The sequence below is a fragment of the Pseudomonas sp. HMSC063H08 genome (genome assembly GCF_001813645.1).
GTDB lineage: Bacteria > Pseudomonadota > Gammaproteobacteria > Pseudomonadales > Pseudomonadaceae > Pseudomonas > Pseudomonas aeruginosa.
Genome location: NZ_KV813465.1, coordinates 40,156 through 95,201, shown reverse-complemented (window position 1 = coordinate 95,201; position 55,046 = coordinate 40,156). Strand labels below are relative to the sequence as shown.

Here is a 55,046-nt window from a genome sequence, read left to right as displayed (position 1 = left end):
GCCCCGGCCATCCGCTGCTGGGTCTGGAGCGGCCGAGCGCCGGGCAATTGGCCGATTACCCGCTGGCCGGCCCGCGTCTGCCCGAGGCAGTCCGCGGCGACCTGGCGCGCCTGCTGCAACGCGACGAACCGCTCGGCATACAGTGCGACGATGTGCTGATGCTCAAGGGCCTGGTCGGCTCCAGCGAGCTGATCAGCCTGGCGCCCTGGGACGTGGTTGCCGCCGACGTCGAGGCCGGCCGCCTGGCGCTGCTGCCCTGGCCCGCCGGCGCCGAGCCCGCCCGCGCCAAGGGCTCCGCCTACGGTCTGGTCAGCCGTGCCGGCCGCAGCCTGTCGCCGGCCGCGGCAGTGTTCGTCGAGCGGGTGCTGGAACAGGACCGGCGCTTCGCCGCCACCTGAGGCTCAGCGCCAGCGAGCGTCGTCGCGGCGCTCCTGCCAGGTACGGTTCCAGTCGCGCCCGCGGTTGTCACGGTCACGGTCGTGATAGCGCTCGTAGCGGTAGTCGGGACGATACCGGTGGTCGTCGCGGTCGTAGACCACGCAGGCCGACAACGGCAGGACGAGGATCAGCAAGGAAAGCAAACGACGCATGGCGCCTCCTGTGCGACTCCGGCCTCTCCTGCGGATGCCGGAGGAATGCCTGTTCCGGAGCCTGCACATCGGACTGCGCGGCGCGCGGGCGGTGCCCGCGGCGAGGGTAAAGCCTGGGTAAATCAGCCGAGGCTACGCAGGTGCAGGACGCCGAACAGCAGCACCTGGAGGCGCTCCAGCCAAGGTGCCGGGCGCGCCTTGAGACGCCCGTTGAGCAGCAGGATCTCGGCGGCATGGACCAGCACCAGCACGCCGGACAACAGCAGGATCGGTCGATGCAACTCGCCCAGCGGGTAGGCCAGGTTGACCAGCGCGACGAGCCAGAACATCGCCAGGGCGCCCTTGGCGAACGACAGGAAATGACTCATGGGGGAACCTCCTCGTTTCGATGTCGGCAGAGTGTGCCGAGCAAATGCGCCGAGGGGGTCCGCACTTTCGACTGGAAAGCACGACGGCGCCCGCAGGCGCCGCCTTTCCTTGCGCACCTCAGTTGCGCCAGCGAGGTGTCCCGCCCTGCTGGCCCTGGTGCCGCGGACGATCCTGCCCACCGTGTTGCTGCCAGCGTTGCGGAGAATGCCCGCGCCATTGCGGCTGGCCACCGCGCTGCCAGTTGCCCGGATGCCGCTCGCCGCGATGGGCCGGGCGCGATTCGTGGTGGCGCTGCGGGTAGCGATATTGCTCGCGCCGGTAGTCGCGGTGGCCATCGTAGCGGCGTGGCGCCGGGTAGTAGCGTTGGTCGTAGTAGCGCGTCGAGTAGTAGCGCCGTTCGCTACGCCAGCCATCGTCGTAGACGCGATAGCGTGGCACTTCGTAGGCGTAGGGCTGGCCGCGATAGCGGCGCCAGTCGCCGTCATCGTAGTCGTAGTCATACACCGCGCAGCCACCCAGGCTGGCGAGAAGCAGAAGAAGCGGGACTCTCAGGAATGTGCGCCACATGGCAGCCTCCTGCGGCCCCGCCGCCAGCCGGACAACCGGCGACGCTGCGAGGCGCGCATACGACGTGAAGACTCGGGAAAAGGGAGCGGGCTCAGCACCAGCCTTTCTTGGCCTGGCCTGGAGGACAATGGGGCGGGCCACCGCGATGGTAGCCGTAGTAACCCTGGTCGAAGTCCAGTTCGACGCAGGCGCCCGGCCCCCCGCTGCAACCGCTCCCCAGGAAGGCCGCCGGCAGCAGCCCGATCAATCGCATGACCATCAGCATTCTCCTTCATCGCAGAACGCAGCCGAACCACGCCTGGACAAGATCCCGATGGAGCGGGAAGCCGGTTGCGGCGGTTGCAACCCGGCTGCACTAGAGACCGAAGGGAAAAACGGAAATTCCCTGAATCCGACCAACGACAGGCCCCTCCAGGGCGTGACCGCCGCCGGCGTTTCTCGGTAGAGTGCGCGGATCAAGGACTGTCGGCACCGCCGGCAAGGCTCAAGGAGCATGCATGCAACCCATCGACCGCGCCCAGGCACAGCAGCGCGCCAACGACATCCTGGTGTTCCAGCGCGAGCTGCAACGCCTCGACCAGGAGCAGGCGTTCCGCCTCGAACCGACCCAGGCCCGGCAACTCGCCGACTATCACCTGGCCCTGCTGGACAGCTACCGCGACCGTTTCGACATCGACCACGACCTGCGCAGCCAGCAACTTTCGCTGGGCATGCGGGTAGCCTCGTTCTTCGGCGCCCTGGCCTTCGCCGCCAGCGTGTTCCTGCTGTTCTATCGCTTCTGGGGCCTGTTCCCCACCGTCGCCCAGGTGGCGATCCTGATCGGCAGCGCCTTCGCCGCGTTCTTCGCCACGCTCTGGGTCCAGGCCAAGGACGCCTCTGGCTACTTCAGCAAGCTGGCGGCGATGGTCGCGTTCGCCTGCTTCGTCCTCGACCTGACCATGCTCGGGCAGATATTCAACGTCACCCCCAGCGACCTGGCCCTGGTGCCCTGGGCGCTCTACGCCCTGCTCCTGGCCTACCTGTGCAACGCCCGCCTGCTGCTGGCGGCGGCGATCCTCTGCGTGATGGGTTTCATCGCCGCGCGCGTCGGCACCTGGGGCGGCGGCTACTGGCTGGGCGTAGGCGAGCGACCGGAGAACTTCTTCCCCGCCGCCGCGCTGATCTTCGCCGTGCCGCTGTGCTTCGAGCAGCGCAACTTCAGCGGCTTCGCCGTGATCTACCGGGTGTTCGCCCTGCTCGGCCTGTTCCTGCCGATGCTGGTGCTGGCCAACTGGGGCTCAGGCAGCTACCTGGCGCTGCCGTCGGCGCTCATCGAGGGGCTCTACCAGGTCGCCGGCTTCGTCGCCGCCGCCCTGGTGATCTGGCTCGGCGCGCGACGCAACTGGGCCGACGTGAGCAATACCGGGATCACCTTCTTCGTCATCTTCCTCTACACCAAGTTCTTCGACTGGTGGTGGGAAGCGATGCCGAAGTACCTGTTCTTCCTGGTGCTCGGCCTCAGCGCCTTGCTGATCCTGCTGGTCCTGCGCCGCCTGCGCACGCCCCTGGGCATCGCCGCGAGGACTGACGCATGAATCGCAACCGTCGCAACGCCCTGATCGCCGGCAGCCTCCTGCTGCTGGCGGCGAACCTGGCCGCCCTCGGTGGCGTCGCCTGGAACCGGTCCGGCGAGGCCGAAAGCAAGCTCGTGCTCAGTCAGCGCGAACTCCAGCGCAACTGGTCCTACGGCTTCTGGAGCGAAGAGAACAGTGGCGTCGAACTGCGCCTGGAGCTTCGCTCGCCGAACGGCGAGCCGCCCAATGACCTCGCGCCCCCGCTGCCGCCCGAGCAGATGCGCGCCCTCGGTTTCAGCATCCCGGACGCGCTCGACGAAGAGAGCGTACGGCGCTACCGCCGCCAACAGGAAAAACAGGTGCTACTGGTCCTGGAGCTCGACGGCCCGGCCTATCGCCGCGAAGTACGCCTGGCCGAGGAGCGCCTGGCCGAGGCCAGCGCCCGCAGCAAGGCCCTGCCCAAGGACGAAATGCTGTCCAGCCAGATGGAGGCCGCTCGCCACCAACTGAAGCATGAGCAGGGAGAGGCCAGCCGACTGTTCATCGTCGACACCGGCCTCGACCTGGCCGCCCTGCGCCAGCGCTACCCCGAGCGCCAGCGCTACGCCATCGTCAAGGGCCGGGTGCGTCCCTGGTCCGCGGTCGACGAAGGCAGGACGCTGGTCGGCGGCTACATCAGCCGTACCGACCTCGCCGCGATCAACGTGCCACGACAATGGCACGCGGTATTCGCCAAGGTCGACGGACAAAACTACCGGCTAGCGCCGCTGGAACTGCACCTCAGCTTCGGCCAGCGCCTGGAGCCCTGGATCACCAACGCCGTTCGCCGCTGAAACGCCCCGCCCGGCGCGCGATGCTTGCATCCGCGCGCCGGGCGCTGCACCCTGGGCACCCGCCAGCCATCCACCGCGCCATGAACAGCGAAATCGACCCCGGCCGCTGCCCGCTGTGCCAGCAATCCAACCGCTGCACCCTGGCCGATCCCGCTAGCGCCGCCCAGGCTTGCTGGTGCTTCACCACGGAAATCGATGCGGCCGCGCTGGAGCGGATTCCCGCCGAGCTGCGCCGCCGTGCCTGCCTCTGCCCGCGCTGCGCGCAACTATTGCCGCCCGACGCCGACGACTGATGCGCCTGGACCGCTTCCTCGCCAACCTGCCCGAACTCAGCCGCCGCGACGCGCAGATGCTGATCGCCGGTGGACGCCTGCGCGTGGACGGCCAGGTGGTGCGCGACGGCACCCACGAAGTGCGTGTCTTCAGCCGGGTGGAACTGGACGAGCAGCTGCTCCAGGCTGGCAAGCCGGCGCGCTACTACATGCTGCATAAACCGATGGGCTGCGTCAGCGCCACCCGCGACCCGCAACACCCGACCGTCCTCGATCTGTTCCCGGAAGACCAGCGCGACGACCTGCACATTGGCGGTCGTCTCGACTACAACACCACCGGCCTGATGCTGCTGACCAACGACGGCCAGTGGTCGCGCCGCCTGACCCTGCCGGGCAGCCGGCGCGACAAGGTCTACTACGTGGAAACCGAGGCGCCCATCGACCAACGCTACGTGGATGCCTTCGCCGCCGGCCTCCACTTCCGCTTCGAAGACCTGATCACCCTCCCCGCGCAGCTCGAACCGATCGGCCCACGCTGCGCCCGCCTGACCCTGCACGAAGGCCGCTATCACCAGGTCAAGCGCATGTTCGGCCACTTCGACAACAAGGTGCTGCGCCTGCACCGCGAGCGCATGGGCGATATTTGTCTCGACCCGCAGTTGCCGCCGGGTGCCTGGCGCCCCCTGAATGCTGAAGAAATCTGTTCGGTGTGAAACCCCGCCGCCCGCCGCCTGTCCACCGAAAGAGGCCGGACCGCAGGGGTTTGGCCGGCCGTCGCGAGCGACGCTAAGCTGAATGGCGTCTGTCGGAGCGACAGCCTTTCCCGCATGGAGCAAGAGAAAGCGCCGATGAAAAGATCCCTTGCCGTACTGCTGCTGGCCTTCGCCGTCGGCAGCCTCCACGCGGCGCCCGCCAGCCCAGCGAACGCGCCTTTGCCGCCGGCCGACATCAAGGCGCGGCTGAAGAGCATGAAGCCCGGCGAGTACCTCTGGTACCCGGAGGTTTCCCCGCAGGGACCGGTGACCATCGTGGTCAGCCTTACCGAACAGAAGGCCTACATCTACCGCAACGGTATCGCCATCGGGGTCAGCACCCTCAGCTCCGGCAAGAAGGGCCGGGAGACCCCGACCGGAGTGTTCTCGATCCTGCAAAAGAGCGTCGACCACAAGTCCGACCTCTACAACAGCGCGCCCATGCCCTACATGCAGCGCCTTACCTGGGACGGCATCGCCCTGCACGCCGGCAACCTGCCCGGCTATCCCGCCTCCCACGGCTGCATCCGCCTGCCCATGGCGTTCGCCAAGAAGCTCTACGGCATCACCGGATTCAGCTCCACCACGGTAATCATTTCCAACGCCAGCAGCGCGCCGAAGGAAGTCGACCACCCCGGCCTGCTGGCGCCGACGGTAGCGGACGGGCGACCGGTGACGCTGCCGGTAGAGCCCGGAGAGATCGCCTGGAACGACCCCGGCGCGGAGCGCGGTCCGTTGTCGGTGCTGATCAGCCGCGCCGACCAGCGCGCCTATGTCTACCGCGGCGGCCAGCGCATAGGCACCGCACCGGTGCAGTTGCCGGCACGCCCGCAAACCGGCATGGCAGTGTTCTCGCTGCTGGAAAAGCCGACCCTGGACGAAATCGGCGAGACCTCGCCGAACCTGCGCTGGTCGGTGGTCCAGGTGAGCAACCCGGGACAGGGCCTGACACCCTCCGAGCAACTGGGCAAGATCCGCATGGACCCGACCTTCGTCCGCGAAATGCTGAGCGCCATGGACGTCGGCAGTACCCTGGTGATCACCGACTGGGCCTCGACCCGGGACACCCACAGCGACTCCGATTTCACGGTGATCGCCACGGAAACACCGAACAATCCGACGAAATCGCTTAAAAAGTAGTCGGCAAGTTGTTCAAAAATCGAGCACAATGCCTCTCATCCGGTAAAAACCACACTGAACCGATGGGAATACTGCTCGTATGCCAACCTTCCTCCGTGCCGCCCTGCGCAGGCTGAGCCTGGCGGGCGCCACCCTTTGCGCACTGGCCAGCGGGCCGGTGTTCGCCATGCCACTTCCCTCCGCCAAGGACCTTCAGAAACTCGCTCCCCAGGCCAGCCTGCCGACCCTCGAACTGGCCCTCACCGCCTATGCCTGCGCGAGTGCGAGCCAGGGTGACGACAACGGCCTGCTGACGGTGATCGACTACTCGCGGCCGTCGCGCGACAAGCGCCTCTGGGTATTCGACCTGAAGGCCCGCAAGCTGCTCTTCGAAGAGTGGGTGACCCACGGCAAGAACAGCGGCGATGACCTTGCCACCTCCTTCTCCAACCGGCCGAACAGCTACCAGTCGTCGATCGGGCTGTTCCAGACCGGCCAGCTCTATACCGGCAAGCACGGCCAGTCGCTGCGCCTGGTTGGCCTGGAGCCGGGTTTCAACGACAAGAGCGAAGAACGCGCCATCGTCATGCACTCCGCCGCCTACGCCGATCCCAGGGTGGTTCCCGGGCTCGGCCGCCTGGGCCGCAGCCAGGGCTGCCCTGCGGTACGCCCGGCCGTGGCCGCCCGGCTGATCAACACCCTCAAGCGCGGCAGCTACGTGTTCGCCTACTACCCACAGCCGAAGTGGCTGGAAACCTCGCGCTTCCTCGCTCCGCAGAGCTGCGCCGTGGCACGTGCGGCACGCACGCCGGAAGTCATCGCCAGCCTGCTCAAGTGAACCACCGGGGCGGCGGCCGCGCCGCCCCTCTCCTTCCCGGCCCCCCGAAATCGCGGCATCGGCGCTTGCCCGGCGGCATTTCGTCGGATTCCTTCCCTTCTTCCCCCATCCACAAGCGAAACAGGGCTTGCAGCCCGGCACGCCGGCTGCTTAACTGACGCTCACGTTGTGACCGATCGGTCACAAACGACTTCCAAGAAAGCCCGCGTGACTGCCCGCGCTTCGGCGCCGGCCTTTCCTGCCCGGCCAATAGCCGCATCGCCAAGACCCGAAAGGGTTTCGGACGAACTCTATTTGCCTGTAAGTCGTTGAAAATTAAAAGTTTATTAAATCCATCCGAATGACATTCAACTGTCATTGGGAGGCGCTTTCATCTGCCCATGAGCATTTTGTATTCGCCGCGACAAGCAGGTCGCCGCGTTCCCATCGAACGATTCCAGGAGGAAGCGACATGAGGCCGGAAACAGCCATCATCGAGATCCACGGGCAATACAGGATTCACACCGAGTTCTACGGCAACCCCTCGGCGCAGCAGACCATCATCCTGGTCAACGGCTCGCTGTCGACCACAGCGTCCTTCGCCCAGACCGTGAAGTACCTGCAGCCGCATTACAACGTGGTGCTCTACGACCAGCCGTATGCCGGCCAGTCCAAACCCCATAACGAAAACCGCACGCCGATCAGCAAGGAATGCGAGGCCAGGATCCTGCTGGAACTGATCGAACGCTTCCGCGCCGACGTGGTGATGTCGTTCTCGTGGGGCGGCGTCGCCACCCTGCTGGCCCTGGCGCAGCGTCCCGGACGGATCCGCAGGGCGGTGGTCAACTCATTCTCGCCTCAGCTCAACCCGGCCATGCTCGACTACCTGCATCGCGGCCTCGACTACCTCGCCGCCTGCGATCGCACCCAGGTCGGCAACCTGGTCAACGAAACCATCGGCCGCTACCTGCCGCAGCTGTTCAAGCGCTACAACTTCCGCCACGTCAGCAGCCTGGACGAGCACGAATACCACCAGATGCACTTCCATATCCGCGAAGTGCTGCGCCTGAACGCCGATAGCTATACCGAGAGCTTCGCCGGCATCGAGATCCCGGTGCTGTTCATGAACGGCGAGCTGGACATCTACACCACGCCCCACGAAGCCCGCCAGTTCGGCCAACTGATCCGCGGCGCGGAATTCCACACCATCCGCAATGCCGGCCACTTCATCGACGTCGAGCACAAGGCCGCCTGGCAACAGACCCAGGACGCCCTGCTGGCCTTCCTCCGCCCGCAGCGCACGCAGCCGCTCAACCCGATCTACCGCCCCCAGCCCAACGGCGCCAGCGTCCCCCTCGCCGCCCTCGCCAGCTAACCGCCACCGCCACGGGGAGCCCCGCTCCCCTGGCGGAAAAACCCAGCGAAATCAACAAAACCCCCGCCCCGGGCTTCACCTGCCGCCGCGCATCTGGTAAAAAGGCGCCCTGGCCGCAAAAGCCGTCCGAGCGGGCGTCGTATAATGGCATTACCTGAGCTTCCCAAGCTCATGACGAGGGTTCGATTCCCTTCGCCCGCTCCACTGCATCAATCTGCGGACTTCCGCAGAAGTCCAAGAGAGTCTGCAAGTCCTTGCCACACAAGGACTTTTCCTCTCTTTGATGTTCTGCCGTGGTCCATTGCGATCCGCCTACAGCCGGGACTTTTAAGTCCACAAACAAGTCCATTTTTGCGGGCGCGGCTGATTCCGGATTGTTGATGGAGGGGCGAGGTCGACGTGACCAGCATCTGGTTCCTGACTCATGTTCAGGAGCAAGAGCATGGCACTCTCAGACCTGGCCGTTCGACAGGCCAAGGCAACTGGCAAGGCATACACCCTCCCTGACTTGGATGGCCTCTCCCTGGCCGTCACGGCTGCAGGGGGCAGGACTTGGCACTTCCGCTACTACTGGGCGGGCAAGCAGAAGCGGATGTCGCTCGGCACCTACCCGGAGGTGACGCTTCGCGAGGCCCGCAGCCTGCGCGACGAAGCGCGCGCCCTGCTGGCCAAAGGCACCAATCCTCGCGTTCACCGCAAGCAGAAGCGCACCGCTGTCCGGCTCGCCGACGAAAACACCTTCGAGGCGGTGTATCGCAAGTGGCTCAAGCATCGCGGGCTCAGCCTCAAGGAAGGCCGGCAGACGACCCTCTCGATACTTCCGCGCATCTTCGACAAGGATGTGCTGCCCGCCTTGGGCAAGCGGTCGGTCTATGAGATCAAGCGTCCCGACCTCTTGGAGGTGATCGCCAAGATCGAGAAGCGCAAGGCACTCTCCGTCGCCGAGAAAGTCAGGACGTGGTTCAACCAACTGTTCCGCTACGCGCTGGTGATCGTGCCGGGCCTGGAACAGAACCCCGCCTCCGATCTCGATGTGGTGGCGATGCCACTGCCACCCGTCAATCACAACCCGTTCCTGCGCATGGCCGAGCTGCCGAAGCTGTTGCAGCGGCTACGCAGCTATCGCGGCAGGCGGCAGACCCAGCTCGGGCTGCGGCTATTGCTGTTGACCGGCGTGCGAACCGGAGAGCTGCGACAGGCGACGCCGGATCAATTCGATCTGGACCGTGGGCTGTGGATCATCCCGCCCGACGTCGTGAAGCAACTCCAGTTGGATATGCGCAAGAAGCGGCAGCAGGCGAAGGACATCCCGCCCTACATCGTGCCGCTGTCGATTCAGGCCATGGAGATCGTCCGGCACCTGCTGGATGAGTTCAAGCCGGCCCAGCGCCACCTCTTCCGGCACGACAGCGACTTGAAGAAGCGCATCAGCGAGAACACCCTCAATGGTGCCCTCAAGCGCATGGGCTATCAGGAACGCCTGACTGGGCACGGCATCCGCGGCACGATGTCCACTGCGCTCAACGAGATCGGCTACCCGAAGGTCTGGGTGGATGCACAGCTCTCGCATGTCGATCCCAACAAGGTCAGCGCGACCTACAACCATGCCGAGTACGTGGAGCAGCGTCGCCGCATGATGCAGGACTGGGCCGATCGGCTCGACCTCTTCGAGCAGAACCAGGTCGAGGCGGCCAGCATGCCACTCACCGTGCATCTGGAAGGCGTGCCCGCATTCCAGAGTGAGCAAACCGCAAATGCACCCTCCACGCCGGTTAGCGCTTCGCCAATCCTGCTGGTGACGAAGCCGGGTGACGCCATGCCGTTGGTTTCTGCCGCCGCACATCGGCTGCCGGCGGTTGCGCCCCCTCGATCAGCCGCGCCGCTGGTGCCTTCGGACATTCAGCGCGAGAGGATGGAACTGTTCGATGTCTTCGAAGCGCCGCACAACCTTCCCGTCGCGGCGTTTGCCAAGATGGCGGGCAAGTCCCGCAGGTGGATCAGCTACGAGATCAAGGCGGGCAACTTGCTGGCGTTGAACGTAGGCAACCGCGGCCAGCGCGTGCCGGACTGGCACCTCGACCCACTCAAGCACGAGCTGATCCAGTCCGTCCTGAAGCTGACCAGGGGTGCGGACCCCTGGCAGATCTACCATGCACTGCTGCAACCGCGCTCGATGCTGCGGGGGCGTTCGGCACTGGAGGGCGTGACGGCCGGCAATCTCGACAAGCTCGTCATAGCGGTGAGCACAGCCGTGAAGGAGAGCGAATGGACCCCGCCGCGAGTCGGGGTCGCCTAGCAGCAGGAATGCGGGATCGTGGCGAAACCGCGATCCCCACGCGTCCGTCAGGACACCAAGCGCGCGCGGTGGGCGAATCTTGCCTGGGTGTCCGACAAGGAAGCCTCGCGACGGAGCAGGTAAGCCATCACGATCGTTGGTGCGCCGGCCAGCGGCCGCATGGCGATGCCTCGGCGTAGGTAGCTCGCCAGTCTCGCGGCGGGCGCAATGGTGATCCCGTACCCGGCGGCAACCAGCGTCATCACCACATCGAATGTCTCCACCGTTTGCTCCCGCTCCTGCAGCGCGTTCTCGAACACGCGCTGCACGGTCATGCGCCATGGTTCATGAGCCGTGGACTGCGAGCAGATCAACGGCTGCTTGAGCACTTCCTGACACGGCACTTCACGGTAGGCCAGCAGGTGGGAGCGCTTGGCCACGGCGACCGCCAGCGTGTCATGCCACAGCGGTTCGCATACCCAGCCAGGCCACTGCCGGGCAACCGCAGACAAGGCGAAGTCGAAGCCGTCGTCCGGCAGCTCCGCGCCTCGACCGGGATCTGTCCAGCCGGCCAGGACGGCATGGGTCTCCGGCTCTTCGGCACGCTGCAGGGCGAGCACGTCGGCGAGCTGGGGAGGCACCCATTCGCCGAGGACGGCCATGCGAATTTCGGCGGTGATGTCACTCGATTCCACGTCCAGCTCCCCCAGGCGGTGAACTCGTGGCAACTGATCTCGAAGCCGTTGAATGAGTTAAGTTTAACGTGGTTTAAATCGTGACCGTGTTCGACGCTCTTGGCAATGCCAAAGCGTTCGATCCAAAGGGGCCGCCCCACCGGCACCACTACCTACGAAGCGGAACCAGCCATCGCGTTTGGGGCTGCCGTGCGGGAAGAAAGAACCAACCAGGGCATCGCTCAGGAAACGCTGGCCCACATGGCCGGCATCGAACGGTCGCACATGGGCAAGATCGAGCGCGGCGAGCATGTCCCCACGCTCCCTCTCATCCTCAAGATTGCCCGTGCGCTGAAATGCAGTTCCGCCCACTTGATGACTCTGACCGAAGCCAAGCTGGCAGAGTCGGCCCCATCCGCAGATTGAAGCCGGCCCGCACAGCGGTCGCATGACTACGCCTGATCGTCGTCCTTGCCCCCAAGGGCTGAATCTTCGCGCTTTGCGGCCTCGTTGACGAGCCGCAGGTATGGGTTGTCTGGCGGCGTCTCCTGGAACAGCGCATCCGGGCTGGCGAGCAGGTAGCCGTGCAGCCGGCGCGACTTGCGCGGCCCCGTGACTTCGCAGGTCCAGATGTTCAGCCCGCTCGGCTGCTTGCGGTGCTGTCCCAGCTTCTCGAAGCGCTTCTGTACCCACTGCCACCCCTCCAGCTTCTCTTGCTTGGCCAGCGCGGCGACTTGAAGGTACTCCTGCGCGTAGCGCTGGAACACGCCGGGGCTGACGAGGTAGGTCGTACCGACGACGGTATGCACCAGGGCCTTGGCGTCGTTGATGATGAGCTTGCGCGTCTGGATGCTCTGACGCAGCCAGGCCATGAAGTGCGCCCCGGAGGGCTCCGCGCGATCCTGGGAAGGCGCGAGGCTCATCTGCGGCGGGGGCACGGTCGAAGGGGTCGGCTCGGCCTCGGCGATCTCCGGCGCTGTGGGTAGAGCGGTGTCGCCCAGCAGGTCGAGCAGCGCGGCCACGCCGGTGTCCATGGCTGCGGATGCGATCGGCGCCGTGCTCGCGGATGCAGCTTCGATGCCTTCGGCGCGCGGCCCATCGGCCACCGTTGTCGCCTGCGGCGTCGGCTCCGCCTGTTCCTCTTCGACCTGCACACGGCCTGCGAACGGCGCCGGCCGGTCGGCGGCATCCCAGATCATCGCCGGCGAGAGTTTCAGGAAGGTGAAGGCGTGCGACCAGCCGGCGTCGCTGGTGACAGTAGCCTTCCAGATCGCCTTGCCATCCGGCGTTGGCTGCACGATGCCGTGATCCTGCAGCACGTTGAACACCGCCGTATTGCTCGCCGGAATGCCGTCGATGCCTTGCGATAGCAGATGTGCGCGCAGCTTGTCGGAGACGGTCTTGCTCACCAGCCACAAGGCGTCCTGGGTCAGCCAACCGTCCGCCGGGCCGGCCTGGTTCAGCTTGAACGCTTCCTTGAGCAGGTAGCGCAAGCCGTCGAGCAATTTGCGTTGCAGAGCATGCTTGGGCGCCACCAGCGCCTTGCTGGGATCGCCGCCGAGTTCCTGGGCGACCGATGCCTGGTCGGCCTGCACGACCAGCTCGCCGAGCGTGCCGGCGTGCTCGTACTGGCCGGCCAGCACGTACAGCAGCGCGGCCCAGAGGTCGGGATAGCCGCTGAGCCAGTCGAAGATGTCCCGATCGAGAAGGCGCGCGTAGAGCAGCCCGGTGGCGGCGCTGTGCAGGCGGTACTCGCGCTCCTTTCGGTAACGGAAGCGGTAGGGCTTTCGCAGCGGGCCGTGCCAGGGATGCCAGACGCTGCCGTCGGCATGCTCGACGTGCAGATCGACCGCAATCTTGCCGATGTCGTGCAGCAGGGCCGCGTAGGCCGTGCCTGCAGTCCAGGCTTCGGCCTGGGCCGCCTGTGCCTCCGGCGTGACGCCCGCAGGCAGCAGGTATGACTGCCGCAGTTTCAGCGCATAGGCGACGATCTCCAGGCCGTGGTCCAGCATGCCGCCCGGATAGGCGTGGTGGTGGTTCTCGGAGGCCGGGAACTGCTGGACCAATTCGGCGTAGCGCTCCAGTGGGGCGAGGTAGAGCGTGGCGAACTGCCGGCGCGAGAGCGATGTGCGCTGCCAGATGTGTTCCAGCAGTTTCTGCCGACGCGGCGTGGTCAGCAGCGATGCGGCCGACTCCGGCCGCATCGCCCCTTTCGGAGTTTCGATGGCGGATGTGGGCGGTGTGCCGGCGGCGGGTGGCACCCTTTTGCGCTGGAACAGCGAGAGCATGGCGAACCCCGGATGACGGGCTGCTCGGGGCGCCTTTTGGCCTTTTCAGGATAGGGCCTTTCCCCTTGGCGCCCTTCCTTTGCCCCTTCCCAGCCCTTTGGCCTTTGTCGGAAGCTTTTGGGTATAGGGCCGCTGCTGCGCGGGTGCCACGATGAATGCGGCATGGGGCAATCCCGGCAAGCCGGTAGCTGCGGGATGTTCGTCAGCTCTGGCCCAAGCCGGTGTCGAGGGCGGCGGATTGCGCTGCGAAGTCGTCGGGACGGCGCTTGCGGAAGGTTTCGAGATTGGCGAGCTTCCAGCGCAGTGCCGGCAGTTGCGCGGCGTGCTGGCACTGCACCAGCGACCAGTCCGGTTCTGCGCGCGCCAGCCCGCTCAGAAACTGCTTGTGCGCGGTGCTCAGTCGCTGTGGCAGCTCGCGCCGCATCCTGGCGCGAGCGTCGAGCAGCGTCTCCAGGGAGCAGTCCACTTCGGTCATGCCGACAAAGGCCCGCTCGTACTCGCCGGCGATGTCCTTGTCGTTGCCGAACAGCACTTCGTGGGGCGGCCGGTTGTGGCCCGCCAGATAGATCACGAAGCACTCGACCATGCCGTCGCTGATGTCGCCCGATTCGTAGAGCTGCCACACGTCGAACAGGTCGCGGGGGTGCTGTCGATCCAGCGCGGCCACCAGCTTGCTGGCGTACAGCTCGTCCGGTGCCAGAACCGGCAGCTCGAACTCGACGCCGAACAGATCGCTGGTCTTGGCGCTCAGCGGCCGCCGCTCGACGGGCAGCACACTGCCGCGGAACACGACGTTGACCTCGATCTTCACCTGGCTGGCGTCGTTCTCGACGATCAGCTTGGTGTCTCCCAGGTCCTTGGCGCGAACCAGGCGTGTCTGCACGCCCAGTGGCGCAACGCGCGCGGCGATGGCGGCCAGCTCCTGGTTGATGGCTTGCAGCGCTTCGTCGCGCGGCGTCTGCCACGGGAGGTACACCACGTCGATGTCCACCGACAGGCGCGGCATGTCCCGCACGAAGAGGTTGATGGCCGTGCCGCCCTTCATGGCGAAGATGTCGTTGGCGAACACGTCGGGCGCGACGGCCAGCAGCAGGCGAACGGTGTCCGCGTAGGTCTTATCCATGAGGTCTCAGGCTCAGCAAGGTGCCGTCATCGAGCCGGCTCATCCAGCGCGTGTTGCTGCCGGTGCGAACCGGGTACTGCTCCAGCAGGGCATCGACGTCCACGAGGCTGGTCTCGCGCGCCCAGGTCAGGAACAGGCGCACGGCCTTCACGCTGGCGCAGCAGGACAGCAGTTGCCCGAGCAAGTCCTTGCGGGGGGAACGCAGTCCATCGAAGAGGTTGCGGGCCTCTTCGAGGCTCTGCTTGACGCCGGCTTCGTACAGCAGCTCCAGCACGGCACGCTCGGGGGCTGCCACCCGCAGATCCTCGGGCAGGCCAGGCGGCGTGGTCAGGGTCTTGCCGGCCAGCGCCGTGTCCGGCCAGTCGAACAGGCGGGCGTGGACGTAGCGGGCCGGAAAGCGCGAAGTGAACCAGGCCGGCAACGCGAAGCGACCGTCGCCCCACAGCACCAGCGCCTCCCGGCTGCCCAGGTTGTGCCGCACCCCCTGCAGGGCCAGGGCGCTCTTGCCGCCGACGTGCAGGCCGGGCACGCGCTGTTGCAGGAACTTCAGCGCACCGTAGACCCCGAACTCATCGTTCGGGAAGGCATAGACGCCATGGGCCAGGCGCACGAGCCACCCGCCGTCGGCATAGTGGGCGGCGAGCTGGGGCGACACCCCGAACTGGCTCAGGGTGGCAAGGTCGAACGGCGCCCCACGGGGGAGTCCCGCCTGCAGTCGCTTGATTACCTGGTGCCGAGAATTTCCATTCATGCTATAAAAATAACACAGAATCCAATCGACCCCTAGAGCCATTGCAAGAACGTGCAGGGAAAGTAGCATAAGGTTTGATTTATCGCTCAGAATCTAATCGACCTGCGGCCCGAGCCAACCCGGCTCTGCCGGCCGCAACCCGCCCTCCTGATCGCGGTCTATGCTGGAGGGCAGGCCACGACCGGCCGCTCCGCGAGGTGAGGCACCACTGAAGCCGAGGCATATGAGCATGAGCACCAACACGCACAACGGGCGCTGGAGCCACCGGCTGGGCCGGGGGGCTGGCCGTGCCTGGCGTGGATACCTCCGCCGCGAGCAGCGTGTCGCCGGCTGGCTGGTGACGCGCGGGGTGCCCGCGGGCGCGGCGACGGCGGTGCTCTGGATCGTCAAGCTCGCCGTGCTCGGTGCGCTGCTCTACTCCGCGTTCTGGCTGGCCCTGCTGCTTGCCTTTGCGGTGACTGCTGCATGGCTCGTGCAGCACGACGACTCTGATCAAGAGGAACCGCAACCCGAGTGGAGGGAAGGCCCCAACGGCTTCGGGCTTTATGACAAGAGCGACTGGCGCATCGACCCGCATGTGACCGACGACGACTGAACGGCGGTCACTTCTTCGATACGGCGCTCATTGCCATACCAGCGCCACGCCCCCCAGCGCCCTTGGCGTCCGAGGTGGCGGTGGACAACCCCTGCACGATATTTCCCGTGCGAACGCCTGCCCAAGCCAATGCCATGACCCAAAACGTCGGCAGCACGATGAACATCATCGCCATGACGAAGTTGAGCAGCATGTCGCCAAAGGCGTTGTTCAAGCCGATCAGCGGATCGAAGTTCGTGTGCGGCCTGTCGGCGCCAAACCCCCAGCCGTAGAGCGCGTCCAGGATCGTGCTGTCGATCCAGCGCGCGAGCTGGAACCAGAAGTCCACGAAGAACAGCGCGAACTGGACGCAGCTCACCGTCACCACCGTCTTCAGGTCGTAGGTGCCGATCAGCAGCACCAGCGGGATGCAGATGACGAGCGCCATCTTGAGCATCGTCAGCACCATCGGCAGCGCCTGGCGCACCACGTCCATCGCCGGAAAGAAGCCCAGCGAGCCGACGGTCAGCCCCAGGTCGCTCGCGCCGCGCGTGACGATGTTCGGCAGCGTCTTGTCGATCTGGCCGCCGTAATCGGTGTAGACGGCGCCCTGGTTCATCTTCTGCTGCCGCGGTGAGACGACGGCGCGGATCACCGAGTCATTGACCTCGCTCTGCGACAGGAAGCCCACCCAGCGCCCGATGCGGGTCAGCAGGTCCGGGTCGACCTGTGCCAGCAGCCGGCTGCGCAGTCCCTGGCCGCCATCGGCCCACCACTGCCGGCAGGACGGATAGCCGCCGCCGCTGTCCACCTGTGCCAGCCCCGCATCGCGGGTCGCGTCGTAGGGCCAGGCCGTGCGTGGGGTCTTGGCGCGATAGGTGTCATAGAAGCCGGGCGTGTCGAGGAAGTAACTCGACCCGATCCAGGTGACGTCGTTCATCTGCTCGTCGGAGAGCGTCGGCCGGTTCATGAACAGCTTGGCGCGCGACGGCCCGTAGCAGTCGTGCGTGAAGTCGGCGACCTCCTGTGCCAGCACCGGATCGTCGATGCGCGTGGCATCCACATCCATGCGAATCTGACGCAGGTCCGTGCCGCAGGGAATCGCTGCCACCGCGGAGCCCGTCACGGCTTTCGACAGCGCGTGCATGAAGAACCACCACACCGGCACCAGCGCGCTCTGGTCGTTGAGCGCCGTGTAGACGTTGGACCAGCCCGTGTCGTTGGGCAGCGGGACGTTGACCTGGCATTGCGCGGAGCGCGTGGTGTCGAACCTGATCGTGGCGAGATCCACCGGGATGAACGGGATGCCGGCGAACATGATGACCACGATCGCCACCCATACCCGGTTCTCGATGCGCATCGACGACAGCACGCCCTTGTTGCCTTCGTCCGCACCTTCGCTGCGGGCCTTGAGCCACTCCTGGATCACGATGGCCACGAACGGCAGCGCGAACACGCCGCTGGCCACGAGAATGCTCCAGATGCCGTTGTTGACCACCCAAGCCACCAGGGTCAGGTAATACTCCAGGTAGTCCGTGGTGTAGAGCGTCATGCCTGCCTCCCGGTCTCAGCCGTGCCGCAACAGTTGGCTGACTTCCAGCGCGACCACGGCGATCACGGCCGCGATCGCCGTGCGCAGCAGGCGCTGATGCGTCTCGCGGGACGGCTCCCGCCGCAACAGGCGCCGACGCATCCACCACCAGCCGTAAGCCGTCGCTCCGTAGAGGCACAGCCGCCACACGAAGAAGTGGCCGGCGTGCGCCTGCAGCCAGTGCTGCCAGCCCTCGACGCCGCCGACCACGTGGATGCCGGCGATGTTCACCGCCACCGCGGCGGCGGCCACCAGCAAGGTCCACAGCAGCGCCACGCCGACGCGGCGGTTGAACAGCCATGGCAGCCGCAGCCAGGCCAGCCGGCTCATGGCGTACCGCTCCGCGGCTTCTGGACTTCCCGCAGACGGTCGCGTGTGGTGTCGCCCTCGAAGACGCCGCGCGAGCCGGCCGCGCGGGTGCTGTGGCGCTGGATGATCGCCATCGCCGAGTTGCCGGCCAGCGTGCGGCGCAGCTCCAGTTCGGTCTTGAGGTTGTTGATCTCCTGCTCCAGCGCGCTGTTCTCCTGGTCGACCGCCTGCACGGCCAGCTCGTTGGCAGCGACGTTCGGCTCCTTCTTGCCGGTCAGCAACGTGCGTTGCAGCAGCAGGGCCTTCTCCAGCACGCTGGACAGCGCCGCCTCGGACGCGAGGCGCCGGCCCAGCACGTCCTGGTCGGGTTCGTCACGCAGGGCCTCGATCACGCCGCGGGTGATCGGCAGCGAGCTGCTGCCGGCTGCGTCGAGATTGGCCAGCGTCGTCGGCCGGGCGCCCGTCACCAGTTCCTGCAGCGCCTGCAGCTTGGTCTCGTACTCTTCCTGGATCATTGGCGTCAGCCCGACGCCAGGCGTGGTCTGGGTCTTCGTGCAGTTTTCGCAGGTGCGCTGCTCGCGTTCGCCCAACACGCGGGTCGCCCAGTCCGCGGCCGCCTGGGGCGACGACCAGGTCTGGCAGGTCAGGCGGTTGCCGCAGGCGCTGCGCGCGATCGACGAGGTATCGGTGGCGCTGCGCCCGTTGAGCAGGTTGTAGCCCGCGCGCGTCACATCGCCGACCACCTTGATCGAACTCTGACCGGAGCCGCCCGCGTTGCCGCCGCCGACCCATGGCACGCCGTTGTTCCCTTTGTTGGACTCGGCCCGCTCGATGGCGGAGACGGCGTCGGTGCTGCTGACCGCATCCCGCAGCGCCATCCCCTCGGCGAGCTGGTCCCAGCCGGCCTGGCCGCCGGCCATGTCCGCCATGCGATTGGCGATGGCCCGGCAGGTCATCTTCGAGCGGTCGAAATCCAGGCGCGCCTGCAGGATGCCGTTGGTGAGCAGGTTGTACAGGCCCGGGTCGGCGCGCTGGATGATCAGCGCCGGCAGCGAGGCCACGGCGCTGGTGGCGTTCTGGATCACGTTGCTCATGATCGTCTGGAAGCCGTTGGTGATGCCGTTGAGCTGGTTCTGCAGCGTCGTGGTGATGCTCATGTCGCCGCAGATCAGGTTGCTGTTCCAGCCGACGCCGACGCCGATGCTCTGCATGTTGCCGGCACCCCCCATCGACACGGCCCGGCCGCCGCCGATGCTGTAGAGCACGTCGTCGCCGATCACGCTGCCGCTGACGTTCACGCCATTGGGGTCGATGCGGGTCTGTGCCCAGGCGACGCCGACGACCAGCGTGATGACCGCCACGAGCAGCGTGACCCGCAGGTGCGGCTTCGCGCGGCGCAGGAAGTCAGGGAGGGAGGCGTTCATCGTGGGTTCCTCACATGAAATCGACGCTGCCGAGGAAGACCTGGCCACGGCGCCGGCAGCAGGAGTACGGCCGCCACAATGCCCAGGCGTAGTCGCCCTGCTGGGCCTGCACGCGGGTGCGGCTGTGCGGGAAGACCACGCAACTGTTCGAGAGCGTGGGCGTCAGCTCCTGCCACTTGCCCGTCGAGGCGTCGGTCTCCATCAGCGCGCCGGCCGGCCAGTAGCCGTCGCGGGCGTTGGCCAGCAGAGGCTGGTACACGTGAATCTGGTTGCGGCGCGTCACGATGTCGCCGGCGCGCTGCGCGACCACGGCGCCGCTCTTGTGGTCGTCGGTCTGGTGCAAGAAACCGCCGCGGGGATACACGTTGCCCCAGAGGTTCAGGCCGGTGCGCGTACCGATTTCGCGCCGGCCGGGGATGAGCGCTTCGGGGTAGAACGCTTCCGGGATGTTGTAGCGCCAGGCGATCGTGTCGAGCGTGCTCAGCAGATACGGCATGAAGGCCGTGCCCGCGCCTTCGCAGGTGTAGCCGGAGGCGCTGGCGAACTGGCTGAACACCATCCCGGCCGGATGGCCGATGACATCGGCGTTCTTGAACTTGGCGAGGTTGTTCTCGTTGTCGTGATTGGTCGTGCCGTCACCGCCAGCCTTCGCGGTCGGGTTAGGCATGCTCATCGCCCTGACTTCCAGCCACGGGTTTTCTCCGGTATTCGAGTAGCTAGACACCACCGCATCGGGGACGTAGTGGCGCACCTTGACGGAGGTGCGCACCGAGCAGCCGAAGGGCGTGCAGTACAGCCAGTAGCAGATTCCGACCACGCGGTATTCGAGGCAGTCGGGGGACAGCGCCGACGAGACGATGGTGGCGGTGTCCAGGGCGAACGTCGACGTGGCCGCGCTCAGCAGCAGCGAGGCGACGGTGGCGCGCAGGCGGCGGCATGCCAGCAGGAGGCTCATGGCTGCGCGCTCTGGTAGGCGTTGATGCGCGCGACGGCGCGGGACACGTCGGGCTCGCCGTAGACCACATAGCGTCGATCGACCACCACGGCGGGAATCTTGGCGATGCCCAGTCCCCAGGCATCCGCGACACCTTGGTAGGCGTGGCCGATGCGGCGTTGAAGGGCCTCGCCGCCGTCATGCAACCGCTGCCGCACCAGGGCTGCGGCCTGTTGCGGGTCGGCCGGCAGGTGCGCGGCGAGTTCGACCTTGATGCGCGTGGCCTGGTCCAGCTCGATGATCCGCACGCCGGCCGGGGCCTGCACCGGATGACGGCTGTCGGTGACGACGAGCACATCGGCGGCCCAGGCGGAGGGGCCGAGCAGCACAGCCAAGAGTCCGGCCGCAAGCAGGCGCCACTGCGCTACAAATGGGTTGGATATGGGAGCTGGCATGTCGAGCCACCGTGAAAACGATCAGGGTGGGTAGTCGACTCCAGGGGGGCGATGGAAGCGACTGTCAAACCGGAATCGGCACTCTCCGGTTTGACGCGACAACAGCAGCGAGCGTTATGGGCTGCTCAGGATGCAAAAAACGGGGAAGCTGGAAGCTCCCGTCAAGATCAATACGCTGCCATCTGGAGGACCTTGTGTACGAGGCTGCACCAGAACCTATCCATCAGCCTCCTTCTTCCGCGAGTTCGTCACTTTCCGGCTGGCATGCACGGCCAGCACGTTCTGCACGAAGCGGATGCCTGTCGTGCGCGCAGCGAATGCCGCGACCAGATATTGACCCAGGAACCAAGCGGTCGAGATCAGAATGCGAGGCGTATCCAACCCACTGAAATACATCACCGCGGGAACTATGGGCACGAGCAGCAGCGACATCGCGGCAATGTCGCGGAACAGCAGATAGTTCTTGTGGCTGTCCACGACCGAGGGGTCTGAATCGACCTGCTTGTAGAGGCCATACCACTTCGCGTTCTGGTCGCGTTCACCCACAGGGAACTCGCCGACGTTCTTTTTCAGCTTCGTCAGGTCGATGCGGTGATCCGCCGGCGCGTGCACGGAAAAGGCACGCGAACCCGGCAACGGATGCTTGCAGCGCCAGAATACGAGGATGGCCTTGTGGTCGGCCGAAATCAGCGACGAGAAGATCAGCACCGGGATCGGCAACAGTGCGGTCAGGCTGGCGCGAACGGCCGCCAGTCGAGTCGGCGTCAGATCCTCGATCGCGGTGTGGAAGGCAAGGACCAGAAGGACGAGAAAGTCCAGGATGAGCGTCGCCACCAGCCATGCGAGGTTGCGGCCCTTGAGTGTCTTGCTGCCGTAGTTTTTGGTGTCCCTCATCCATAGCACTCCGTATAGATGGTGAAATCGCCACGATCATTGACGTTGAATTGAATCCAGCCATCGCGTCGCGTCGTGAGCACACGGCGCTGTTTTCCAGTCGTGGCGACAAGAACTCCGTTCGGCCAGTGATCTATGACGCGCTGGCGATAGGTCTGAGTCATCCCCTGCGTATCATGGACGATTGCTTTGTCGGACATCACGATCGCTCGCGGGTGACAGTAGTCGAATAGCGCCCGGCAGTAGCCGTTCTCTCGGCCGTGGTGGGATGCCACGAGCACGGTCGTGTCGATGAGCTCAGCTCGAAATGCCGGCTGTTCGAGCAGCGCCAGCCATCCGTCTTCCTCAAGGTCGCCGGGAAACAGAATCTTGAATGGCCCGTACTTGAAGAATGCCACCATGCTCAGGTTGTTCGTGTCGTAAAAGGGTGGCGTCGAGTTCCAAAACGTCCGCACCGAGATGCCTCCCATACTCTCATCGAAGGGGACGTCCACGGGGTAGACGTAGCCAGCATGAATGTCCAAGTATCGTTCGATGTCCTCGGTCAGTTCGCCGCTGGCCTCCTTGATGATCCTCATGACTTCGGGTGACACGCTGCGATTGCGGAAGAACGTGGATACCGTGATTCCTTCTTTCCACAGGTTGTTCAGATCGCTGATGTGGTCGAGGTCCGCATTCGTCACGAACAGGTAGTCCAGAACGTTGCGCTTCAGGTAGTGCTTGATGTAGGTGCTCGGCTTCCAGCCTGTGGTGCTGTTGTCACCCGAGTCGATCATCGCCAGGCGCCCTTCCACGCCGTAGGCAGAGCGATGTGTGAGCATGGCGCAGGCGCCATGTTCAACGTCCCATATCTTCAAGATCATCTCGCCTGGCATATCACTGCACCGCACCTTGCAAGATTTGCAGGTCTTGCTCTCCGACGATGAGCTGAACAGCCGGCAGGCCGTCATCGGCCATGCCGAGTGCCAGATGGACGAGTTGCACGAGATCGTGCCGGCTCGGAGATGCGGAGTGGCCAGGCGGATGGCTATGCCATTCGCCGACGTAGCCGACCATGCCCGCGGTGCGCTTGGCGGCGTCCTTGACCGCTTCAGCAAGTCCGGCGACGCCACGCTCGAAGGAGTCGGGGCTGGCCTTGCTGTCGGAGGGCGCTGGCAAACCGGCGACGATGACAACAGCCTTGATGTTGAAATCGTAGTACCCGAGCAGCACGCCACCGGTTTCGTTGGGAAAGCTTTGCTGGCGCAAAACCCGCAACTGTTGTTCGACACCGTCGTCGATGTAGAGGTCAAGCTCACCCAGCGCGATACGCCGCTCGGGCACTGCTGGCACATCATGCACCTCGACGCCGCCACGCGCAGGATCGCGTTGCCAGATCCGAATCAGGGCATCCTCGCGCGCCACAGCGGCCTGGATCTGCTCCGCCAGCGTGCTTGCCTGGCCCAGGATGCGCGAGTAAGGCATCACGAGTGAGATGTCGCGGCAACTCGCCCCGCTCCAGAAGGTGCTCGCGTGGCCGTCGAGGTGGACTCTCCCCCAGTCCTGCTGGATCAGTGCGCGATAGTACTGCGCCTCCAGTGTGCGAAGCCGTTGCATCCGCTTCGCATCCTCGGCAAGCAGCACTGCAGCGTTGCCGTTCGGCGTGACGAAGACGGAGAAATGTCGCGGAAGGGTATCGACCACGCTGGCCGCTCGTGGGTATTCAAGTGTGGTCGAGGCGTCGATGGCCAGTGCGGCGCCGGCGAGCGCCTGTGCAACATCCGCCTGTGCAAAGTCGCAGCCATCAGCCACTACTGGGACAATCTCGGTCGCTCCTTCCATTGCGGCGGCATGTAATCCTGCGACCACCGTGGCCTTGGTCTCGCCAATGTGTTGCGCGTAGGCACCGTGCCGAGAGAGGTTGTGCGGCTTGATGTGATCCTTGTCGATAACCGTCCAACGTCCCCAGCCGCTGCGGCCCCATAGATTTAGCAGCGCGCTGCCGAGCGAGCCTGCGCCGACCAATACGCCCGCTGGCCCTTCTTCCGTGACCCCGGATTGACGCATCGCCGCCGTTCGGTCGTTTTGAGTCAGGACAGCCATGGGCAGGATGGGCTGCTCGCGCCATGCCGTTGCTGGTTGCTGGTTCAGCAGGTCCTTGTAGTACCGTTTTTCATGGACAAACAATGCACCGCAGGCGATGCCGAGTTCGAGGCCGCCAATCGGTACGAGGAATGCCCGATGCGCGACGCCATCGGGCTCGGCATCGACGCTTCGGCGAATGGGGATATGCAAGAGGATGATCGTGCCCTTGTCGTCAGCCGAGGCGGTCGTGCCTGCTTCATCGATGTCAGCCTGTAGCGCTTCCCGTAGAGGACCAATCAGGTCTACCTCGCGTCGTGCCAGTACATCCGCCAGTTGCCCCAGCGTTACAGGATCACGCTCGACGAGGCCGTGCACGATGGGGGGCAGCGCCAGTTCAATGTGCTTGGTCGTCTTGACACGCGGGGCGGTCTTCGCAATGGGTTCCAGAAAGCAAGTGAAACCGCCGTCAGGGCGTTCATGCCGGAGAACGATGGCGAAACGCAGAGCGGGATCTTTGCGGAGTTCGGTCAGATTCCACGGCAGAACGAGTTCGTACTTGCTGGCAAAGAAGAGATGCTCAACCGGCTGGTCCGCCGCGTGTAGCTCGCCTCGGGCGCTCTTCTCCAGCCACCACTGGATGCGACGAAGGAATGCTTCGGGCGTCCAGGTGCGCATTACCGCTCCGGCTGGCTCGAAATACAGGCATAGGCTCGCAGGGGTGCCGGGTACGCCTTGGTTCTGATGCATCAGGATCGGGAAGTCCTGACGCAGCGCCAACACCTCGATCAGCCTCTTGGGGTCATTGGGGACACACAGCGCCAAGCGCTCACGGTACCGGATGCCGACCGGATTCTTCGGCGGTACGTCGTCACACTCGACCTCCACGACGAGACATTCGAGCGTCGGATCGCCGTCAACGGGATGGCGGAGAATCTGGACAAGCGAATAGTCGCGCTGACGCTGGACCGCGCCAAACAGCGCTTTCGCACGGGGGATCGTTAGTTCGCTGGCGTCCTTGACCTCTACGACGTTAGCGAGCTCGTGGTACGCATCCGGCATCATCCAGCTCGTCAGCCTGCGCGCGGCGGAGTTGAGGTGATGATGGCCGGCGCGCCGATGGACGCTGAACGCTTCCAGGTAACGCCGCCGCTGGCAATCTCGAAAACGATCGGTTCTGGCTTGTTGGCGTTCGGCTCCTCCATCGTCACCAGAAACTTGCGTCCGCCGACTTCCTTCAAGTAGCGCTCGTAGGTGTTGCGGGCTTGGATGTGCGGTGGTTGCACTTGCTCGTAGGACTCCTTGATGTCTGGAATGGGCTTGCTGCAACTGACGATGTAGGCGTCGCGCTTCCCTTGGAGCAACAGTTCCTTGATCAGCGGCTTCGGCTCAGTCTCTTTGTCGCCTTTCTGGCCTTCCTCGTTGAGTGCCAGATAGCTGCAATGGTGCGGGATGTTGTACAGATCCCAGGCGAGGCGATCATCGTTCTTGTGGTACCTCGTCGTGCGGACGATGTCTTCCATTTCCTCCCAGGTGGCATCGCCCACTTCCAGGTAGTCGTAATACGCGCCATCTGCCAGGAAACGTACGTTGAACACCAGCGAGGCGCGGTTGCGGATGATGTCTCCTTCGTCACAATGCTTGATGAAAGGCGAGTGGCAGAAGAACTCAACCCCATCGCTGGCCAGCGAGAATCCGGGGACAATTGTGCCGGCGTCTATGAAGAGATGATCGCGCGCCGAAGCCGCTTCTCCCCGTTCTTTCAGTCGAGGTTCGAGCCAATCGGCGAGCGCCTTCGGCTTCGAGAACACAAGGATGTCCTTGCCTTCCAGTAGGCGGTGTCGCGCCTCTTGCCGGAGCAGTACAAACTCTTCCTGCTGATGGTCCTTGTCGGCCTCCTCCAGCAGCATGGCGGCTGGAACCCAAAGCTCCCGAATCTTGATCCGGCCTTCGCCTTGGTACTTCTTGGCATGCTGAAGCTCGAAGAAGTCGGTGCTGCCTTGGATGTGATCCAGGTCCGCATGAGTGAAAGCCACCACGTCGAAGTAGTCGCGATCGACTGCCTTCAGTTCGTCCTTGAGACGGGACTTCAGGTCGATTTCCGGGGTGTCGGTATCTTCGGCTCTATCGCGGTGGCAAAAGTCGAAGAGAACGCGGCGGCCGCCAGACAGGACAATCTGGGTGGTGTCCCCGTTTCCGACCGGGTAAAAGACAACCTTATGCACGTCTGCCACGGAGTACTCCTTGTTCAGGATAAGTGGCAGCTTTGCTATTTAGCACTCTACCACCGAGAGTGCTAACACTATATATACGAATCCACTGACGATCAACACACTATATGTAGATTGTCAAGCGAGGTGCGTCGCAAAAGGTGCGTCGTGCAGGCAATACCGCCTGAGTAGCTGGGTGACCCCAGTGGTCCGTCATTGGGACGCCACGGCCCCGCGTCCATCCCGGCTAGAAATTCCACAGGCGCCCCGGAAGGGACGCCTGCGGTGCGGACTACAACAAGCCGGCTTCGGCGAACGAGTACGGGCTGCCCTTGCCGACGATGAAGTGATCCAGTACCCGGACATCGACGGTGGCCAGGGCGCTCTTCAGCCGCTCGGTGATCGCACGATCAGCGGCCGAGGGCTCGGTGTTCCCCGAGGGATGCTGATGCGCCAGGATCAGCGCCGAAGCGTTGAGCGCCAGCGCACGCTGGACCACCACCCTCGGATACACCGAAGTCTGGTCGACCGTGCCCTTGAACAGCGGCTCGAAGGCGAGCACCTGGTGCTGGTTGTCGAGAAACACGACGGCGAAGATTTCGTTCGGCTCCGCGACCAGTTTCAGGCGCAGGTAGTCGCGCACGGCGGCGGGACTGCCCAGCGCTGGACCGGCCTTGAACACGCGGTTCTCCAGCAGGGTGATGGCCTGCCGGATGATCCAGTCTTCGTGCTGGGCGGCGATCAGGGTGAGCGACTCCGGGCGGGAGTCGGCGATGACAAGAGACATGGCGAACCTCCAATGGATGAGATCGGAGGGCGCCTGCCCCTGGAGGGCAAACCCTCCTGGGGACGATGGGGATGGAACGGGTGACGAGCGGGCATCCACCACCGCGGATGCGGTGGCCGTTCGCGTCAAGGGATGCGATGCGAACGGGTTTCGATCAACGCGGACGAGCCGCGCCGCAGCCTTGAAGATCGATGGCTACCTGGGCATGTCACCGGCACCGCCGGTGGGCATGTCTTCGGAATGGGCAGGTTCGGCAACGGTCGTACCGCTGGCGGCGAGCAGGTCGATGGCCGACAGCAAGGCATCACCTTCGACAGGCCCGTGCAGCAGGAGGGTCTTGCCGGTCTCGCGGTCGCGCAGTTGCAAGGCCGGTGTGGCCGCGATGCCCTGCTCCGCGGCTTCCACCGCCTGAGCACGGATGACGGCATCGGGGCGATCGCTCTCGAGACAGCCCTGCATGGCTGGCGTGAGCTCGGGATAGTGCAGGCTCGCCGGCACACCCTGCCCGTCGCCACGGGTGTTCGCGTAGAGCCACGCCACGGCCTGCCAGAACGTGGTATGTCCCCCCGTCTCGCCCGCGCACTCCGCCAGGCGTGCCCCGGCAGTCGCGGCCGGCTCGTGCATGGACAGCGGCAGGTGGTGCCACTGCCAGTTCACCTCGGGATGGGCGTCGATCCAGCGCTTGAGCGCGGGGAAGTAGGCCCGGCAGTACGGACACTCCAGGTCGGCGTACCCGACCACCGTGAAGCGCGCATCGGCACGGCCATACAGCCAGGGCGGGCCGGCCGGTTTCGACGCTTCGGACCCGGCGGCGGCCAGGGGCATGGACTCGGTTGCCGGTTGCGGCGCGCGCAGCAGCATCCACGAGGCCACCGCAATCGTCACCACGATCAGCAGACCGATCCGGGGATGACGGCGGGCGAAGGAAGGCATGCGCATCGTGTCGCTCCCGTCAGGCCAACGTGTCCAGCGCCAGCGGTTCGATGCCCCGCGCACGGTCGATCTTCTCGGCCACGCGGAAGGCGGCATCCAGCTCGCTGATGCCGTGCTGCTGCATCAACTGGAAGCGTTCGGCCTTCTCCTCGGGCTCGGTCATCGCCATCGCCAGGTAGAGGCTGGGCGGCACAGCGCGGAACAGCACTTCCATCGACTTGGACAGGATGACGCCCTCGCTGAACTTGCCGGCCTCCTTGCGTGCCGAGAGCATCAGCGCCTTCTGCGAAGCGTTGAGTTCGCGGAAGCGCGCGATCTTCTCGACTTCATCGGGTGGCATCGACAGGCAGATCCACCACTCGATCATGTTGAGCATGGGCTCGGCCGCTTTCGGCAAGTCGTCCAGGTTCTGCGTGGCGAGCCAGAACCAGGCGCCGAGCTTGCGCCACATCTTGGTGATCTTGACCACGTAGGGCGCGAGCAGCGGGTTCTTGGTGATGATGTGGCCTTCGTCCGTCACGTTGATGATCGGTCGGCCCAGGAACTGGTCGCGCTCGGCGATGTTGTTGACGGTGTTGATGAGCGAGATGTAGGCAATCGAGAGCTGGGCGTTGTAGCCCTCGCGCGCGAAGGTGGCCAGGTCCACGATGGTGATGTCCGCCTCGGGCCACGGCGTGCCGGACCGGTCGAACATCTCGCCGTCCACGCCCTGGCAGAACATATCCATGGCGTCGGCCATCTCCAGCAGCCGTGCGCGCCGCATCTCCGGCAGCGTGGCGTCGCGGGCGCGCTCGCGCAGTGCCTCGCGCACATCGCGCGTGAGCACCGTGCGTCTGTCCGCCACGCAATGCTGGGCCGCATCGAGAATGCACTGGCGGATCAGGCTGCGGTCGGCGCGCGTCATGCGCGCTTCTTCCTTGTCCTCGCCGCCGGTAATCATCAGCCGTGCAGTGATCTCCAGCTCGCCGAGCACGTCGCGCTGCTCGTCGCCTTCCACGGCCATGCCGGCATCGGTCTGGTCTTCGTCGAGCGCATCGGCGTCCAGCGTCTGTACCTGGCTCGGCGTATCGACCAGGCGCCAGGCGTCGGCGAACGGCGCCAGACTGACGCCCGCGCCCGGCGCGAGCTTCACTCGATGCACGGTGAGACCCAACCGTGCCGCGAAGTCGCCGAACAGGCCGAAGCTGTTGCCCGCCTCGACGATGAACAGGCGCGGCCGGTAGATCGCCGTCACCTGGTTCAGGATGTTGTTGAGCGTCGCGCTCTTGCCCGAACCCGTGGGGCCGAACAGGAACAGATGCGCGTTCATCTGCCGGTCGAGGCGGTTCAACGGATCGAAGGTGATCGGACCGCCGCCTCGGTTGAAGAACGTGATGCCGGGATGCCCTGTGCCCTGGCTGCGACCCCAGACCGGGGCCAGGTTCGCCGCGTGTTGCGCGAACATGAGTTGGGTGTACCACTGGCGCTTGTCGGCAGCCGGATCGAACACGCACGGTAGCCAGCGCAGATAGCTGTTCAGCGGCGCCACCTCGTCCTCTTCGCGTACCGGTTGCAGGCCGGCGTTGAGCATCACGTTGACGAGCTGCAGGCCGCGCGCATCGAGCTGGGCCAGGTCGCGGCCGCGCAGGTAGAACGCCAGCGCGCCACGGTAGAGCTTGTGCGCGCTGCCGATCAGCCCGCGCGCCTGCTGCACGTCCTGCCGGGTCTGCTCCGAGGCCAGGGTCTCGCCGACGGCCTTCCTGGCGAGGTGGTTGAGGTGCGCCTCCAGTACGTCCTGGGGTGTGGCGACCAGCGTCAGGCACATCACCGTATCCTCGGGCATCTGGTCGAACAGCGCGTTCATGGCATCGCCGCCTTTGCGCGTCTCACCGGTCAGATGGCCGGTCGCCGGCGGCGTGCGCAGACGATCCATCACGATCACCCGATGCGGCATGCCATCGAAGAACCACAGGCCGTTGGGCACGTCCGAACGTGGCTGGCCGAAGAACAGGCGCTGCGCGAAGTCGGTGCCGCTGGCGAGTTCGATCTCGCCCTCCTCCCGCTCTTCCGGGTAGCGGGTCAGCGCGTAGAAGCGTTCCCGATCTTCGGCAGTGGCGCCGAGCAAAGTCGGATTCGGGTTGAACCAGCGCAGCAGCCAGGCGTGGATGTCCGCCGCGCCGAGACGCCGGGCTTTCACGCCGGCATTCGCCAGCCCGCCGACGAGGCGGTCGCAGATCGTCGTCAGCGCCTGCTCGGGCGACTGGCCGCGCCGCGAGGCCGGGGCCGCGGACGTGCTGCGGTAGACGACCATGCGCACGCGCCGGACCTGGCCGCGCCAAGGCAGGCGCGTCACGGCAGTATCCTCGAACAGGCCACCCGGCTTGGCGATGGCCCGCAGGTGATGGGCGAAGAAACGCAGGTAGAAGTCGCTGAATGCGCTGCCTTGCGCACGCGGCTGCAGATAGTTCGCCAGGGAGCGCAGATAGTTGTCCCAGTTGGCCTCGTCCTGGGCGTAGAGCTGCACCACCCAGGGGTTGTCGTCCAACTCGTCGAAGGAGTCCTGCAGGGCGTTCTCCAGCGCATCGCGCGCCTGCCACAGCCAGGCCATCTCGCGGCCCTCGGTGCCGACCGGCGCCAGCTCGAAGAAGGCCGCCACCGACTGGCCATCTTCCAGCAACATGCACTTGCTGCCGGGCAGGTACTCGACCCAGGGCAGCAAGTCCGCGAACGACGGCGCGACGCCATAGAGCGCATCGTGGTCGGCCTGGGTGGCCGGCCTGCGCCGGCCCCGGCCGAGCGCGCTGCCCGGCTCGGCGACACCCTGTGCCACCAAGGCCGCCACGTGCCGTGCCCAGGCATCATCGGTCGCATCCACGGCGTCAGCAGGCGATGCGTCGGGCTTGCGTGACCACGGCAGCGACCAGGCCATCAGTAGTCCTCCACGCGTTCACCCGGCATCGCGTACTGCACGCGCTGGTAGAGCGGGAACACCGTGCTGTAGCCGGGCACCGGCACCGGGTCGGTGCCCGCCAGGTGCGGGAACACGTACATCACCAGGTCGGGATTCGGCAGGCGGTGGAACTGGCGGTAGATCTCGTTCTGCGCGGTACGGGTGTAGCGCGCCTGCACGCCGGGCGCCGCCTGCACATCGGCATCGGCCAGCGGCCGGCGCAGGCCCTGGCGCGCATCGAGCAGTTGCCGCGCGGCCTGGCCGCCGCCCGCGCTGCCGCCGGTCTCCTGATGCCAGATGTCGAGCATGGTGCTGTCGCCGTGTGGCAGCAGCTTCTCCTTGCTGGTGGCGCAGCCGCCGAGCAGGGTGGCCGCCAGCAGCACGGCGGCCGCGTCAATCCAGATCCGAGGCATGGGCTTCTCCGGTGCGGTGGTGGACCCGACGCCCCTTGGCGTCGTAGTCGATGTCGAGCGGCTGCTCCAGATGCACGGCCACCCTGGCGCCGGGCTGCACGTAGACCGCCGCGAAGGCCTGGCCGTAGAGCTTGTTGACCCAATCGGCCATGTCGCGCACGCCGCCCGCGAGGATGCGGCCCATCGCTTCGTTGCCGCTGATGCCGACGGTGCCCAGCGAGCCGTTGCTGTTGGCGACCACGGCCACGCTGCCGTTGTCGGACTTGATGAGCGAAGCGGCGCCGGCGCCGGCCGCGGTGATGAGTGCCTGGCTGCCCAGGTACTGCTGGGCGTTGCTGCGCCGCTCGCCGCTGACGCACGGAATGCCGTAGGGGTCGCTGATCCAGCCCAGGCCGCCTTGGATGCTGGCGCCGTTGTGCCCCGAGTTGCCGCCGCTGCTACTGCCCTTGCTGCTGTCCTCCGGCACCGTGCGGATGGTGCCGTCCTGGAACACGAACGTGACCGAGCGGATTTGCCCGCGCACGCACGAGAGCGTCCAGTCGCCCGAGGCCGTGCCGCTGACCACGGCGCCGGCCACGTCGGGGATGTCGATGCCGTTGGCCGTGAGGTTGTCCGGGCCGATCAGCACCTTGAACGGGTACGGGTCGTTGACGGTTCCATCGATCGGCACGCGCCCGATCAGCGCCGTCATGGCAATCGACCCCATGAGCGTCGAGTTCGACGGCACGGTGTAGACAGCCTTCGTGGATGCGCCCACGGCGCGGCTGCCGACGTCGGCGACGGATTCCACTGCGGCCGACAGGCTCTTCTGGGCCGGCCCGAAGCTCAGGGGAAAGCTCGGCTCCTTGCTGCCGTTCTTGGCGTCGACCTTGGCATCGTCGGGCTCGACCCACTGCGTGCCACCGACGCCGCGGTTGAAGCGCTTGCCGTCACCCTCTTCCAGTCCCAGCCCGACGGGCAGGTCGGACGGGCCACCCTTGCCGGAAAGACCGTCCAGTTGCCGCTGCAGATCCTGCAGCAGCCCCTGGGCCTGCTGCCTGTCGCTGGCCACCTGGTTACGCTCCTGCTCCAGGCGGTTGCGTTCGCCTTCCAGCGCGCTCTGGATGCGTTGGTCGATCGCGCTTTCCCGGGCACGCAGGCGCTCGTTCTCGGCCTTGTGCTGCTTGTTGTCGCCGAGCGCGCTTTGCAGCTCGGTGCGCAACTGCTTCACCTGGGCCACCAGCGTGGCGACGGTATCGCGCGGCGTGTCGCCTGCGATGCCCAGGGCTTTCATCTCCTCGGGCGTGAGCGTACTGGCCGCGCCCTTGGGGGCGGGCTGGCCGCCGGGGGCGCCGGAGAACAGCTTGATGCCGACGAACACCAGCAGCAGCGCCATCGGGATCAGCAGCCACTTGAGCAGCGGATTACTCTTCATCGCGCGCTCCTCCGGTCGAACCGGCCGCAGCGGCCGGCGGCAGGTTCACGGTGGCGTCGATCGGGCTCAGCGCCGGCAGCAGCGACTCGGCCAGGCCGTGGCCGCGCGTGACCAGGTAGAGCACCGTGGTGTCGGACGCGGTGCCGGCCGGCCCCAGGTTCGGATGCTGGAAGGTCGCCGCCACGAAGTTCCCCTGCAGGGCGCGCGGGTCGAGGTCGAGCCAGCGCGCCGAGGTATTGGTGAGCCGCACGGCCGTCACCCACTGGTCTTCCAGGCGCCACGCGGCCAGTGCCCGCGCATGCACCGGCAGTGTCGGCAGCAAGGTGTCCAGCGCGAGGCCGCGGCGCAGGTTTGCGCGCCCGATGCCGGCGACCGGCTCGACGGTGCGCAGCGGCGCGTACAGGTTCTGCGCGGCATGGCGCGTCAGCACGACCGATACCGGCGTTTCGCGCCGGGGAACGGATTTGTCTGCGGGCGCATCGGCCTGCTCGTCCGCGCCACTTGCTGCACCGCCGCCGTAGCGCTTCGCGGGGGCCTCCGCTTCCACGATGCGCACCGGCTCCAGCGGCGCCTGGCCGTCCTTCGCCGGCTCGGCGGCGATGTCGAGCAGGATCAGCGCGCCGGATTCCACGTCCTGCAGTTGCAGCCGCGTGGGCGGAATCGGCTCGCTCGCCCGCAGGTAGATCGCGCCGCCCGCACTCTGCACGCGCAGATGGTCGCCGACGCTGGCCGGTACGCCGACGCGCACATTGCGGTCGATGAAGACCACGCGCTCCTGGCCGACCACCAGCGGCACCGGCAGGGGCAGCCGCTCCCAGCGCAGGATTTCCACGGCCTGGCTGGCCGGCACGACACCGAGGATCAGCAGGACGCTGGCCAGGGCCGACAAGGCAACGGGCTTCATGGGGAGTCTCCCTGCAGGTGGCCGGGGGCGTTGGCGGGCACGCCGGCCTGGGTCGGCGTCGGCGGCGGTTCGATGCGCTGGGGTGCGCTGGCGTAGCAGTCCAGCGCCAGGCCGAAGGGGTTGCGCTCGGGGTCGATGTCCAGCCGGACGACCTTGATGGGGTAGCGCACCAGGGCGCGCTTGACCTGCTCGGAGCCGTAGTATTCGTCCGCGCTCACGTCGAGCGTGACGATCCAGTCGCGGTCGGAGACCACCTTGACGCGCGTGGCCGGATCATCGCCGTAGCCGCGGCCGGGAATCTCGTAGATGCCGCGCACGCGCTGACGCAGCTCGCCACTGGCGCGCCGGTACTCGTAGTCCTGCTGCAGGAAGGCCCGGCAGCCCGGCGTCAGGTAGGCCGACAGCGCGCGCAGGTTGCGCGGATAGTCTTCTTCGCCGTTCGTGGGCCAGCGCTGCACCTGCTGCCAGATGTAGAACGAGAAGGCATACACGCTCTCGGGCGGCACGTCCCACCACTTGCGCGTGCTGCCCGAGCGCAGGTCCGGCGGCACATGGATGGTCAGACTCTTCGGCGCACTCCACCAACCGAAGCCGAGCAGCAGCGCCACCACGAACAGTGCGCCGGCCCCCAGACGCAGCGTCTTCACATGCGCCTGCAGGTGCGCAACCTCGTTCCTGAAACGGCTCATGGCGCCCCTCGATCGGCGTTGCGCCGGGTCGTCCAGTAGCCCGAGCGGGTGATGAGGCGCCGGCCGCCCAGGAGCGCTGCCAGCGCCGGGTGCCGCAGGGCCAGCCGCCACTGGAGCTGCCGGTACAGCCAGGTGTCGGGCCGGCCGCGCTTCTGCGCGCGCAGGAAGCCACCGCCGACAAAGACGCCCAGCGCGATGCCGGCGACGATCAGCGTCGGCACCATGGCGATGCTGTGCGTGAGCCAGGCCAGCGGCAGGCCGAGTGCGAATCCGGCTGCGGCCGACAGGCCGGCGCAGATCCACAACTCGTCGGCGGTCAGCCCGCGCACGACCACCGGCTGGCGATTCAGCCGGTGCGGCAGGAAGCTCACCAGCGTGTCTTGCGGGGTCTCCGAGGGGACGGCCATCGCTTGCCGCCCTCACAGCACGCCGGTGGCCTTGGTGAGCAGCCAGATGCCGACCACCAGCAGGATCGCGCCCACGGCGACCGTCAGGCCGAACTGGCCCCAGGTGGCGCGGCCGGTGTGGATCTCCGAGTAGCGCGTGTAGGCGTGATAGCAGACACCGACGAACATCGATGCGACCACCAGCAGCGCGATCAGCAGCACGATGTCGTAGCCGTAGTTCTGCAAGGTCTGCAGGATGCCGCTGCCCTGGCCGCGCGAAGGGTCCTCCATGGTCGGCAGGCCCTGCGCGAAGGCCGACAGCGGCAGGCCTGCGAGCGCCAGCGGCAGCAGCGGTGCGGCGATGCGGGACGAAATGCGATGGGGTGTCGGTGGCATGTTCATGGCGTATGGCCTTTCGTGACGGTCAGGAGAGGAGGAAGAAGGTCAGCACCAGGTACATCGCCACGAAGCGCACGACGACGGCGAGGAACTGACGTTCAGTGATGCGGTGCTCGGCCCAGCCGACGTAGGCGGTGCGCATGGCCCACACGCCCCACAGCAGCAACACGGCGAACACGAAGCCCAGCACCACGGCAGAGACGGCCGAAGGCGCAAAGCCGCCGTTGGCCTGGAAGGCGGCGACCTGATCGGCAGAGGGCGTCATGGCGACGGCTCCTCGTCGTCGGCGCGGTCGCGGTGGACGTAATCGCCGGCCAGCGGGACGGGATCGCGCGGCTGGGCGCGCTGGGGCACGAGGTAGTCCTGCAAGCCGGCGCGAACGCGCTTCAGGTCGGCGCGCAGTCGGGCGTAGTCGAAGTGGTAGCGGGCGCGTTCCTGCGGAGCGGTATTGGCGGCGTGCTCGGCGAGGCGGTCGATCAGGTCGAGTTGGCGGGCGAGCGCGGTGAGCTGCTCACGCTCCATGGCGACGCCGTCGGCGGCGACGGCAGGCTGCAGGGCCGAGAACGACACGGCCAACAGCACGGCCAGCGAAGGCCATGCGGATGCGCGGCGTTTGGTCTGTCCCATCGTGCCATTCCCCGTTGAAGCGGATGGCCAGATGCTGTGGCGCGCTCTCGCTTTGCGCCGCAGGGAATGGGAACTCCGGCATGACCGGATTCCCGGGGCGAGCTGGCGATCAACCGTGCAATGCTCCCGGGATTGCGGAGTTGGCCAGCGCCTACCGCAGCTTGGTAGAATTGGCTAAACTTGGCAATCGTAATTTACGAAAGGCCAGATCGGATGGTTTCCGGATGACTGAAGTCGAGAGCGAGATCCTCACGCTTGAGGAGGTCGCGGCCTACCTCAAAGCCGGGAAACGGACGGTCTATCGCCTTGCCCAGAAAGGCGAGATTCCGGCGTTCAAGCTTGGAGGTACCTGGCGCTTCCGCCGCTCGGAGCTGGATCGGTGGATCGCCGAAAGCATCAGCAAGAAGAAGCCGGAGGCAGAGTGAGCGTGCACCAAATCGGCAACCGAATCACGTTCGGGAAAGAACCAAGGGGAGGATTGCTGGCGTGCCAGTTCCCATAATTGATCTTTTTGCTGGCCCAGGAGGGCTCGGGGAAGGATTTGCTTCCCTGCAGGGCCACAAGCGGCAGCCATTCTTCGAGATCGCCCTTTCCATTGAAAAGGATGCTGTCGCACATCGCACGCTGACGCTCAGGGCAGTGTTCAGGCGTTTGCGTGGCACCAAGGACGTCAAGCACTACTACAGCTACATACGGGGCGAGATCGATGAGGCCGCTTTCCGCAGGATCCCTGCCGTGGCCAGCGCCTTCGAGCATGCTGCCGCCGAGGCGAGGTGCCTGGAGCTTGGCAAGTCCGACGAAGCCAGTATCGACAGGGAAATTCGTGCTGCACTGAAGGGGCAGGAAACCTGGGTGCTGATCGGCGGCCCGCCCTGCCAGGCGTATTCGCTGGCGGGGCGCTCCAGACGCGCCAACGACAAGGACTTTCACAAGGATGAAAAGCACTTCCTCTACAGGGAGTACCTGAGAATCATCCAGGTGCACAAGCCCACCATCTTCGTGATGGAGAATGTCAAGGGTCTGCTTTCCTCAAAGCACTCCGGCGACCCGATGTTCGAGAAGATCATTGCGGATCTTTCGATGCCGACCGAGGGGCTCGAATATGAGATCCGATCCTTCACCAAGAAGGGCGACGGCAGTTCGCTGGAACCCACCGACTACCTTATCCATTCTGAGCGCCATGGGATCCCGCAAAGCAGGCATCGCGTGATTCTGCTCGGAGTGAGAAAGGGGCTGGACATGCCTCAACACCAGTTGCTGGCACCAGTAGCAAGGCCTGTCACGGTCAAACAGGCCATTGACGATCTTCCCCGAATCCGCAGCAAGCTGTCGCGTGGCGATTCAGTGGAGGCATGGCGCAAGGCTGTTCAGGCTGCCCCCTCTTACGTCAAGGGATGGAGGACAGAAAACGAGTCCGTCATGATCGGGACAATGCGTGCCTTTGCCGCTGCGGCAACCAGCACCACGACCGGTGGCGCCTTCATTTCACGAGGCTATAGAAGGCCGAAGAAGCCGACCGAGCTTCAGCAATGGCTTCACGACCGAAGCCTGGGTGGTGTCTGTCAGCATGAAGCGCGCGCGCACATGGCATCCGATCTTGCTCGCTATCTTTTCTCGGCCAGCTTCGCTCATTTATGGGGATATTGCCCACGGCTGGATGTGTTCCCTCCCAAGCTGCTTCCCGATCACATCAATGTGCATGTCGATCGGGAATCCGAAGCGATCCCGTTCAAGGATCGGTTCCGCGTGCAGTGCAGGAACGAACCGTCCACCACGGTGGTGGCTCACATTGCCAAGGACGGGCACTACTACATCCACTACGACCCCTCCCAATGCAGAAGTCTCACGGTCAGGGAAGCAGCACGGCTCCAGACGTTTCCCGACAACTACGTCTTCGCGGGCAACCGCACGGAGCAGTACACCCAGGTCGGCAATGCGGTGCCTCCGTTGCTTGCCCACAAACTGGCCAAGATCGTTCGTAGTCTTCTGAACGAGATGAGCAGGAGGAGGCGGAGGCAGGCTGGTGATGCCGTACAGAAGAGGCCGGCGGGAAGCGTGCCGCGAAACCTGCCAGAACAGCTTCCGGTGCTTGCCGAAGCGGGCTAGTCAATGCTCTGACCAATCACCAGGACATCTTCATCGCCATGCAGCCACTCCTCAACCGCTTGCGCAGTCTCCTCGACCGAGTGCTTCAAGGCGCACTCCCAGACGACCGCCACGCGCCAGCCGAGAGCATGGAGCATCTCCGCATGGCGCCTGTCGCGAGCGACATTTCCCTGGAATTTCTGCCGCCAGAAATCTTCATTGGTCCTGGGAGTGGTTGTGTAGCGGCAGCCTTCATGTCGGTGCCAGAAGCAGCCATGGACGAACACCACTGCTCTGCGCTTCGGGAACACAAGGTCGGGGGAGCCGGGCAGCCCCCGCACATGAAGTCGATATCGAAAACCCCTGGCGAAAAGGAGGGAGCGAAGTATCCGTTCCGGCCGGGTGTTCTTTCCGCGAATGCTCGACATCATGCGGCTGCGCTGCGGAGTGGTAGGAACGCGCATGGTCTTGAGCATCTTCCGCCTGAATGTCTGCAGAAATGGCAGCTCCGCGCTTCCGCTTGGCAATGCGAACGGATGAAGACGACACCCGAAGCAGCAATTCGGAGCTTACCATGCACGTGACTCACGAGAAGACGCAAGAGGAAGCCGATGGCTCGTGATCGCAGTCATCCGCCGAGCGCGGCCTGCCTTTCCGAATCGATGCGGGACCTTGGGTACTCGCTCGAAACTGCGATTGCCGATCTGATCGACAACAGCATTTCCGCTGGCGCGGACACCATCGACATCATTTGCGATGTGTCCGGTGAGCATCCTGTGATGGTCATCCTCGACAACGGCAGGGGGATGACGGAAGACGAGCTGCTCGATGCGATGCGTCATGGGACCGGCAACCCCAGGCAGCATCGGTCGCCGAAGGATCTTGGGCGCTTCGGCCTTGGCCTGAAGACAGCCTCGTTTTCCCAATGTCGCTCGCTGACCGTTGTGAGCACGCGCGATGGAACTGTCTGCGGAGCCGAATGGAATCTGGATCGCATCGATGCTGCCGACGACTGGATTCTTTCCATCCTGGACGATGCGGACATCCATGGGTTGCCTTATGTCGAACGGCTCGGCGCCCGGGGCACGGCCGTTATCTGGCGAGAGCTCGACCGATTGATGGAGGACGAGGCCGGGGATCGTCGAGACGAGATCGTCAATGAGAAGCTTGAGGCGGTGGGCAGACATCTGTCACTTGTCTTCCACCGGTTTCTCTCGGGTGAGATCAAGGGACATGCCAGGATTTCTCTCACCGTCAATGGTCGTCCGATTACGGCATTCGACCCCTTCTGCAGGAAGAATCCTGCCACCCAGGTGCTTCCGGAGGAGATCGTCCGCATCGGCGAGGCCGAGGTGCGCCTGCAGCCTTACGTGCTTCCACACCACAGTCGTCTGTCCGCGTCCGAGTACGACTACTACCAGGATCGCAGTGACTTCATCTCCAATCAGGGGGGCTACGTCTATCGAAACGGCCGCCTGATGGCCTGGGGCGACTGGTTCAGACTCGTGCCGAAGGGTGAGGCCACCAAGTTGGCGCGGGTACAGATCGACTTTCCCAACAGTCTGGACGAAGCCTGGACCATCGACATCAAGAAATCGCGTGCCCGCCCGCCGCATGCGGTGCGGGAGCGCCTGCGTCAGATCATCAACAGGATCACTGCCCGCAGCGTGACGGTGCATCGGGGACGCGGGCAGAGGCTTTTTCAGGAAAGCCAGGCCCCGTTCTGGGAGCGCTACGCCGATCACGGCGGCATCCGTTTCGCAATCAACGAGCAGCACCCGCTCATCGCATCCCTGGGCACAAGACTCTCGCCCGAGAATGCGGATCTGCTTCGTGTCCTGCTGGATTCGATTGCCGCCTCCCTGCCGGTGGAGATGATCTATTCCGATTACTCGACCCATCCGCGCGAGTTCAACCAGAGGGCGGTGGATGAAAGTCAGACTTTGGAGCGCCTGAAGAGTCTCAGGAAGGTGCTCTACGGCGACGGGCCGGGCGATCCGAATGCCTTTCTCCAGATCGTGCGCTCGACGCACCTTTTCGATGGCCAGATCGAACTGGCCGAAAAATTCATCAGCGAGACCTTTGCATGAGCCTCACAGTCATCACGGAAGAACGGAACATCGCCAACGCGCTCATCTCGGGCCTTGCCAACATGGCCGAGACGCCGACGCGCGAGCAGGTGGAGGAGAAGGCGAGACAGATCGCCGCGATCTTCGGCTATACGGGTGATCTCCGCAATATCGTCACCGAGGCGATGATCTCGGTCGACACGCGCATGGGTGCCGGTGTTTCGCTGGTGGATGTCACTGCGAAGCATGATGATCAGTGGGTCCACAAGCGTGAGGATGTCGCCTGGACCTATGCGGAATCCTATGGAAACTTTCTTCTCAAGGAAGGTTGGCCACCGCAGATGGTCCAGTCGCTGAGCGATGTGACGACCCGCATTCTCGGCCACCTGCAGGACCCGTTGAGCGAGGGCACAACTTGGAACCGTCGCGGACTTGTCATCGGTCATGTGCAGTCGGGCAAGACGGCCAACTACACCGGCCTGATAGCACGCGCCGCCGACGCTGGCTACAAGTTCATCATCGTCGTCGCCGGCATTCACAACAATCTGCGCAAGCAGACGCAGCAGCGCATCGATGAGGCTTTCATCGGCCGATCCAGCGATCCCGAGGATCGTCGCAACATCGGTGTCGGCCTCGCGCCGGGCTATCCGCATCCGGCCACCCTCACCAACATCAACGAGGACTTCAACAAGAACACGGCGGAAAAGAGCGGCTGGAAGATCAACGACTTCAGCAAGCCGATCATTCTGGTCATCAAGAAGAACGTCACGACGCTCACGGCTCTTCACAAGTGGCTGAAGGAGCTGAACGCCGAGGGCGATGGCCGGATTTCCGACGTGCCGATGCTGCTGATTGACGACGAGGCCGACAACGCGTCGATCAACACGAACAAGGAGGATCTGGATCCGACCCGAACGAATGCGATGATCCGGCGCATCCTCGGGCTGTTCGCGAAATCGTGCTATGTCGGCTACACGGCGACACCGTTCGCCAACATCTTCATCAACCCCGACGCCTATGGCGATGATGTGCGTGAGGAGCTGTTCCCGCGCGACTTCATCTATTGCCTGGACGCGCCAACGACGTACTTCGGTGCCGAGAAGGTGTTCCTCGACGAGGCGACCAGTCAATCGATCGTGAGGCCGATCGACGATTGCGAGGATCTCATCCCGTACGCCCACAAGCGTGACGATCCCGTCCACGAGTTGCCCCCCAGCCTCTATCGCGCACTCGACGAATTCATCGTCGCCCGCGCCATCCGGAACCTGCGTGGGCAGACCAGCAAGCATTGCTCAATGATGGTCAATGTGTCGCGCTTCGTGCCCGTTCAGAAGGCCGTGCGTGACTTCCTGAGTCTCAGGGAGAAGAAGATCAGGGAAGCGGTTCTCGCCAACTACGCGATGCCGGAAGAGGTTTCCTCAAGAAACGCGTACATGCAGGGCCTGAAGCATGCCTTCGATGCCGAGTATGCCGATGCTGGGTTTACCTGGGCGGAAGTGAAGACTGCCCTCAGCGGCGTCTTCGAGCACCTCCACCTCTATGTCATCAACAGCAAGAGTGACGAGGTGCTCGACTACGCCCGCTACGCGAAGGAAGGAGTCGGGTTGACCGCGGTCGCGGTCGGTGGTCTGAGCCTCTCCCGAGGCTTGACCATCGAGGGGTTGACCGTCAGCTACATGTACCGCAATACGAAGATGTACGACACCCTCATGCAGATGGGCCGCTGGTTCGGCTACCGGCCGGGCTTCGAGGACCTCTGCCGCGTCCATCTCTCGCGCGACTCGATCAACTGGTACTCCCACATCGCCGATGCCGCCGAAGAGCTTGTACAGCAGGTCAAGCGCATGCGGCGCGATCGCCTCAGCCCGAAGGATTTTGGCCTGTACGTCCGCTCGCATCCGGACAGCCTGCTGATCACGGCGGCGAACAAGATGCGATCGGGCCAGGAGGTCACGGTCGAGCAGAGTTTCAGTGGACGACTGCGGGAGAGCTACATTGTCTCCACCGACCCTGACGTGAATGCCAGGAACCTTGCGCTGATCGGCGATCACTGGCGAAGTGGATTCGGCGGGCGACCGGAGGAGTCCACCGAAAAGGGCGTCATCTTCAGGGACGTGCCTGTCGAGGTGATCGACGACTTCCTCACCCGGTTCGAATGCCATTCGACCTTTGCCGGACAGAAGTCGGACGTGGTGAGCTATCTCGAACGGATTGCGACGAAGCGCCCGCTGGCCGATGTTCTGCTGATTTCCCCTTCGGGTGGCTCAGGCGGTGAAAACCCGTTCACCCTGAGGAATCAGGTGCGCGTCGTCGGGAAGGATCAGCCGAACGGCACTTCGTGGCGCCTGAACAAGGACAGGGTTGCCTCGCGTGGCGACGAGAAGCTCGGGCTCAGCGACGCACAACGCAATGAGGCCAGGACGCTGGCTGGCGGCGAAGATGGCTCAGGAGCGGTATCCGACACACATTACCGTATGGTCCGGAACAAGCCGCTCCTCATGATTCACAGCCTGGAGCCCAAGGGCGAGGCCGTGACGGGACCGATCGCCGCCTTCGGCGTCAGTTTTCCCTACGGGGACTATTCGACGACCATCAATGTCGTCGTGAACAAGGTCTGGCTCCAGCAGATGCAGGGTTACGCCGACGATCCTGACGAGGAGGATGACTACGATGCCTGAGTCCTCTCCGTGGGATGACATCGCCGTTCCGGGAGCGGACTTCAATGTCCGCCAGGTTGCGGTGGGAACGGCCGTGCCCTGTTTCTGGGGACGCGATGCCAGTGGCGCCTGCCTGTTCATCGTGGAGCTTCAGGGCGACCACGCAGCCCAGTACCGGAAGAACGCGGTCACGGTGAACGGCATCGATGTCGATCTTCGTGCCGGAGATCAGGGACAGCAGCACTTGGTCCTCGCCCTTGAAAGGCAGGTCGACCGCGATCTCTTCGAAGGACTGTGCCGCACCCTTGCATCCTCGCTGGAGCACGCCACCGACTCGGCGAGTTCTCTCGCGATCTCTCTGGCACACATCCGCCGTTGGAAGACCTTCCTGTCAGGCCGGAGTCAGCACCTGTCCATCGAGGAAGTCCGCGGTCTCTTCGCCGAAATCGTCTTTCTGACGGAACTGATCGATCGGCAGATGTCGAGCAGTGACGCCGTCGAGGCCTGGCTCGGTCCGGAACGATCACATCAGGATTTCATCTTTGGCAACACAGCCGTCGAGGTCAAATCGCTCTCTGGCGCAGAGCGGAGCAGCGTCCGCATTTCATCGGAAGACCAGCTCGAATCCCTGAACGATGCGCTGTTCCTGCGCGTGTACCGGCTGAGCAGTCTGGCCGACGCGGCAGGAGCTCGATCGCTCAACGAGATCGTCACTGCAGTCCAGGCACGGCTCGGCGAGGCGGACGCCGTCGAGGCCTTTGACCGGAAGCTGGTTGCGCACGGCTACGCGCCGCTCCCTGACTACGATGAGCCTCGCTTTGTCGTCAGCGACGTGCGCAGCTATCGTGTTGGTGACGGATTTCCGCGTCTGATGCGGTCGCAACTGCCGCCAGGGATTGCCAACGTGGCCTACGACATCAGGCTGGAAACGATTGCTCCGTACAAGTGTGACGAAGCATCCATCTTCGGGGAGGATTGATGGAGCAGACCGACGAAGAGTTCTTCCACGACTTCCGACAGGAACTTTTGGCGGGCGCCGAGGCCAATGGCAGCTTCCAGCTCTCCGAATTCATGGAGGCCATCGCGAACGACCTTGTCGAGACAGGCTTCACGGAAGGGTTCGAACTCTGCCATTTCCGGGCGCAGCGTGGTATGCGCGTGGACGGCTACTGGTTCAATGACGAAGGAGTTCTGGACCTCTTCATCGCGGACTTCGACTCCCGAAACGAGCTAGCATCGCTCACCAGAACGGAAGTGGCCGCGGCATTCAAGCGTGTTGCCAACTTCTTCGAGGCCAGCGCCAACAAGGGCCTGGCCGGCGAACTGGAGGTCACATCGCCGGAGTACGGCCTTGCCAGGCAGATTGCGGATCGCAAGGACGCCATTCGGCAGGTCAACCTGGTTCTCTTCTCCGAGCGCACGCTCAGCGAGAAAATCCAGGCCCTTCCCGATACGGAAGTGGCAGGTGTTCCGGTTGCTCACCACATCTGGGACATCTCACGACTTCATCGTCAGCGAAGCTCCCGCAGCCACAAGGAGCCACTCGACCTCGACTTCGAGCAGATGTTCGGCAAGGGCATCGCCTGCCTTCCCGCACACCTGGGGACCGATGCCTATCAATCCTATCTCATGGTCATGCCTGCCGAGGTGCTGGCGACCCTGTACGAAAGATTCGGAGCGCGGTTGCTTGAGCAGAACGTCCGTACGTTCCTGCAGGCGCGCGGCAATGTGAACCAGGGAATAAGGGCGACGATCCTGAACGAACCTGGGATGTTCTTTGCCTACAACAACGGGATTACGGCTACTGCACAGAGTGTCGAGACAGGGATGACGGATTCCGGTCTGGCGATCACGAGGGTTGTCGATCTCCAGATCGTCAATGGTGGCCAGACCACGGCATCGCTGTTCCACACACGGAAGCGGGACAAGGCCGATCTTTCCCAGATATTCGTCCAGTTGAAGCTGTCCGTCATCGACAGCCTGCAGAGCGAAACGGTCGTTCCAAGGATATCGGAGTATGCGAACACCCAGAATCGGGTGAATGCCGCCGACTTCTTCTCGAACCACCCGTTCCATGTGCGGATGGAAGGGTTTTCCCGACGGATCTGGGCACCCGCGCAGAAGGGCGCCCCGCGCGAGACGAGGTGGTTCTATGAGCGCGCGCGCGGCCAGTATGCCGATGCACAGTCGAAGCTCACACCCGCGGAGCAGCGTCGCTTCAAGGCGGAGCATCCCAAGCCACAGATGTTCACGAAGACGGACCTCGCGAAGTTCGAGAATGTCTGGGATGACCACCCCAGGTGGGTGAATCTTGGCTCCCAGAAGAACTTTGCGCGCTACGCCGCCCGAATCGGCAGCGAGTGGGAGAAATCATCCGACGCGTTCAACGAGTTCTATTTCAAGAGGGCTGTCGCACGTGGTCTGATCTTCCGCGCCACGGAGCGCATCGTTTCTGCGCAGCCTTGGTACAACGGCGGGTACCGAGCAAACATCGTGGCCTACACGCTGGCGGTACTCGGTGACATCACGAAGCGCAGGAAGGAGAGCATCGACTTTCTGGGCATCTGGAATGCACAGAAGGTCGATCCGGTGCTCGAAAGTGCCATCGCTGTCGTGTCGGGGGTCGTGAACGACGACATCATCAGACCACCGCAAGGCATTTCCAACATTTCCGAGTGGTGCAAGAAGGAGGCGTGCTGGACGAGGATACAGGCTCGTACCGACGCCATTGCCAATCTCCTCCCGCCCGAGTTCTACGATCGACTTGTTCCGCAGGATGATCAGGCAGCGATCGTGAAGACTGCGAAGCAGACGCAGAGGATCGACAACGGCATCGAGGCGCAGCGAAAAGTGCTGGCTGTTCCCGCTGCGGAATGGGCTCGCATCCATCAGTCGCTGCTTGAGAAGGATCTGCTCACGCCGAAGGAAGACGGCGTGCTTAGGGTCGCCATGCAGATTCCCTCCAAGCTCCCGACAGAAAAGCAGAGTGTGGTGTTGCTGGATATTCTCGACAAGGGGCGTCTCGAAGGCGTGGTTGTGAGCGAACCCTGAGCGCCCAAGATTGGCGGTCACAAGTTCTTGAAGCGCCCCGCCGAGAAGTTCGATTCGGACACCGAGCGGCGCTTTGCCATCATCCTGGAGCGCGACGGAGGAACAAGAAATGCAGAAACCCGCCGCACAGCAAAAGACCGTCCTGGAAACGATTCTGGACTGGTCAAAGGATCGTCCACTCTGGCAGCGTGACGCCCTGCGCCGCATCATCGCAAACGGCCGTCTGACGGACGCCGATATCGGCGAACTCGTGGACCTTTGCAAACAGGGCAAAGGTGCCCCCGTAGGCGCGCTGAAAGCGGTACCGCTGGAGAAGGCCCACCTTCCGGCCAACCCCGGTCAGACCGCCGCGGTATCGCTTCTGTCGATCGCCGACGTGACCGGCGTGAACAACCTTGCCGCCGGTCAGACCCTCGGCTTCGAGCCGAATGGAATAACGATCATCTACGGCGACAACGGTGCGGGCAAGTCCGGCTACGCACGCATCCTGAAGCGCGCATGTCGTGCAAGGCATGCCGGAAAAATCGAACCCAATGTGTATGCCGATCAGCCCCCGAAGCGCGTCGGCGCGAACATCGCGTACGGGGTCGGCGGTGTGCCGCAGCCGGTCGAGCAGTGGCAGAACGGCGCAAATCCGCATGCAACGCTGTCTGCAGTGAGCGTGTTCGATAGCGACTGCGCCTCCGTGCATATCCGCGAGAAGAACGAAGTTGCATTCCGGCCCTTTGGTCTGGACGTACCGGATGAGCTTGCTGCAGCCTGTCAGGCGGTGAAGGATGCCCTCGCAGCTGAACAGAAGCAGCTTGAGAAGGCCCGCAATCCGATCTTTGCGGCGCCGACCTGGAAGGCCACCACGGCCGTGGGGAAGACGCTTGCCGCGCTGAACGCCAATACTGACGCAAAGAAGATCGAAACCCTGGCGGCGCTCTCGGCAGACGAAAGCGCCCGTCTTGAGCGTCTGCGGGCAGACCTGTCGAAGAATCCGACCAAGGCAGCGGCGGAACAGACCGTCAAAGCCGACAACGTCATGCGGCTGATTACCGCGGTGAACAGCGTTGTAGCCAGAACCACCGATGAGGAACTGCTGGCAGCCGCTGCCCTCGCCAGGGACGCACGGTCGAAACGGGACGCCGCACGTCTTGCCGCGGAGAAGGCCTTCACGGGGGAACCCCTTGCCGGCGTCGGCGGCGAGACATGGCGGGCGCTTTGGGATTCCGCCCGACGCTACTCGACGGAGATCGCATACCCCGGACAGCCGTTTCCGCCGTCGGCCGAAGACGCGCATTGCATGCTTTGCCAGCAGCCATTGGAAGCTGAGGCACGTGCACGGATGGCACGCTTCGAGGACTTCATCCAGAAGGATACGGAACAGTTGGCACGCGAGGCAGAGAAGGCAGCTCAGACCGCACGGCAGACCATAGCTGTCGGGGCAATCGGCACGCGGGCGGTGAAGGCCAGTCTTGACGAGCTGGGCCTCCAGAATGAAGCGCTGCAGCAGCAGACGCGCCGCTTCATCGCCGCAGCCCGGCTGCGGCGCCACGTTCTGCTCAAAGCCCTGGGCGGAAACGGCGAGCTACAGCTTCCGCCCGTTCCACCGTCGCCGCTGCCTGATCTCGGCCAGCTTCAGACCACGATCCGCAACTACGCCGCCGAGCTGCGCAAGTCCGCTGACGCGGATGAACGCAAGAAGCTCGAAGCCGATTTCGCCGAGCTGAGCGACCGGGCGCTGCTCGCCGGCATGCTGCCGGTCGTCACTGACGAAATCCAGCGGCTGAAGACAATCCAGTTTCTGACCGAGTGTGCGGGCGACACGGCGACGAACACCATCACCAAGATGGGCAACGACATTGCCGACACCGTGATTACGCCTCGGCTGCGCGACAGATTTCAGGAAGAGATTGTCAGGCTTGCGGCCTCCAAGGTTCGCGTCGAAATCGTGCGCTCCGGCGGCAAGTACGGCTCACCGCAATATCAGGTACGCCTCTTCGCCAAGCCGGATGCCAAGGTCCACGAAATCCTGAGCGAAGGGGAAAAGACCTGCGTGGCGCTGGCCGCCTTCATGACCGAGCTTGCCACCGCGATGCACCGCTCTGCTCTGGTCTTCGATGACCCGGTGTCCTCGTTGGACCATCGCTGGCGTGGGCGGGTGGCCAAGCGTCTCGTGGAAGAAGCGGAGAACCGTCAGGTCATCGTCTTCACGCATGATCTGGTGTTCGTGAACGATCTGAATGACCACGCGACGAAGACCGGGCGGGCAGTGCGGCTTACGACGCTCAGTCGTGGCGCCGCGGGAGCCGGTATGGTGGCCGACGGCCTGCCCTGGAAGGCCCAGAGCGTCGAAGATCGCATCGACAAGTTGGAGAAGGCAGCGCGTGCGGCAAAGCTGCTGCATGACAACAACCAGGAAGACGAGTACGCGGTCGAGGTGGCAAAGCTCTACAACGCGCTGCGCGCCACATGGGAGCGCGGCCTGGAGGACATCGCTTTCGTCCGCGTTATTCAACGCCACAGGGACTACATCAACGCCAAGGACCTGAAGAAGGTCAGTGCGCTCACCGAGGCTGACTGCGATGCTTTCGCCGCCGGATTCAAGAAGTGCTGCGACATTGTTGACGCACACGATCCATCCAGCGGCAGGAATGCCGCGCCGCCACCACCTGCTGATCTCTTTCAGGACATTCAGGCTTTGAAGGACTGGGCCGCGTCTCTGCGAGACAGGCAAAAGAAGATTGCTTGAAACGTATTTGCCATGGCTTCGTTCATCTGACCTGGCGCAGGGCAGCTACAGATACTTCTTGAACATCGCCGCCGCAATGCACACCGCCACGCCGAGCAACGCGGCGCTGGGCAGCAGGATCAGCAGCGGGTTCACGCTGACCGGCAGTGCCAGGTAAGTCACCCACGGCAGCACGGCCAGCGGGATCAGGCTGGCCCTGGCGCGGTGATAGATGAACCCCGACTCGCGTCCCGCGCCGAAGCGGCGGATGTCCCGGCGCACCAGCCCGTCCACGAGTCCGACGAAGGCGGCCATCAGGAACAGCGGCAGGGTCAGGCAAAGCACCAGCAGCCGCACGAGGAAGACCAGCGTCGTGTAGGCCGCCGCGATCAGGTAGCTCTCCACGTTCACGTAGACCAAGCCAAGGTAGTAGTGGAAATCCCTGGTCGGGCGATGGCTGCCGGCGCTGGCCTGCGCCGAGGCGTCGCGTATCCAGTCCAGCAGACCGCTTTTCACGAACAGCCAGTCGTAGCCCTGCTCGACCAGCCGGTGCGCGGTGCGCCCCGGCTCCTGCACCAGCGCGCTGCGGGTGAAATGCGTGGAGAGCTGATCCAGCTCGTAGTGCAGCATGCCCTGCGCGTGGCGCCAGCCCTGCTCGGGCCAGAAGAAGTGCATGCCGACGCATTCGATCAGGATGCACAGCAGCAGCGCGCCGCACAGCACGCCGAAGAAGCGGAACGGCAGCGTGACCAGGCTGGCGATCAGGCCCTGCTGTCGTTGCTGCTGGCGCTGTGCCGCGACGGCCGGATCGCTCATGCTTCGGCCTCTTCAGCCGCGGCCATCTGCTTGAAGTCGTCCAGCAGGTCGTCGGGCAGCGCCTTGTCCTGCAGGCCGGGGATGCCTTGGTTCTCCCACCAGTCTCCTGCCTCGACGTAGTGCTGTCGCATGTAGCCGGCCAGCTCCTGCAGATCCTTCGGCATGGCTTCGTCGGGGTCGGGTGCCGGCAGCGGCATGCGGACTTTCCAGAGGTTGCCGCCCTCGGTCAGCGCGAAGCACTGCCCCTTGGGCAGCGCCACCACATGCGCCGGCTCGATCAACGGCACGCTGTTGCTGCTGATGCGGTCCTGGGTGTTGGACGTGAACGCGGTATTGCCGTGCGGATCGGAGCTGTCGGTGGCGCCGCTCATCAGCGCCGTGGCGTACACCTCGACCTTGGGCAGTTGTCGCGTCAGCAGCTCGGCGGTGGCGGTCTCGCGCACGCGCAGCATGAACAGGTTGTTGAAGTTGCCGACCACCTGGCCGGCCTTGGCACGATTGCCGATGCGGGCCTCGATGTCGCTCAAGGTCTGCGTGTAGGCCGTCACCTGCACGCCGGCACCGCCGCCCTTGTTGACCATCGGAATGAACTCGTCGCCCATGAGTTCGTTGAATTCGTCGGCGTGGACGTTGATCGGAATCTTGGTGCCCGCCGCGGCGCCGGGTAGCCCGTCGTCGATGCCGAACTTGTAGATGTGGCCGGCGACCGAGACCAGATCGCTGAACATCGAGTTGCCCACCGCCGCCGCGACTTCGGCGTCGGACAGCGCATCCAGCCCCACGTAGACCACCGCGCGTTTGCGGATGACCTGCATCCAGTCGAAGATCGGTCGCGGGTCGGACAGGTCGGAATAGTTCGGTGCGAGCAGTTGCGCGATCTTGCCGGTGGTGAGCTTCTCCAGCAGCGGCAGCAGCGAAGCGACGATCTTGTCGAAGTAGGTCCGGTCGTAGCGCACGGCGCTGCGCAGGCCGTCGAGCACCGGGTCATAGATGCGCACTTGGGACAGGTACTGTTCGAGGGCCACCACGCGCTTCTCGCGCCCGATCATGTTGCGCGGGATGTTCTTCTCGTTCAGCTTCGCTTCGAGCTGGACGATGACCTCCCAGGCCTTCGGCTCGTTCTTGGCGAAGTAGTGCTGGGCGTACTCGATGAACAGCGCGTCGATGTTGATGACGTGGCGCTGGATCAGCAGGTAGTCCGGCCGCTGCCCCAGCTCGACCAGGGCGCGCGCGATGATGTTGACGAAGCGCCAGGCGAATTCGCGGAACGCGGCGCTGTTGCCTTCGCCCGAGAGCTGTCCGGCGATGCGCGTGGCCACCTCGGAGATCCGCCCGAACCGGCCGACGGCGTTGTAGCGCGCCGAGATGTCCGGCCAGCCCAGATGGAACACGTAGAACTCGCCTTCGCGCCCGGCGCGCTTGGCCTCGACGTACATGCGCTTCAACAGGTCCGCATCGCCCTTGGGGTCGAAGACGATCACTACCTCGTGCTCGCCGCGGACCTTGCGGCGGATGTCCTGGGTGATGAACAACTCGGCCAGCCGCGTCTTGCCCACGCGCGTGGTGCCCAGCACCAGGGTGTGGCCGACACGCTCGCCCAGCGGCAGGGTGACGTCGACCTCGTGCGGCTCGATGCCATGCAGGCGCGGCAGTCCGCCGACCGGCGGCAGCGGCCGCGCCGGGTTGAGCGGGCTGTCCCAGGCCAGCGCGCGCGCCAGCGTCGAGACGGGAAACGGCGCGAACTCAAGCCGCTCCTCCAGCCGCCGGGCGGCCCGGTAGGTCGCCGTCGGCTCGACATAGCGGCGGAACTCCGGCCGGTAGGTCTGCATCAGCCGGTGCGTGTGCCGCTGCTCCCAGCGAAAGCCCCGGCCGACGAACAGCCGTTGCTGACTCACCGGCACGTCGCGACTTGTCATCACGTAGCGCGGCAGGCGGCGGATGTTGCGGCGATAGCGCAGGATCGCCCAGGCATCGCGCAGGCGAATCGCGCCGAAGGTCAGGAAGGCCAGCGCCGAGCCCAGGCCGAGCAGCGGGTTCAGCGCGAGCGACCACGGTGCCACCAGGCACAGAATCGCGGCGCCGGTGCAGACCGCCACGGTATAAAGCTCCACCGCTGGCCGCAGCAAGACCTCGACCGCATGCGGTTGGGCCATTTGCGCACCTACTGCTCGACACCGGTGGCCGTGATGAGCACCGGGTAGTGGCGCAGGCCCAGGCGCTGGGCCAGGTCATCGCCGGAGGCCGGCGACAGGATCAGGCCGGGCGCCAGCCTGCGCAGCGCCGTCAGCGCAGCCATCGACTCCACGTTGACCACCAGGCCCACGGCCTGCAGCTCTCGCAGCGCCGCCTGCCGCTGCCGCAGCCAGGCGCGCGACCGCTCGTCGTCGCCGATCAGGAACAGCGCCGTCAGGCCCGGCGCCCGGATGACGCGGCGCTGCACCTCGCCCGGCGACAGTTGCGCCGAGCGCACCGGCAGCATGGCGGCTTCGGCGTCGGCTGCGTTACCCACGCGAGGGGCCGGCATCGGGGCCGGCGGTGTGGCCTGATCCGGCTGAGGATTCAGCGACCGGTAGTACGGCAGCGCGGAGTCGCCGCCGCGGTCTTCGACGACGATCAACGGCGCGGAGGCGGTCTGCGCGAAGACGGTGGTCGTGGGCAGCAGCCCGATGGCGGCGATAAGGACGATGTGGTTCATGGCGTGGTGGCCTGGAGGGTTGGAACGGGAACGCCGGCGTCGAGCACGCGGGTCAGGTGCCGATGCACACTGCGCCGGTAGCGCGCCGCGGGTGCTCCGCCGGCGGGCCGGTGATAGCGGCCGATGGCAAGCAGCCAGTCCTCGCCCGGCGTGTGCTGTTCGCGCAGGATTTCCGCAGCGATGGCGAGGTTGCGGTACGGGTCCAGCAGCTCGCAGGGCTGCGTGTAGCGATGCGTGTGGTAGCCGAGATTGACCTGGCCGAGGCCGGCGTCGATGCGATTGGCCGGCGTGTGGGCGAGCGCACGGTGCAGCCCCGCGCAGGCCTCGACGCGGGTGGCGTAGCGCTGTGGCGAGCCAGCGACGTTGAGCGTCCACGGCCAGGGGATCAGGCGCCCGCGCAGCATGGCGCCGCTCTCCTGCAAGGCCACCGCGTACAGCACGGCCGCCGGCACGTCTGCACGATGCGCCGCCAGTTGATAGGCCGGCGGCGGCACTTCCCGCGCCAGGGCGGCCAGCGCCCAGCCGCCGGTGGTGAGCAGCATGGCGCTGGCGCAGCGGATGGCGATGCGGGACGGCCGACGCTCCCGGCCCGGAGCACCTATTGCCGCTGCCATTGGCCGTTCACCTCGCGCACCACGGCTGGCAGCTCGCCGGGCAGGCCCAGCGACAGCCAGCGCCCGGCATCGTGGTTGAGCGTGATGGTGCGGGCGCGCACCCTGGCCGGGTCGATGCCCGCCTGGGTGGCCCACTGCCGGATGCGCGCGTCGTCCTGACGGCTGCCGACCATGTAGAGATCGAAGGCCGTGCCGGCCGCCTGCAACTGCTGCACGCGCTGCGCGCACGGTGCGCAGTCGGCCTTGACGAAGACCGCCAGGCGCCCGGAGCCGGTGTTGCCGGCACCCTGCGCCTTGGCGCCGGGCAGGCTCACGCGCGGCTGGCCGGGAAACAGGCGCTGCCACGCCGCGTCGTAGGCCCGCTGGTAGGCCAGCGTCTTGCCGACGCGCTGGGCCTCGGCCTGCACCTGCAACTCCGCGTAGCGCCTGCGCTCCTCGTCGCTGCGGGCCTCGATGCCGAGCGCCGTGAGCGGATCGAGCTGGGGCGAATAGACCCCGAGCGGCCCCTGCATCAGTTGCCGGTAACGCGCCCACTCCTCGGAGCGAAGCCCCCACTCCCGCGCCTGCCTCTCGTCGAGCGCGGCATCAGCGCCCGGCTGCACTTGAGCGGGCACCATGCGCGAGTTCGTCACCGGGGCCGGTTGGGCGGATGCGCCGAAAGTGGCGAACAGGACGACGGCAGCGAGCAACGGCCGCAGGTTCATGGCGACCTCCTACGGCACCGCAACGCGCTGCGTCTGGCCGTTCACCTGGAACACGCCCGCCTGCGCCTCGATGGACTGCAGTTGCCAGCCGCCCTCGGCGTCGCCCTCGCGCAGCAGCCGGGCGCCCGCGAGCGAGGCCGCGGCGGTGGAGGTGATCGACAGAAAGCGCTCGCCTCCCCGCAGCTCCACGCCGAGCACCCGGAACGGCGGCTCCGGCACCTTGGGCTTCGTCGCAACCGGAGTGCGCGGGCGAGCGGCGGATGCCACCTGCCGGGTTTTCTCCAGGCGGGTTTCGATTGCGTTCACGCGCGCCAGCAGCGTCTGCAGGTCGACGGCCAAGGCCCTCGCCTCATCGGCCTCTTCGAGGCGCGTCATCCGTTCGTCCAGCGCCTGCCGCGCGTTGGCGAATTCGGCCTGGCTGATCGGCACCGGCCGGCGCTTGTCCGCATTGGCCTGGTGTTCGAGATCGGCCACGCGCAGGCCCAGCGCCTTGACCTGCGCATCCTGTGCGGTGCTCTGGGTCTGTTCGGCGAGCCGCGACAAGCCGACGCTGTTGATGAGTGCCACGGCACTGATGAGCAGCAGCCAGAAGGCCGCGGCGATCTTGAACCAGCGCGTGCGGGAATTGCGCTCGGATGGCGCCTGGGGAAAGGTCATGGCTGCATCTCCTCGGGCCGGTCGGCGTCCGGCACGGGCGTGGCGGTGCCGGGCGGGTTGGCGGAAAGGAAGGTGGGAGCACCGTGCCGGCTGAAGCAGACCTGGCGGGTCAAGTCATCGACCGACAGCTCCCAGGCGGGGCCGGCAAGGGTCAGCAAGGCATCGCGCAGCATCAGCGGGCCCAGGCGCAGGTGCGCGGCAGGCAGCGGCAGCGCGTAGAGCGTAGCGGCCTCGGCCGCATCGCAGAGCCGGTAGCCCGAGCGCAGCAACACATGGCGCATGGCATCGCCCACGCTGGCATCGAGCATGGGCGGAATCGAGACCTCCACCGCCTGCTGCAAGAGATCACGCTGCGCAGGTTCCGGCACCAGCTCGACCAGGGTGTAGCGGCCGTAGCGGGCCACCGGAACGAAACCCGGCTCCGGCGCGACGGCGGTTGGCGATGCGGCCGGCACCGCTGGCGCAGACGGCGCAGCGGTCGTGGCGCAGCCGGCGGCCAACAGGCTGCCGGCCAGCAAGCCAGCGACGAGGGCCAGGCGGTGAACAGCGCGGATGGATGGTTGCATGGAGGGCGCTTCCCTGGAACACGGAGCGCTCACCATCGCCGCCGCTTGGCCTGCGGGCAGCAAACAAAACGCACTGGCGCCCGCCCGAATACATGGCGGGGCGGCGCCATGGACTGCCATACGCCCAAGAAAAACGGCCCCGAAGGGCCGTGGAAAGAAGCCGGCGACCCCGAGGGGCCGCCGGCATGGGCACATGGATCAGACCGTGACAAGCTGCCGCGCCAGTGCGACCTCGACGGAATCACCATCCTGGTTCAGAACATCCAGGCCCGACTCGGGTACGTCTCCCGACGTGCTTTGCGAGACCATGATCTTCCTGGCCATCAACCCCAGGCAGGTCATCTGCGAGGAGTTGGCGTAGCCGAGGTAGATCACGCGCACCGGCTGCTTCTGGCCGATGCGCCATGAACGCCGGGCGGCCTGCTGCAACGAATACACGTTGTAGCCGGACTGGAGGAACACGATGGTCGGGAACTCCAGCAAGTCCAGGCCGGTTTTCACCAGCTCGGGATTGGTGATGAGCACGTCGATGCCGCGGTCCAACTGCTCGGCGATCCAGTCTTCGCGGCGGGAGGCATCCACGCTCGCGCGCAGTACCGCCACCTTGAAGCCTTCCTGCTCCAGCAGCACCTTCAAACGCGACGTGGTGTCGCGCGTGCCGGTGTAGACCGAATAGACCAGGGTCTTGCGCCCTTCTGCCTTCTCCTGCTTGCAGATCTCGATCAGCTCGCGTTCCTTGGGCATCACCTCCAGCTCGTTGAACTGAGCCGGAACGAACGCCAAGGTGTTGCGCGTGCGCGGATGCACCACGGTTTCCGACCGGAAGCAGCAGTCCGGCCAGGCCAGCAGCACGTTGAGGACTACACCGAGCAGCGTCGTGTCGCGCTTCGCCAGGGCCTGCTTCAGCTCCTGGGTCAGCCGACCCGCCAGATCGCGGTAGGCCGCGGCCTGCGCCGTGTCCATCGCGACTTCGCGGAACTCCTCGTCGTAGGGCGGCAGCACGTTGCCACCGATGTCCTTCAACTTGAGGAAGACCGTGAACGGCAGGACGCAACGCAGCACGCCCTTCGGACCGAAGCCCGGCGCCTTGACCGTGCGCACCGATACCTTGGTGCCCTTGGCCGT

The 55,046-nt window shown here is 65.2% G+C and carries 55 protein-coding genes and 1 tRNA gene (1 of these 56 running past the window's edge); 19 read left to right on the top strand and 37 right to left on the bottom strand.

Annotation, left to right across the window (positions count from 1 at the left end; translation table 11 throughout):
* Positions 1–398, top strand: partial view of a LysR family transcriptional regulator gene (locus tag HMPREF2924_RS17475; RefSeq protein WP_003134382.1) — the 3' portion only. It extends 517 nt beyond the left edge of the window; the window shows 398 of its 915 coding nt (coding positions 518–915); the start codon falls outside the window, past its left edge; the stop codon is at positions 396–398.
* Positions 399–401: 3 nt separating this feature from the next.
* On the opposite strand, the gene HMPREF2924_RS17470 is transcribed toward HMPREF2924_RS17475, so the two are convergent.
* From HMPREF2924_RS17470 to HMPREF2924_RS17455, 4 genes are all read right to left on the bottom strand, one after another.
* Positions 402–590 (bottom strand): hypothetical protein, encoded by a 189-nt coding sequence (locus HMPREF2924_RS17470; protein WP_009315243.1) that lies wholly within the window; start codon positions 588–590, stop codon positions 402–404.
* A 122-nt stretch (positions 591–712) separates the two neighbouring features.
* On the bottom strand, positions 713–958 hold the full coding sequence (locus HMPREF2924_RS17465; protein WP_003085479.1) for a DUF1145 domain-containing protein: 246 nt from the start codon (positions 956–958) through the stop codon (positions 713–715).
* A gap of 118 nt (positions 959–1,076) precedes the next feature.
* Positions 1,077–1,526, bottom strand: coding sequence for a hypothetical protein (locus tag HMPREF2924_RS17460; protein ID WP_003134385.1), 450 nt, complete (start codon positions 1,524–1,526; stop codon positions 1,077–1,079).
* A gap of 91 nt (positions 1,527–1,617) precedes the next feature.
* On the bottom strand, positions 1,618–1,791 hold the full coding sequence (locus tag HMPREF2924_RS17455) for a hypothetical protein (RefSeq protein WP_009878032.1): 174 nt from the start codon (positions 1,789–1,791) through the stop codon (positions 1,618–1,620).
* A 232-nt stretch (positions 1,792–2,023) separates the two neighbouring features.
* Between HMPREF2924_RS17455 and HMPREF2924_RS17450 the strand changes: the two genes are divergently transcribed.
* The 9 genes from HMPREF2924_RS17450 to HMPREF2924_RS17410 all read left to right on the top strand — a co-directional run bounded on the left by HMPREF2924_RS17450 (position 2,024) and on the right by HMPREF2924_RS17410 (position 10,543).
* The gene (locus tag HMPREF2924_RS17450) at positions 2,024–3,100 is read left to right on the top strand and encodes a DUF2157 domain-containing protein (protein WP_003134386.1); all 1,077 of its coding nucleotides are present in this window, start codon (positions 2,024–2,026) and stop codon (positions 3,098–3,100) included.
* Positions 3,097–3,912 (top strand): DUF4824 family protein, encoded by an 816-nt coding sequence (locus HMPREF2924_RS17445; RefSeq protein ID WP_003134388.1) that lies wholly within the window; start codon positions 3,097–3,099, stop codon positions 3,910–3,912. The genes HMPREF2924_RS17450 and HMPREF2924_RS17445 overlap by 4 nt, the downstream gene beginning before the upstream one ends.
* A gap of 80 nt (positions 3,913–3,992) precedes the next feature.
* Positions 3,993–4,205 (top strand): cysteine-rich CWC family protein, encoded by a 213-nt coding sequence (locus tag HMPREF2924_RS17440; protein ID WP_003085460.1) that lies wholly within the window; start codon positions 3,993–3,995, stop codon positions 4,203–4,205.
* Positions 4,205–4,897 carry a pseudouridine synthase gene (locus HMPREF2924_RS17435; protein WP_003085458.1) on the top strand — a complete coding sequence of 231 codons (693 nt, stop codon included), beginning with the start codon at positions 4,205–4,207 and terminating at the stop codon, positions 4,895–4,897. The genes HMPREF2924_RS17440 and HMPREF2924_RS17435 overlap by 1 nt, the downstream gene beginning before the upstream one ends.
* Positions 4,898–5,032: 135 nt before the next feature.
* Complete coding sequence (locus tag HMPREF2924_RS17430) at positions 5,033–6,076, top strand: L,D-transpeptidase (RefSeq protein WP_003134392.1); 1,044 nt, start codon at positions 5,033–5,035, stop codon at positions 6,074–6,076.
* Positions 6,077–6,155: 79 nt separating this feature from the next.
* Complete coding sequence (locus HMPREF2924_RS17425) at positions 6,156–6,893, top strand: murein L,D-transpeptidase catalytic domain family protein (RefSeq protein WP_003124252.1); 738 nt, start codon at positions 6,156–6,158, stop codon at positions 6,891–6,893.
* Between the two features lie 451 nt (positions 6,894–7,344).
* On the top strand, positions 7,345–8,247 hold the full coding sequence (gene phaG / locus HMPREF2924_RS17420) for a (R)-3-hydroxydecanoyl-ACP:CoA transacylase (RefSeq protein ID WP_003085447.1): 903 nt from the start codon (positions 7,345–7,347) through the stop codon (positions 8,245–8,247).
* Positions 8,248–8,377: 130 nt separating this feature from the next.
* A tRNA-Gly gene (locus HMPREF2924_RS17415) sits at positions 8,378–8,451 on the top strand.
* Positions 8,452–8,689: 238 nt separating this feature from the next.
* A complete protein-coding gene (locus HMPREF2924_RS17410; protein WP_023083156.1) occupies positions 8,690–10,543 on the top strand; it encodes a tyrosine-type recombinase/integrase in 1,854 nt (617 codons plus the stop codon).
* Between the two features lie 47 nt (positions 10,544–10,590).
* Here the strand turns inward: HMPREF2924_RS17410 and HMPREF2924_RS17405 are convergent, their stop codons facing one another.
* Positions 10,591–11,217 carry a LysR substrate-binding domain-containing protein gene (locus tag HMPREF2924_RS17405; protein ID WP_019486759.1) on the bottom strand — a complete coding sequence of 209 codons (627 nt, stop codon included), beginning with the start codon at positions 11,215–11,217 and terminating at the stop codon, positions 10,591–10,593.
* Between the two features lie 105 nt (positions 11,218–11,322).
* Here HMPREF2924_RS17405 and HMPREF2924_RS17400 point away from each other — a divergent pair, with 105 nt between their 5' ends.
* A complete protein-coding gene (locus HMPREF2924_RS17400) occupies positions 11,323–11,622 on the top strand; it encodes a helix-turn-helix domain-containing protein (protein WP_003282197.1) in 300 nt (99 codons plus the stop codon).
* Positions 11,623–11,648: 26 nt separating this feature from the next.
* On the opposite strand, the gene mobH is transcribed toward HMPREF2924_RS17400, so the two are convergent.
* The 3 genes from mobH to HMPREF2924_RS17385 form a co-directional block, all read right to left on the bottom strand.
* The gene (mobH, locus tag HMPREF2924_RS17395; protein ID WP_023083157.1) at positions 11,649–13,484 is read right to left on the bottom strand and encodes a MobH family relaxase; all 1,836 of its coding nucleotides are present in this window, start codon (positions 13,482–13,484) and stop codon (positions 11,649–11,651) included.
* 202 nt (positions 13,485–13,686) lie between these two features.
* On the bottom strand, positions 13,687–14,607 hold the full coding sequence (locus tag HMPREF2924_RS17390) for a nucleotidyl transferase AbiEii/AbiGii toxin family protein (protein ID WP_019486756.1): 921 nt from the start codon (positions 14,605–14,607) through the stop codon (positions 13,687–13,689).
* Entirely contained in the window at positions 14,600–15,358 is a 759-nt protein-coding gene (locus HMPREF2924_RS17385; RefSeq protein ID WP_017462895.1) for a type IV toxin-antitoxin system AbiEi family antitoxin domain-containing protein, read from the bottom strand. Before HMPREF2924_RS17385 ends, HMPREF2924_RS17390 begins: the two co-directional genes overlap by 8 nt.
* Before the next feature lie 223 nt (positions 15,359–15,581).
* Between HMPREF2924_RS17385 and HMPREF2924_RS17380 the strand changes: the two genes are divergently transcribed.
* Positions 15,582–15,953, top strand: a complete 372-nt coding sequence (locus HMPREF2924_RS17380; RefSeq protein ID WP_031632010.1) for a DUF3742 family protein — start codon at positions 15,582–15,584, stop codon at positions 15,951–15,953.
* A gap of 7 nt (positions 15,954–15,960) precedes the next feature.
* Here the strand turns inward: HMPREF2924_RS17380 and HMPREF2924_RS17375 are convergent, their stop codons facing one another.
* The 20 genes from HMPREF2924_RS17375 to HMPREF2924_RS17280 all read right to left on the bottom strand — a co-directional run bounded on the left by HMPREF2924_RS17375 (position 15,961) and on the right by HMPREF2924_RS17280 (position 35,291).
* Positions 15,961–17,484 (bottom strand): conjugal transfer protein TraG N-terminal domain-containing protein, encoded by a 1,524-nt coding sequence (locus HMPREF2924_RS17375; RefSeq protein ID WP_023083160.1) that lies wholly within the window; start codon positions 17,482–17,484, stop codon positions 15,961–15,963.
* Between the two features lie 15 nt (positions 17,485–17,499).
* Complete coding sequence (locus tag HMPREF2924_RS17370; protein ID WP_003140982.1) at positions 17,500–17,853, bottom strand: hypothetical protein; 354 nt, start codon at positions 17,851–17,853, stop codon at positions 17,500–17,502.
* Positions 17,850–19,256 carry an integrating conjugative element protein gene (locus tag HMPREF2924_RS17365; RefSeq protein WP_023083161.1) on the bottom strand — a complete coding sequence of 469 codons (1,407 nt, stop codon included), beginning with the start codon at positions 19,254–19,256 and terminating at the stop codon, positions 17,850–17,852. Before HMPREF2924_RS17365 ends, HMPREF2924_RS17370 begins: the two co-directional genes overlap by 4 nt.
* A gap of 10 nt (positions 19,257–19,266) precedes the next feature.
* Positions 19,267–20,211, bottom strand: coding sequence for a TIGR03756 family integrating conjugative element protein (locus HMPREF2924_RS17360; protein ID WP_023083162.1), 945 nt, complete (start codon positions 20,209–20,211; stop codon positions 19,267–19,269).
* Positions 20,208–20,645, bottom strand: a complete 438-nt coding sequence (locus HMPREF2924_RS17355; protein ID WP_023083163.1) for a TIGR03757 family integrating conjugative element protein — start codon at positions 20,643–20,645, stop codon at positions 20,208–20,210. Before HMPREF2924_RS17355 ends, HMPREF2924_RS17360 begins: the two co-directional genes overlap by 4 nt.
* 216 nt (positions 20,646–20,861) lie before the next feature.
* On the bottom strand, positions 20,862–21,539 hold the full coding sequence (locus HMPREF2924_RS17350) for a hypothetical protein (protein ID WP_010792116.1): 678 nt from the start codon (positions 21,537–21,539) through the stop codon (positions 20,862–20,864).
* Positions 21,536–22,414 carry a ComEC/Rec2 family competence protein gene (locus HMPREF2924_RS17345; RefSeq protein ID WP_019486743.1) on the bottom strand — a complete coding sequence of 293 codons (879 nt, stop codon included), beginning with the start codon at positions 22,412–22,414 and terminating at the stop codon, positions 21,536–21,538. Before HMPREF2924_RS17345 ends, HMPREF2924_RS17350 begins: the two co-directional genes overlap by 4 nt.
* Position 22,415: 1 nt before the next feature.
* Positions 22,416–24,662 (bottom strand): Mov34/MPN/PAD-1 family protein, encoded by a 2,247-nt coding sequence (locus HMPREF2924_RS17340; RefSeq protein ID WP_019486742.1) that lies wholly within the window; start codon positions 24,660–24,662, stop codon positions 22,416–22,418.
* A gap of 11 nt (positions 24,663–24,673) precedes the next feature.
* Positions 24,674–25,834 carry a ComEC/Rec2 family competence protein gene (locus HMPREF2924_RS17335; RefSeq protein WP_019486741.1) on the bottom strand — a complete coding sequence of 387 codons (1,161 nt, stop codon included), beginning with the start codon at positions 25,832–25,834 and terminating at the stop codon, positions 24,674–24,676.
* Positions 25,835–26,102: 268 nt separating this feature from the next.
* Complete coding sequence (radC, locus tag HMPREF2924_RS17330; RefSeq protein ID WP_003292123.1) at positions 26,103–26,597, bottom strand: RadC family protein; 495 nt, start codon at positions 26,595–26,597, stop codon at positions 26,103–26,105.
* 195 nt (positions 26,598–26,792) lie between these two features.
* Positions 26,793–27,536, bottom strand: coding sequence for a DsbA family protein (locus tag HMPREF2924_RS17325; RefSeq protein ID WP_019485626.1), 744 nt, complete (start codon positions 27,534–27,536; stop codon positions 26,793–26,795).
* A gap of 13 nt (positions 27,537–27,549) precedes the next feature.
* Entirely contained in the window at positions 27,550–30,438 is a 2,889-nt protein-coding gene (locus HMPREF2924_RS17320) for a conjugative transfer ATPase (protein ID WP_023083165.1), read from the bottom strand.
* Positions 30,438–30,872, bottom strand: a complete 435-nt coding sequence (locus HMPREF2924_RS17315) for a TIGR03751 family conjugal transfer lipoprotein (protein ID WP_023083166.1) — start codon at positions 30,870–30,872, stop codon at positions 30,438–30,440. Before HMPREF2924_RS17315 ends, HMPREF2924_RS17320 begins: the two co-directional genes overlap by 1 nt.
* Positions 30,853–32,286, bottom strand: coding sequence for a TIGR03752 family integrating conjugative element protein (locus tag HMPREF2924_RS17310; RefSeq protein WP_023101506.1), 1,434 nt, complete (start codon positions 32,284–32,286; stop codon positions 30,853–30,855). The genes HMPREF2924_RS17315 and HMPREF2924_RS17310 overlap by 20 nt, the downstream gene beginning before the upstream one ends.
* The gene (locus HMPREF2924_RS17305; protein ID WP_023083168.1) at positions 32,276–33,190 is read right to left on the bottom strand and encodes a TIGR03749 family integrating conjugative element protein; all 915 of its coding nucleotides are present in this window, start codon (positions 33,188–33,190) and stop codon (positions 32,276–32,278) included. Before HMPREF2924_RS17305 ends, HMPREF2924_RS17310 begins: the two co-directional genes overlap by 11 nt.
* Positions 33,187–33,879: a PFL_4703 family integrating conjugative element protein gene (locus HMPREF2924_RS17300; protein ID WP_019484551.1), complete on the bottom strand. Its 693-nt coding sequence runs from the start codon at positions 33,877–33,879 to the stop codon at positions 33,187–33,189. Before HMPREF2924_RS17300 ends, HMPREF2924_RS17305 begins: the two co-directional genes overlap by 4 nt.
* Positions 33,876–34,286: a TIGR03750 family conjugal transfer protein gene (locus tag HMPREF2924_RS17295; RefSeq protein ID WP_019484550.1), complete on the bottom strand. Its 411-nt coding sequence runs from the start codon at positions 34,284–34,286 to the stop codon at positions 33,876–33,878. Before HMPREF2924_RS17295 ends, HMPREF2924_RS17300 begins: the two co-directional genes overlap by 4 nt.
* 12 nt (positions 34,287–34,298) lie before the next feature.
* Complete coding sequence (locus HMPREF2924_RS17290) at positions 34,299–34,667, bottom strand: TIGR03745 family integrating conjugative element membrane protein (RefSeq protein ID WP_019484549.1); 369 nt, start codon at positions 34,665–34,667, stop codon at positions 34,299–34,301.
* 22 nt (positions 34,668–34,689) lie between these two features.
* Entirely contained in the window at positions 34,690–34,929 is a 240-nt protein-coding gene (locus HMPREF2924_RS17285; protein WP_010792128.1) for a TIGR03758 family integrating conjugative element protein, read from the bottom strand.
* Complete coding sequence (locus HMPREF2924_RS17280) at positions 34,926–35,291, bottom strand: integrative conjugative element protein, RAQPRD family (RefSeq protein WP_019484548.1); 366 nt, start codon at positions 35,289–35,291, stop codon at positions 34,926–34,928. The genes HMPREF2924_RS17285 and HMPREF2924_RS17280 overlap by 4 nt, the downstream gene beginning before the upstream one ends.
* 224 nt (positions 35,292–35,515) lie before the next feature.
* Here HMPREF2924_RS17280 and HMPREF2924_RS17275 point away from each other — a divergent pair, with 224 nt between their 5' ends.
* Entirely contained in the window at positions 35,516–35,716 is a 201-nt protein-coding gene (locus HMPREF2924_RS17275; RefSeq protein WP_009397209.1) for a methylation-associated defense system helix-turn-helix domain-containing protein MAD1, read from the top strand.
* A gap of 61 nt (positions 35,717–35,777) precedes the next feature.
* On the top strand, positions 35,778–37,397 hold the full coding sequence (locus HMPREF2924_RS17270; RefSeq protein ID WP_019484547.1) for a DNA cytosine methyltransferase: 1,620 nt from the start codon (positions 35,778–35,780) through the stop codon (positions 37,395–37,397).
* Here HMPREF2924_RS17270 and HMPREF2924_RS17265 read toward each other — a convergent pair.
* Positions 37,394–37,852 (bottom strand): very short patch repair endonuclease, encoded by a 459-nt coding sequence (locus tag HMPREF2924_RS17265; RefSeq protein ID WP_009397211.1) that lies wholly within the window; start codon positions 37,850–37,852, stop codon positions 37,394–37,396. The two genes, HMPREF2924_RS17270 and HMPREF2924_RS17265, sit on opposite strands and share 4 nt — an antisense overlap.
* 135 nt (positions 37,853–37,987) lie before the next feature.
* Here HMPREF2924_RS17265 and HMPREF2924_RS17260 point away from each other — a divergent pair, with 135 nt between their 5' ends.
* The 5 genes from HMPREF2924_RS17260 to HMPREF2924_RS17240 all read left to right on the top strand — a co-directional run bounded on the left by HMPREF2924_RS17260 (position 37,988) and on the right by HMPREF2924_RS17240 (position 47,890).
* On the top strand, positions 37,988–39,466 hold the full coding sequence (locus tag HMPREF2924_RS17260; protein ID WP_019484546.1) for an ATP-binding protein: 1,479 nt from the start codon (positions 37,988–37,990) through the stop codon (positions 39,464–39,466).
* Positions 39,463–42,123, top strand: a complete 2,661-nt coding sequence (locus HMPREF2924_RS17255) for a Z1 domain-containing protein (RefSeq protein ID WP_019484545.1) — start codon at positions 39,463–39,465, stop codon at positions 42,121–42,123. The genes HMPREF2924_RS17260 and HMPREF2924_RS17255 overlap by 4 nt, the downstream gene beginning before the upstream one ends.
* The gene (locus tag HMPREF2924_RS17250) at positions 42,116–43,081 is read left to right on the top strand and encodes a PD-(D/E)XK motif protein (RefSeq protein ID WP_019484544.1); all 966 of its coding nucleotides are present in this window, start codon (positions 42,116–42,118) and stop codon (positions 43,079–43,081) included. Before HMPREF2924_RS17255 ends, HMPREF2924_RS17250 begins: the two co-directional genes overlap by 8 nt.
* The gene (locus HMPREF2924_RS17245; protein ID WP_023101508.1) at positions 43,081–45,153 is read left to right on the top strand and encodes an AIPR family protein; all 2,073 of its coding nucleotides are present in this window, start codon (positions 43,081–43,083) and stop codon (positions 45,151–45,153) included. Before HMPREF2924_RS17250 ends, HMPREF2924_RS17245 begins: the two co-directional genes overlap by 1 nt.
* Positions 45,154–45,262: 109 nt before the next feature.
* Positions 45,263–47,890, top strand: coding sequence for an AAA family ATPase (locus HMPREF2924_RS17240; protein ID WP_019484542.1), 2,628 nt, complete (start codon positions 45,263–45,265; stop codon positions 47,888–47,890).
* 45 nt (positions 47,891–47,935) lie between these two features.
* Here the strand turns inward: HMPREF2924_RS17240 and HMPREF2924_RS17235 are convergent, their stop codons facing one another.
* From HMPREF2924_RS17235 to HMPREF2924_RS17200, 8 genes are all read right to left on the bottom strand, one after another.
* Complete coding sequence (locus tag HMPREF2924_RS17235) at positions 47,936–48,685, bottom strand: TIGR03747 family integrating conjugative element membrane protein (protein ID WP_070700591.1); 750 nt, start codon at positions 48,683–48,685, stop codon at positions 47,936–47,938.
* Positions 48,682–50,838 carry a type IV conjugative transfer system coupling protein TraD gene (gene traD / locus HMPREF2924_RS17230; protein WP_023083170.1) on the bottom strand — a complete coding sequence of 719 codons (2,157 nt, stop codon included), beginning with the start codon at positions 50,836–50,838 and terminating at the stop codon, positions 48,682–48,684. Before traD ends, HMPREF2924_RS17235 begins: the two co-directional genes overlap by 4 nt.
* An 8-nt stretch (positions 50,839–50,846) precedes the next feature.
* Positions 50,847–51,380, bottom strand: a complete 534-nt coding sequence (locus HMPREF2924_RS17225; protein ID WP_023083171.1) for an integrating conjugative element protein — start codon at positions 51,378–51,380, stop codon at positions 50,847–50,849.
* Positions 51,377–51,994 carry a lysozyme family protein gene (locus HMPREF2924_RS17220; protein ID WP_023083172.1) on the bottom strand — a complete coding sequence of 206 codons (618 nt, stop codon included), beginning with the start codon at positions 51,992–51,994 and terminating at the stop codon, positions 51,377–51,379. Before HMPREF2924_RS17220 ends, HMPREF2924_RS17225 begins: the two co-directional genes overlap by 4 nt.
* On the bottom strand, positions 51,979–52,698 hold the full coding sequence (locus HMPREF2924_RS17215; protein ID WP_019485290.1) for a TIGR03759 family integrating conjugative element protein: 720 nt from the start codon (positions 52,696–52,698) through the stop codon (positions 51,979–51,981). The genes HMPREF2924_RS17220 and HMPREF2924_RS17215 overlap by 16 nt, the downstream gene beginning before the upstream one ends.
* A 9-nt stretch (positions 52,699–52,707) precedes the next feature.
* Positions 52,708–53,355, bottom strand: a complete 648-nt coding sequence (locus HMPREF2924_RS17210; protein ID WP_019484603.1) for a hypothetical protein — start codon at positions 53,353–53,355, stop codon at positions 52,708–52,710.
* A complete protein-coding gene (locus tag HMPREF2924_RS17205; protein WP_019484602.1) occupies positions 53,352–53,921 on the bottom strand; it encodes a PFGI-1 class ICE element type IV pilus protein PilL2 in 570 nt (189 codons plus the stop codon). Before HMPREF2924_RS17205 ends, HMPREF2924_RS17210 begins: the two co-directional genes overlap by 4 nt.
* 198 nt (positions 53,922–54,119) lie before the next feature.
* A partial coding sequence (locus HMPREF2924_RS17200) for a helicase-related protein (protein ID WP_141765547.1) occupies positions 54,120–55,046 on the bottom strand: 927 nt, incomplete at its 5' end.

Bases quoted from the DNA above. Each gene is read 5' to 3' on its own strand.
- HMPREF2924_RS17455 (WP_009878032.1), bottom strand. From the start codon at position 1,791: ATGCTGATGGTCATGCGATTGATCGGGCTGCTGCCGGCGGCCTTCCTG.
- HMPREF2924_RS17435 (WP_003085458.1), top strand. From the start codon at position 4,205: ATGCGCCTGGACCGCTTCCTCGCCAACCTGCCCGAACTCAGCCGCCGC.
- HMPREF2924_RS17285 (WP_010792128.1), bottom strand. From the start codon at position 34,929: ATGACGCCCTCTGCCGATCAGGTCGCCGCCTTCCAGGCCAACGGCGGC.
- HMPREF2924_RS17325 (WP_019485626.1), bottom strand. From the start codon at position 27,536: ATGCGCATGCCTTCCTTCGCCCGCCGTCATCCCCGGATCGGTCTGCTG.
- HMPREF2924_RS17250 (WP_019484544.1), top strand. From the start codon at position 42,116: ATGCCTGAGTCCTCTCCGTGGGATGACATCGCCGTTCCGGGAGCGGAC.
- HMPREF2924_RS17425 (WP_003124252.1), top strand. From the start codon at position 6,156: ATGCCAACCTTCCTCCGTGCCGCCCTGCGCAGGCTGAGCCTGGCGGGC.
- HMPREF2924_RS17410 (WP_023083156.1), top strand. From the start codon at position 8,690: ATGGCACTCTCAGACCTGGCCGTTCGACAGGCCAAGGCAACTGGCAAG.
- HMPREF2924_RS17225 (WP_023083171.1), bottom strand. From the start codon at position 51,380: ATGAACCACATCGTCCTTATCGCCGCCATCGGGCTGCTGCCCACGACC.
- phaG (WP_003085447.1), top strand. From the start codon at position 7,345: ATGAGGCCGGAAACAGCCATCATCGAGATCCACGGGCAATACAGGATT.
- HMPREF2924_RS17360 (WP_023083162.1), bottom strand. From the start codon at position 20,211: ATGAGCCTCCTGCTGGCATGCCGCCGCCTGCGCGCCACCGTCGCCTCG.
- HMPREF2924_RS17380 (WP_031632010.1), top strand. From the start codon at position 15,582: ATGAGCATGAGCACCAACACGCACAACGGGCGCTGGAGCCACCGGCTG.
- HMPREF2924_RS17340 (WP_019486742.1), bottom strand. From the start codon at position 24,662: ATGCCGGATGCGTACCACGAGCTCGCTAACGTCGTAGAGGTCAAGGAC.
- HMPREF2924_RS17430 (WP_003134392.1), top strand. From the start codon at position 5,033: ATGAAAAGATCCCTTGCCGTACTGCTGCTGGCCTTCGCCGTCGGCAGC.
- HMPREF2924_RS17240 (WP_019484542.1), top strand. From the start codon at position 45,263: ATGCAGAAACCCGCCGCACAGCAAAAGACCGTCCTGGAAACGATTCTG.
- HMPREF2924_RS17245 (WP_023101508.1), top strand. From the start codon at position 43,081: ATGGAGCAGACCGACGAAGAGTTCTTCCACGACTTCCGACAGGAACTT.
- HMPREF2924_RS17370 (WP_003140982.1), bottom strand. From the start codon at position 17,853: ATGAGCCGGCTGGCCTGGCTGCGGCTGCCATGGCTGTTCAACCGCCGC.
- HMPREF2924_RS17470 (WP_009315243.1), bottom strand. From the start codon at position 590: ATGCGTCGTTTGCTTTCCTTGCTGATCCTCGTCCTGCCGTTGTCGGCC.
- HMPREF2924_RS17375 (WP_023083160.1), bottom strand. From the start codon at position 17,484: ATGACGCTCTACACCACGGACTACCTGGAGTATTACCTGACCCTGGTG.
- HMPREF2924_RS17400 (WP_003282197.1), top strand. From the start codon at position 11,323: ATGCCAAAGCGTTCGATCCAAAGGGGCCGCCCCACCGGCACCACTACC.
- HMPREF2924_RS17220 (WP_023083172.1), bottom strand. From the start codon at position 51,994: ATGGCAGCGGCAATAGGTGCTCCGGGCCGGGAGCGTCGGCCGTCCCGC.
- radC (WP_003292123.1), bottom strand. From the start codon at position 26,597: ATGTCTCTTGTCATCGCCGACTCCCGCCCGGAGTCGCTCACCCTGATC.
- HMPREF2924_RS17275 (WP_009397209.1), top strand. From the start codon at position 35,516: ATGACTGAAGTCGAGAGCGAGATCCTCACGCTTGAGGAGGTCGCGGCC.
- HMPREF2924_RS17385 (WP_017462895.1), bottom strand. From the start codon at position 15,358: ATGAATGGAAATTCTCGGCACCAGGTAATCAAGCGACTGCAGGCGGGA.
- HMPREF2924_RS17290 (WP_019484549.1), bottom strand. From the start codon at position 34,667: ATGAACATGCCACCGACACCCCATCGCATTTCGTCCCGCATCGCCGCA.
- HMPREF2924_RS17305 (WP_023083168.1), bottom strand. From the start codon at position 33,190: ATGAAGCCCGTTGCCTTGTCGGCCCTGGCCAGCGTCCTGCTGATCCTC.
- HMPREF2924_RS17460 (WP_003134385.1), bottom strand. From the start codon at position 1,526: ATGTGGCGCACATTCCTGAGAGTCCCGCTTCTTCTGCTTCTCGCCAGC.
- HMPREF2924_RS17320 (WP_023083165.1), bottom strand. From the start codon at position 30,438: ATGGCCTGGTCGCTGCCGTGGTCACGCAAGCCCGACGCATCGCCTGCT.
- HMPREF2924_RS17210 (WP_019484603.1), bottom strand. From the start codon at position 53,355: ATGACCTTTCCCCAGGCGCCATCCGAGCGCAATTCCCGCACGCGCTGG.
- HMPREF2924_RS17260 (WP_019484546.1), top strand. From the start codon at position 37,988: ATGGCTCGTGATCGCAGTCATCCGCCGAGCGCGGCCTGCCTTTCCGAA.
- HMPREF2924_RS17255 (WP_019484545.1), top strand. From the start codon at position 39,463: ATGAGCCTCACAGTCATCACGGAAGAACGGAACATCGCCAACGCGCTC.
- HMPREF2924_RS17350 (WP_010792116.1), bottom strand. From the start codon at position 21,539: ATGAGGGACACCAAAAACTACGGCAGCAAGACACTCAAGGGCCGCAAC.
- HMPREF2924_RS17390 (WP_019486756.1), bottom strand. From the start codon at position 14,607: ATGGATAAGACCTACGCGGACACCGTTCGCCTGCTGCTGGCCGTCGCG.
- HMPREF2924_RS17445 (WP_003134388.1), top strand. From the start codon at position 3,097: ATGAATCGCAACCGTCGCAACGCCCTGATCGCCGGCAGCCTCCTGCTG.
- HMPREF2924_RS17310 (WP_023101506.1), bottom strand. From the start codon at position 32,286: ATGAAGAGTAATCCGCTGCTCAAGTGGCTGCTGATCCCGATGGCGCTG.
- HMPREF2924_RS17450 (WP_003134386.1), top strand. From the start codon at position 2,024: ATGCAACCCATCGACCGCGCCCAGGCACAGCAGCGCGCCAACGACATC.
- HMPREF2924_RS17315 (WP_023083166.1), bottom strand. From the start codon at position 30,872: ATGCCTCGGATCTGGATTGACGCGGCCGCCGTGCTGCTGGCGGCCACC.
- HMPREF2924_RS17300 (WP_019484551.1), bottom strand. From the start codon at position 33,879: ATGAGCCGTTTCAGGAACGAGGTTGCGCACCTGCAGGCGCATGTGAAG.
- HMPREF2924_RS17465 (WP_003085479.1), bottom strand. From the start codon at position 958: ATGAGTCATTTCCTGTCGTTCGCCAAGGGCGCCCTGGCGATGTTCTGG.
- HMPREF2924_RS17235 (WP_070700591.1), bottom strand. From the start codon at position 48,685: ATGAGCGATCCGGCCGTCGCGGCACAGCGCCAGCAGCAACGACAGCAG.
- traD (WP_023083170.1), bottom strand. From the start codon at position 50,838: ATGGCCCAACCGCATGCGGTCGAGGTCTTGCTGCGGCCAGCGGTGGAG.
- HMPREF2924_RS17295 (WP_019484550.1), bottom strand. From the start codon at position 34,286: ATGGCCGTCCCCTCGGAGACCCCGCAAGACACGCTGGTGAGCTTCCTG.
- HMPREF2924_RS17365 (WP_023083161.1), bottom strand. From the start codon at position 19,256: ATGAACGCCTCCCTCCCTGACTTCCTGCGCCGCGCGAAGCCGCACCTG.
- HMPREF2924_RS17355 (WP_023083163.1), bottom strand. From the start codon at position 20,645: ATGCCAGCTCCCATATCCAACCCATTTGTAGCGCAGTGGCGCCTGCTT.
- HMPREF2924_RS17280 (WP_019484548.1), bottom strand. From the start codon at position 35,291: ATGGGACAGACCAAACGCCGCGCATCCGCATGGCCTTCGCTGGCCGTG.
- HMPREF2924_RS17345 (WP_019486743.1), bottom strand. From the start codon at position 22,414: ATGCCAGGCGAGATGATCTTGAAGATATGGGACGTTGAACATGGCGCC.
- HMPREF2924_RS17215 (WP_019485290.1), bottom strand. From the start codon at position 52,698: ATGAACCTGCGGCCGTTGCTCGCTGCCGTCGTCCTGTTCGCCACTTTC.
- mobH (WP_023083157.1), bottom strand. From the start codon at position 13,484: ATGCTCTCGCTGTTCCAGCGCAAAAGGGTGCCACCCGCCGCCGGCACA.
- HMPREF2924_RS17265 (WP_009397211.1), bottom strand. From the start codon at position 37,852: ATGCTCAAGACCATGCGCGTTCCTACCACTCCGCAGCGCAGCCGCATG.
- HMPREF2924_RS17205 (WP_019484602.1), bottom strand. From the start codon at position 53,921: ATGCAACCATCCATCCGCGCTGTTCACCGCCTGGCCCTCGTCGCTGGC.
- HMPREF2924_RS17440 (WP_003085460.1), top strand. From the start codon at position 3,993: ATGAACAGCGAAATCGACCCCGGCCGCTGCCCGCTGTGCCAGCAATCC.